The 57,671-nt window shown below is 70.9% G+C and carries 41 protein-coding genes and 2 tRNA genes (1 of these 43 running past the window's edge); 30 read left to right on the top strand and 13 right to left on the bottom strand.

The window, feature by feature from the left end; genetic code table 11:
- Positions 1–63 precede the first annotated feature (63 nt).
- From ACN9MM_RS13670 to ACN9MM_RS13660, 3 genes are all read right to left on the bottom strand, one after another.
- Positions 64–708 carry a superoxide dismutase gene (locus ACN9MM_RS13670; RefSeq protein ID WP_426363874.1) on the bottom strand — a complete coding sequence of 215 codons (645 nt, stop codon included), beginning with the start codon at positions 706–708 and terminating at the stop codon, positions 64–66.
- Positions 709–875: 167 nt separating this feature from the next.
- Positions 876–2,288, bottom strand: coding sequence for an amino acid permease (locus ACN9MM_RS13665; protein WP_426363873.1), 1,413 nt, complete (start codon positions 2,286–2,288; stop codon positions 876–878).
- Positions 2,289–2,404: 116 nt separating this feature from the next.
- On the bottom strand, positions 2,405–3,808 hold the full coding sequence (locus tag ACN9MM_RS13660) for an amino acid permease (RefSeq protein ID WP_426363872.1): 1,404 nt from the start codon (positions 3,806–3,808) through the stop codon (positions 2,405–2,407).
- A 266-nt stretch (positions 3,809–4,074) separates the two neighbouring features.
- Here ACN9MM_RS13660 and ACN9MM_RS13655 point away from each other — a divergent pair, with 266 nt between their 5' ends.
- Positions 4,075–4,668, top strand: coding sequence for a biotin transporter BioY (locus ACN9MM_RS13655; protein ID WP_426363871.1), 594 nt, complete (start codon positions 4,075–4,077; stop codon positions 4,666–4,668).
- Positions 4,669–4,742: 74 nt separating this feature from the next.
- Here ACN9MM_RS13655 and ACN9MM_RS13650 read toward each other — a convergent pair whose 3' ends face one another.
- Positions 4,743–6,179: an amino acid permease gene (locus ACN9MM_RS13650; RefSeq protein WP_426363870.1), complete on the bottom strand. Its 1,437-nt coding sequence runs from the start codon at positions 6,177–6,179 to the stop codon at positions 4,743–4,745.
- A 196-nt stretch (positions 6,180–6,375) separates the two neighbouring features.
- On the opposite strand from ACN9MM_RS13650, the gene ACN9MM_RS13645 reads away from it, so the two are divergent.
- Together ACN9MM_RS13645 and ACN9MM_RS13640 are read left to right on the top strand one after the other, a co-directional pair.
- Positions 6,376–6,870 (top strand): ribose-5-phosphate isomerase, encoded by a 495-nt coding sequence (locus tag ACN9MM_RS13645; protein WP_426363869.1) that lies wholly within the window; start codon positions 6,376–6,378, stop codon positions 6,868–6,870.
- The gene (locus ACN9MM_RS13640) at positions 6,870–7,679 is read left to right on the top strand and encodes an Fpg/Nei family DNA glycosylase (protein WP_426363868.1); all 810 of its coding nucleotides are present in this window, start codon (positions 6,870–6,872) and stop codon (positions 7,677–7,679) included. The genes ACN9MM_RS13645 and ACN9MM_RS13640 overlap by 1 nt, the downstream gene beginning before the upstream one ends.
- An 8-nt stretch (positions 7,680–7,687) precedes the next feature.
- On the opposite strand, the gene ACN9MM_RS13635 is transcribed toward ACN9MM_RS13640, so the two are convergent.
- Positions 7,688–8,917 (bottom strand): GNAT family N-acetyltransferase, encoded by a 1,230-nt coding sequence (locus tag ACN9MM_RS13635; protein WP_426363867.1) that lies wholly within the window; start codon positions 8,915–8,917, stop codon positions 7,688–7,690.
- A gap of 106 nt (positions 8,918–9,023) precedes the next feature.
- On the opposite strand from ACN9MM_RS13635, the gene ACN9MM_RS13630 reads away from it, so the two are divergent.
- Entirely contained in the window at positions 9,024–10,169 is a 1,146-nt protein-coding gene (locus tag ACN9MM_RS13630; protein ID WP_382855934.1) for a PP2C family protein-serine/threonine phosphatase, read from the top strand.
- A 137-nt stretch (positions 10,170–10,306) separates the two neighbouring features.
- Positions 10,307–10,501, top strand: a complete 195-nt coding sequence (locus ACN9MM_RS13625; RefSeq protein ID WP_015033610.1) for a hypothetical protein — start codon at positions 10,307–10,309, stop codon at positions 10,499–10,501.
- Between the two features lie 73 nt (positions 10,502–10,574).
- Here the strand turns inward: ACN9MM_RS13625 and ACN9MM_RS13620 are convergent, their stop codons facing one another.
- Together ACN9MM_RS13620 and ACN9MM_RS13615 are read right to left on the bottom strand one after the other, a co-directional pair.
- Positions 10,575–12,137, bottom strand: a complete 1,563-nt coding sequence (locus tag ACN9MM_RS13620) for a hypothetical protein (protein WP_426363866.1) — start codon at positions 12,135–12,137, stop codon at positions 10,575–10,577.
- 159 nt (positions 12,138–12,296) lie between these two features.
- Positions 12,297–12,370: transfer RNA gene (locus tag ACN9MM_RS13615), tRNA-Gly, on the bottom strand.
- A gap of 132 nt (positions 12,371–12,502) precedes the next feature.
- Between ACN9MM_RS13615 and ACN9MM_RS13610 the strand changes: the two genes are divergently transcribed.
- From ACN9MM_RS13610 to clpX, 5 genes are all read left to right on the top strand, one after another.
- Positions 12,503–12,579: transfer RNA gene (locus ACN9MM_RS13610), tRNA-Pro, on the top strand.
- A 171-nt stretch (positions 12,580–12,750) separates the two neighbouring features.
- Positions 12,751–14,136, top strand: a complete 1,386-nt coding sequence (gene tig, locus ACN9MM_RS13605; protein ID WP_426363865.1) for a trigger factor — start codon at positions 12,751–12,753, stop codon at positions 14,134–14,136.
- Positions 14,137–14,376: 240 nt separating this feature from the next.
- Positions 14,377–14,994: an ATP-dependent Clp protease proteolytic subunit gene (locus tag ACN9MM_RS13600; protein WP_382855942.1), complete on the top strand. Its 618-nt coding sequence runs from the start codon at positions 14,377–14,379 to the stop codon at positions 14,992–14,994.
- Between the two features lie 63 nt (positions 14,995–15,057).
- Positions 15,058–15,720 (top strand): ATP-dependent Clp protease proteolytic subunit, encoded by a 663-nt coding sequence (locus ACN9MM_RS13595; protein WP_030684990.1) that lies wholly within the window; start codon positions 15,058–15,060, stop codon positions 15,718–15,720.
- 174 nt (positions 15,721–15,894) lie between these two features.
- Positions 15,895–17,178: an ATP-dependent Clp protease ATP-binding subunit ClpX gene (clpX, locus tag ACN9MM_RS13590; RefSeq protein ID WP_015033605.1), complete on the top strand. Its 1,284-nt coding sequence runs from the start codon at positions 15,895–15,897 to the stop codon at positions 17,176–17,178.
- 559 nt (positions 17,179–17,737) lie between these two features.
- Here clpX and ACN9MM_RS13585 read toward each other — a convergent pair.
- Positions 17,738–18,691 (bottom strand): hypothetical protein, encoded by a 954-nt coding sequence (locus ACN9MM_RS13585; protein WP_426363864.1) that lies wholly within the window; start codon positions 18,689–18,691, stop codon positions 17,738–17,740.
- A gap of 138 nt (positions 18,692–18,829) precedes the next feature.
- On the opposite strand from ACN9MM_RS13585, the gene ACN9MM_RS13580 reads away from it, so the two are divergent.
- The 12 genes from ACN9MM_RS13580 (at position 18,830) to ACN9MM_RS13525 (ending at position 35,358) form a co-directional block, all read left to right on the top strand.
- Complete coding sequence (locus ACN9MM_RS13580) at positions 18,830–21,457, top strand: valine--tRNA ligase (RefSeq protein ID WP_426363863.1); 2,628 nt, start codon at positions 18,830–18,832, stop codon at positions 21,455–21,457.
- A gap of 189 nt (positions 21,458–21,646) precedes the next feature.
- Positions 21,647–22,786, top strand: a complete 1,140-nt coding sequence (locus ACN9MM_RS13575; protein ID WP_426363862.1) for a sensor histidine kinase — start codon at positions 21,647–21,649, stop codon at positions 22,784–22,786.
- A 275-nt stretch (positions 22,787–23,061) separates the two neighbouring features.
- Positions 23,062–24,564 (top strand): bifunctional tetrahydrofolate synthase/dihydrofolate synthase, encoded by a 1,503-nt coding sequence (folC, locus tag ACN9MM_RS13570; RefSeq protein ID WP_426363861.1) that lies wholly within the window; start codon positions 23,062–23,064, stop codon positions 24,562–24,564.
- 5 nt (positions 24,565–24,569) lie between these two features.
- Positions 24,570–24,923 (top strand): DUF4233 domain-containing protein, encoded by a 354-nt coding sequence (locus ACN9MM_RS13565; protein WP_426363860.1) that lies wholly within the window; start codon positions 24,570–24,572, stop codon positions 24,921–24,923.
- A gap of 66 nt (positions 24,924–24,989) precedes the next feature.
- Positions 24,990–25,403, top strand: a complete 414-nt coding sequence (ndk, locus tag ACN9MM_RS13560) for a nucleoside-diphosphate kinase (protein ID WP_352017594.1) — start codon at positions 24,990–24,992, stop codon at positions 25,401–25,403.
- 211 nt (positions 25,404–25,614) lie between these two features.
- Positions 25,615–26,634 (top strand): rod shape-determining protein, encoded by a 1,020-nt coding sequence (locus ACN9MM_RS13555; protein WP_359510020.1) that lies wholly within the window; start codon positions 25,615–25,617, stop codon positions 26,632–26,634.
- A gap of 65 nt (positions 26,635–26,699) precedes the next feature.
- Positions 26,700–27,707, top strand: coding sequence for a rod shape-determining protein MreC (mreC, locus tag ACN9MM_RS13550; protein ID WP_426363859.1), 1,008 nt, complete (start codon positions 26,700–26,702; stop codon positions 27,705–27,707).
- A complete protein-coding gene (mreD, locus tag ACN9MM_RS13545; RefSeq protein WP_426363858.1) occupies positions 27,704–28,372 on the top strand; it encodes a rod shape-determining protein MreD in 669 nt (222 codons plus the stop codon). The genes mreC and mreD overlap by 4 nt, the downstream gene beginning before the upstream one ends.
- A gap of 19 nt (positions 28,373–28,391) precedes the next feature.
- The gene (mrdA, locus tag ACN9MM_RS13540) at positions 28,392–30,635 is read left to right on the top strand and encodes a penicillin-binding protein 2 (protein WP_426363857.1); all 2,244 of its coding nucleotides are present in this window, start codon (positions 28,392–28,394) and stop codon (positions 30,633–30,635) included.
- A gap of 8 nt (positions 30,636–30,643) precedes the next feature.
- Entirely contained in the window at positions 30,644–31,843 is a 1,200-nt protein-coding gene (gene rodA / locus ACN9MM_RS13535) for a rod shape-determining protein RodA (RefSeq protein ID WP_426363856.1), read from the top strand.
- 19 nt (positions 31,844–31,862) lie between these two features.
- Positions 31,863–33,377, top strand: coding sequence for a CHAD domain-containing protein (locus ACN9MM_RS13530; protein ID WP_426363855.1), 1,515 nt, complete (start codon positions 31,863–31,865; stop codon positions 33,375–33,377).
- Positions 33,378–33,429: 52 nt separating this feature from the next.
- Positions 33,430–35,358, top strand: coding sequence for a TIGR03960 family B12-binding radical SAM protein (locus ACN9MM_RS13525; protein ID WP_426363854.1), 1,929 nt, complete (start codon positions 33,430–33,432; stop codon positions 35,356–35,358).
- Between the two features lie 64 nt (positions 35,359–35,422).
- Here ACN9MM_RS13525 and ACN9MM_RS13520 read toward each other — a convergent pair whose 3' ends face one another.
- Complete coding sequence (locus ACN9MM_RS13520) at positions 35,423–37,723, bottom strand: bifunctional glycosyltransferase/CDP-glycerol:glycerophosphate glycerophosphotransferase (RefSeq protein ID WP_426363853.1); 2,301 nt, start codon at positions 37,721–37,723, stop codon at positions 35,423–35,425.
- 365 nt (positions 37,724–38,088) lie between these two features.
- Between ACN9MM_RS13520 and ACN9MM_RS13515 the strand changes: the two genes are divergently transcribed.
- A complete protein-coding gene (locus tag ACN9MM_RS13515; protein WP_426363852.1) occupies positions 38,089–41,685 on the top strand; it encodes a bifunctional glycosyltransferase/CDP-glycerol:glycerophosphate glycerophosphotransferase in 3,597 nt (1,198 codons plus the stop codon).
- 74 nt (positions 41,686–41,759) lie between these two features.
- Here the strand turns inward: ACN9MM_RS13515 and ACN9MM_RS13510 are convergent, their stop codons facing one another.
- Positions 41,760–43,736, bottom strand: coding sequence for a glycosyltransferase (locus ACN9MM_RS13510; RefSeq protein WP_426363851.1), 1,977 nt, complete (start codon positions 43,734–43,736; stop codon positions 41,760–41,762).
- A 497-nt stretch (positions 43,737–44,233) separates the two neighbouring features.
- Between ACN9MM_RS13510 and ACN9MM_RS13505 the strand changes: the two genes are divergently transcribed.
- From ACN9MM_RS13505 to galE, 7 genes are all read left to right on the top strand, one after another.
- Entirely contained in the window at positions 44,234–45,025 is a 792-nt protein-coding gene (locus tag ACN9MM_RS13505; RefSeq protein WP_426363850.1) for a TIGR03936 family radical SAM-associated protein, read from the top strand.
- 233 nt (positions 45,026–45,258) lie between these two features.
- A complete protein-coding gene (locus ACN9MM_RS13500; RefSeq protein WP_426363849.1) occupies positions 45,259–49,056 on the top strand; it encodes an Rne/Rng family ribonuclease in 3,798 nt (1,265 codons plus the stop codon).
- A gap of 243 nt (positions 49,057–49,299) precedes the next feature.
- Positions 49,300–49,620 carry a 50S ribosomal protein L21 gene (gene rplU, locus ACN9MM_RS13495; protein ID WP_015033583.1) on the top strand — a complete coding sequence of 107 codons (321 nt, stop codon included), beginning with the start codon at positions 49,300–49,302 and terminating at the stop codon, positions 49,618–49,620.
- A gap of 13 nt (positions 49,621–49,633) precedes the next feature.
- Entirely contained in the window at positions 49,634–49,888 is a 255-nt protein-coding gene (gene rpmA, locus ACN9MM_RS13490; RefSeq protein WP_015033582.1) for a 50S ribosomal protein L27, read from the top strand.
- 106 nt (positions 49,889–49,994) lie between these two features.
- A complete protein-coding gene (gene obgE, locus ACN9MM_RS13485; RefSeq protein WP_426363848.1) occupies positions 49,995–51,434 on the top strand; it encodes a GTPase ObgE in 1,440 nt (479 codons plus the stop codon).
- Positions 51,435–51,555: 121 nt separating this feature from the next.
- Positions 51,556–53,202, top strand: a complete 1,647-nt coding sequence (locus ACN9MM_RS13480; RefSeq protein ID WP_426363847.1) for a glycosyltransferase family 2 protein — start codon at positions 51,556–51,558, stop codon at positions 53,200–53,202.
- Positions 53,199–54,185, top strand: coding sequence for a UDP-glucose 4-epimerase GalE (gene galE, locus ACN9MM_RS13475; RefSeq protein ID WP_382856004.1), 987 nt, complete (start codon positions 53,199–53,201; stop codon positions 54,183–54,185). Before ACN9MM_RS13480 ends, galE begins: the two co-directional genes overlap by 4 nt.
- Before the next feature lie 66 nt (positions 54,186–54,251).
- Here the strand turns inward: galE and ACN9MM_RS13470 are convergent, their stop codons facing one another.
- From ACN9MM_RS13470 to ACN9MM_RS13460, 3 genes are all read right to left on the bottom strand, one after another.
- A complete protein-coding gene (locus tag ACN9MM_RS13470) occupies positions 54,252–55,475 on the bottom strand; it encodes an IS30 family transposase (protein WP_426363000.1) in 1,224 nt (407 codons plus the stop codon).
- Positions 55,476–55,580: 105 nt separating this feature from the next.
- Entirely contained in the window at positions 55,581–56,687 is a 1,107-nt protein-coding gene (locus ACN9MM_RS13465) for a glycosyltransferase (RefSeq protein WP_426368733.1), read from the bottom strand.
- 122 nt (positions 56,688–56,809) lie between these two features.
- A protein-coding gene (locus tag ACN9MM_RS13460) for a bifunctional glycosyltransferase/CDP-glycerol:glycerophosphate glycerophosphotransferase (RefSeq protein WP_426363846.1) crosses the window boundary here: on the bottom strand, positions 56,810–57,671 show its end. 2,009 nt of this gene lie beyond the right edge of the window; 862 of the gene's 2,871 nt are visible here — the last part of the coding sequence; the start codon falls outside the window, past its right edge; its stop codon occupies positions 56,810–56,812.

The raw sequence follows: 57,671 nt of genomic DNA, 5'->3' as shown, positions 1-57,671 counted from the left end.
GTTCTTCTTTCATCCGCCTGCCCGGTGAAGGTTGAGAAGACGATCACGAGCAGGAGCGCGGGGTCAGAACGAGATCAGCGGCACCGAGGCCTTGGCCGCCTGGTAGCGCTTGCTCACGTCCTGCCAGTCGACGACCTGCCACATGGCCTCGATGAAGTCGACCTTCTGGTTCTTGTACTGCAGGTAGAAGGCGTGTTCCCAGGCGTCGAAGACGAGGACCGGGACCGAGCCCTGGCCGACGTTGCCCTGGTGGTCGTAGACCTGCTCGACGATGAGCCGGCCGCTGATCGGCTCGTACGCGAGGACGCCCCAGCCGGAGCCCTGGGTGGTCGCGGAGGCCTTGGTCAGCTGGGCCTTGAACTTCGCGAAGGAGCCGAAGGACTCGGTGATCGCGTCCGCGAGCTCACCGACGCCGTCGGCGGCGAGCGGCTCGCCGCCGCCCCCGTCCTTCGGGCTGTTCATGTTGTTCCAGTAGATGGAGTGGAGGATGTGGCCGGAGAGGTGGAACGCGAGGTTCTTCTCCAGGCCGTTGATCGCACCCCACTGGTCCTTGTCGCGCGCCTCTTCCAGCTGCTCGAGGGTGTCGTTCGCGCCCTTGACGTACGCGGCGTGGTGCTTGTCGTGGTGCAGCTCGATGATCTGCGGATTGATCACCGGCTCCAGCGCCGCGTAGTCGTACGGCAGCTCCGGAAGTGTGTAGATCGCCATGTGCCCGAGCCCTTCGACGGCTTATTGCAACCTATATGCAAGTGCAGGCTAACAGTAGGTGCGGGAGAAGTTGATCAGCCCTTCGTCCTAGGTCCCGCGCCGGGTCATGACGAAGCCCCCGGACCGAGCGTCGGTCCGGGGGCTGTCGTACGGGGAGGGGGAGGGGCTCAGGAGGCCCGGCCGGCCGCCGCCTTCTGGCGTACGAAGCCGACGGCGGCGAGCACCAGGGTCAGACCGCCCGTCCAGTACAGCTGCACGCGGGTGCCCTCCTCGCGCGCCATCAGGACGAAGATCGCCGCCATGCCGGCCAGCGCCACCCAGGTCAGCACCGGGAAGGCCCACATCCGCACGACCAGCTTCTCGGGCGCCTCGCGCTCGGTGCGGCGGCGCAGCACCAGCTGGGAGGCGGCGATGAAGAACCAGACGACCAGGATGATCGCGCCGATGGTGTTGAGGAGCCAGATGAAGGCCTTGTCCGGCGACCAGTAGCTCAGCAGCACACAGCCGAAGCCGACGACCGAGGAGACGAGCACGGCCGGGCGGGGCACCCCGCCGTACAGCCGGCCCAGTGCCTTCGGGCCCTGGTCGCGCGCGACCAGTGAGCCGGCCATCCGGGAGGCACCGTAGATGTTGGCGTTCATCGCCGAGAGCAGGGCGACCAGGACGACCACGTTCATGATCTGGCCGGCCGCCGGGATGCCCAGGTGGTCGAGGGCCGCGACGTACGGGCCCTTCTCGACGACCGCCTTGTCGTCCCACGGGACGAGGGTGACGATGACCGCCATGGAGCCGATGTAGAAGAGCGCGATCCGCCACATCGCCGTACGGACGGCCTTGGCGACGCCCTGCACCGGGTGCTCCGACTCGGCCGCCGCGATGGTGACCGTCTCCAGGCCGCCGTACGCGAAGACGGAGGCCAGCAGACCCACGATCAGGCCCTCGGAGCCGTGCGGGAAGAAGCCGCCGTCGCCGCTGAGGTTGGCGGTGCCGGGGGCGTCCGTGCCGGGCAGGACGCCGACGATCGCGAGGACGCCGATGCCGAGGAAGAGGACGATCGCGCCGACCTTGAGCGCGGCGAACCAGAACTCGAACTCGCCGAAGTTCTTCACCGCCGCCAGGTTGGTGACGCAGAAGACCACCATGAAGAGCGCGACCCAGGCCCACTCGGGGCTGCCGGGGAACCAGCCGGTCATGATCTTCGCGGCGCCGATGCCCTCCAGGCCGACGGCCACGCAGAGCAGGAACCAGAAGGCCCAGCCGGAGGTGAAGCCCGCCCAGGAGCCGAAGGCGCGCTCGGCGTGGACGGAGAACGAGCCGGAGGCCGGGTTCGCGGCCGACATCTCGCCGAGCATCCGCATCACGAGCATCACGAGGACGCCCGATATCGCGTAGGCGATGACGATCGAGGGCCCGGCGGCGGCGATGCCGGCGCCGGAGCCGACGAAGAGCCCGGCGCCGATGACGCCACCGAGGGCGATCATCGACAGATGGCGCTGCTTGAGGCCGTGCGAGAGGCCCTCGGCAGGTGCGGTCGCGCCGTCCTTGCGGTCGGCCGGCGCGGGCGCGGTGGTCCGAGACATGGGCGAACCCTGTTCACTAGCTGAGACGGGGAGGGAGCCCACAGTCTGGGTGGGCGCACCGCTCAGAGGGAACCGGAGTCCGCTATACGGGCACGACCTTCACACAAGGTGAAGATTCAGTTCCGCTTCGTTGAGGAAACGCGCGGCTCGGCCGAGGGCGTACGCAGCTCCCGCAACCACGCCACGAGCAGCACCGCCCCCGTCGCCCCCGCCGACCACAGCACCTGCGGCCGCGCCCCGTCGTCGACCAGCATCAGGACGAGCACCGCGCCCATCGCGGCGAGCGCCACCCAGGTCAGCCACGGGAAGCCCCACATCCGCAGCGTCAGCGTCTCGGGCGCCTCCCGCTCGATCCGGCGCCGCAGCCGCAGCTGCGAGACCGCGATCAGCGCCCACACGAAGAGGAGCACCGCCCCGACCGCGTTCAGCATGTAGAGGAAGACGGAATCCGGCCACTTCAGATTGAGCAGCACCGAGACGAAGCCGAACGCCACCGAGGCGAGCACCGCCCGGCGCGGCACCCCGCCGCCCGTGATCCTGAGCAGCCCCTTCGGCGCCTCCCCGCGCTCCGCGAGCGAGAACACCATCCGGGACGAGCCGTACAGGTTCGCGTTGAGCGCCGAGAGCAGCGCCACGAACACCACCACGTTCATGATCTGGCCCGCCCCCGGCACCCCGAGCGAGTCCAGGACCGCCACGTACGGCGACTCGCCCGGCTTCATCGAGGTCCACGGCAGCAGCGTCACGATGACCAGCATCGAGCCCACGTAGAAGAGCAGGATCCGCCAGACCGCGCTGCGCACCGCCCGCGCCACGTTCCGCGCCGGGTCGTCGGACTCGGCCGCCGCGATCGTGACGACCTCCAGACCGCCGAAGGCGAAGACGACGGCGAGGACCCCGGAGACCACGCCCGACCAGCCGGCGGGCAGGAAACCGCCCTGCCCGGTCAGGTTGGCCATGCCCACCGGGTCCGTGTCGGGCAGCCACCCCACGATCGCGAGGACGCCCAGGACGAGGAAGAGGACGATCGCGCCGACCTTGAGCGCCGCGAACCAGAACTCGAACTCGCCGAAGTTCTTCACCGCCGCCAGGTTGGCGAGGGTGAACACGACCATGAACACCAGCACCCAGCCCCACTGCGGCACCCCCGGCACCCAGCCGTGCGCGATCCGCGCCGCGCCCGTCGCCTCCACGGCGAGGACCACGACGAGCAGGAACCAGTACAGCCAGCCCACCGAGAAACCCGCCCAGCGGCCGAGCGCCCGCTCCGCGTGGACCGAGAACGCGCCCGAGGCGGGCATCGCCGCCGACATCTCGCCGAGCATCCGCATGACCAGCATCGCGAGCGCGCCGGCGATCAGGTACGAGACCACGATGCCGGGCCCGGCGACGGCGATGCCGGCGCCCGAGCCGACGAAGAGCCCGGCGCCGATCACCCCGCCGAGCCCCAGCATCGTCAGGTGACGCTGCTTCAGACCGTGGGAGAGGGGCTCCGGTTCAGGGGTGAGGGGGTCGTGCATGTGGGGGCTCGTGCTCTCTGACGTTCATGGAGACGGTTTATCGGGACTCCACAGTCTCTCCAGCGAACGCCCCTTGGCGCAAAAGGGACCTCCCCGCACGAGTTCCCAGTGACAAGCGTCACGTGGCGCGAGGTGTGATCGGCGGGGTTTGTTCGATCTCGATAAGCCGCTCGGCCGTCGCTTTGTCGGCGGCTGACGGTGATCGGGCGTTCACTCCTGGCATACCGTCAACCTGTCCCTCCCACCCTCACCCCCGCGGAGTACCGATGAGCACCGCCGCCGCCCCCGCCCGCACCCTCCGGGCGGGCACCGTCCTCGCCGACCTGATCCCGGCGAGCCGCGCCCGCGACATCGCCCTGGTCGTGGGCGGCGCCGCCCTCACCGGCCTCGCCGCGCAGATCTCGGTCCCGGTCCCCGGCTCCCCGGTCCCGGTCTCCGGCCAGACGTTCGCCGCCCTCCTCGTCGGCACGGCGCTCGGCGCCCGCCGCGGCTTCCTCGCCCTCGCCCTGTACGCGGTCGCGGGCATGGCGGGCGTCCCGTGGTTCGCGCAGGCCTCCTCGGGCTACGGCATGCCGTCCTTCGGCTACATCCTCGGCATGCTCCTCGCCTCGACCGTCGTCGGCGCCCTCGCCCGCCGCGGCGCCGACCGCTCCGTGCTCCGCACCGCGGGCGCCATGGTCCTCGGCTCCGCGATCATCTACGCCGTCGGCGTGCCCTACCTGGCCCTCGCCACCGGCATGACCTTCGGCCAGGCCGTCGCCGCCGGCCTCACCCCGTTCCTCATCGGCGACGCCCTCAAGGCCGCGCTCGCCATGGGCGCCCTGCCGGCCGCCTGGAAGCTCGCCGGCCGCAAGGGCTGAGCCCCGGACCGTGCGCGAAGGGCCCCGTCGCTCCTCCGGGAGGAGCGACGGGGCCCTTTCGCGTACGACCGCGGTCAGACGCGTTCGGCGGACTTCCCGACCCGCTGCCTGACCAGGGAGATCGCGATCACCAGCGCGGCCACGAGCAGCGAGAGCACGACCTGGTCGCGGTTGCTGCCGCCGTCGTAGACCATGTAGCCGAGGACGCCGACGATCATGACGATCGTCGCCCACGTCAGGTACGGGAAGAGCCACATCCGGACGACCAGCTTCTCCGGCGACTCGCGCAGGATGATGCCGCGCATCCGCAGCTGGGTCACGCAGATGACCAGCCAGACGAAGAGCGCGACCGCGCCGGAGGAGTTCAGCAGGAACGCGAAGACGGTGTCCGGCCACTTGTAGTTGAAGAACACCGCGACGAAGCCGAAGACGACCGAGCCGAGGATCGCGGCCGTCGGCACGCCCCGCTTGTTGACCTTGGCGAAGGCCTTCGGCGCGTCACCGCGCTGACCGAGCGAGAAGGCCATGCGGGAGGCGGTGTAGAGGCCCGAGTTCAGGCAGGACAGGACGGCCGTCAGGACGATCACGTTCATGATCTGGCCGGCGTGGGCGATCCCGATGGAGTCGAGGGCGGCGACGTACGAGCCCTTGTCGACGATCGACTTGTCGTTCCACGGCAGCAGCGTCAGGACGACGAAGATCGAGCCCAGGTAGAAGACGCCGATCCGCCAGATCACGCTGTTGGTGGCCTTGGTGACCGCCTTCTGCGGGTCCTCGGACTCACCGGCGGCCAGCGTGACGATCTCGCTGCCCATGAACGAGAAGACGACCATCAGCACACCGGTGAGGACCGCTCCCGCGCCCATCGGGAAGAAGCCCCCGCTGTCGGTGAGGTGCGCGAATCCGGCGCCGGGGTTGTCCGAGCCGGGGAGCACGCCGAAGACCGCGAGCAGGCCGATGACGACGAAGGCGCCGATGGCGACGACCTTGATGCCGGCGAACCAGAACTCGAACTCGCCGTACGAGGCGACGGAGCCCAGGTTGGTCGCGGTCAGCACGACCATGACGATGAGCGCCCAGCCCCACTGAGGCACGGCCGGGACCCAGCTCTCCAGGATCTTGGCGCCCGCGGTCGCCTCGACGGCGAGGACGACGACCCAGAAGAACCAGTACAGCCAGCCGATGCTGAAGCCGGCCCAGCGGCCCAGGGCCTGGTCCGCGTAGGCGGAGAAGGAGCCGGAGGACGGCCGGGCGGCGGCCATCTCGCCGAGCATCCGCATCACGAAGACGACCATGGCGCCGACGAGTGCGTACGAGAGGAGGATCGCGGGGCCGGCCGCGGCGATGCCGGAGCCGGAGCCGACGAAGAGGCCGGCGCCGATGACGCCGCCGATCGCGATCATCGACAGGTGGCGGTTCTTGAGCCCGGCCTTGAGGCCGTCGGAGGACTGCGCGGGACCGGTGGTACCGGTCTCCTGGCCGTCCTTCGTCAGGGTCGGTTGCGTGTTCATCGACGCTTCCTTGTGTGTGGGGGCTGCTCGGGTCGCGAGCCCGAGCATTGAACACTGTGGACGGGGATGATCGGAAGACCTCATTCCGGATCGTTGTACGGGCGACCTCGCGAGAGTCGAAGGTCCGTACCAGGCCGGGTGAAGGTCCCGACCCCGCTGCCTGCTACCCGGGCCGTGACGTGCCACACTCGGCATCATGCGCGTCTATATCGGTTCCGACCACGCCGGCTTTGAACTAAAGAACCACCTCGTCGAGTGGCTCACGGCACACGGCCACGAGCCCGTCGACTGCGGTCCCCACATCTACGACGCCCTGGACGACTACCCGCCGTTCTGCCTGCGTGCCGCCGAGAAGACGGCCGCGGACGCGGACAGCCTGGGCATCGTCATCGGCGGCTCCGGCAACGGCGAGCAGATCGCCGCGAACAAGGTGAAGGGGGTCCGCGCCGCCCTCGCCTGGAGCGAGCAGACCGCCGCCCTCGGCCGCGAGCACAACGACGCCAACGTGATCTCCGTCGGCGGCCGGATGCACACCCGGGAAGAGGCGACCAAGTTCGTCGAGATCTTCCTGAACACGCCGTACTCCGGTGACGAGCGTCACACCCGGCGCATCGACATGCTCACCGCGTACGAGACCACCGGCGAGCTCCCCCCGATCCCGGCGCACCACCCGCAGGAGCCGACCGCCTGATGCCCGAGGGGCACACCATCCACCGGCTGGCCGCCGACCACCGCGAACGGTTCGGCGGCCGGCCCGTGCGCGTCTCCAGCCCCCAGGGCAAGTTCGCCGACTCGGCGGCCCTGCTCGACGGCACCGTCCTGGAGAGCGCCGAAGCCCACGGAAAGCACCTCTTCCTCGCCTTCGAGGACAGGGAGTGGATCCACATCCACCTCGGCCTCTTCGGCAAGGTGAACTTCGGCGACGCCCCCGCCCCGCCGCCCACGGACACCGTCCGGCTGCGCCTCACGAACCCCGAGGGGTACGTCGACCTGCGCGGCCCCACCACCTGCGCCCTGATCACGGACGCCGAGAAGGCCGCGATACACGACCGGCTCGGCCCGGACCCGCTCCGCGAGGACGACGACCCCGCACGGGCCTGGCGCCGGATCTCGAAGTCCCGCACGACCGTCGCCGCCCTCCTGATGGACCAGAAGGTCATCGCGGGCGTCGGCAACGTCTACCGCGCCGAGGTCCTCTTCCGGCACGGCATCGACCCGTACCGCGCGGGCAAGGACCTCACGGCGGGGGAGTGGACCCTGATCTGGGAGGACCTGGCGGTCCTCATGCGCGAGGGCGTCCGCCTCAACCGCATCGACACGGTCCGCCCCGAGCACACCCCCGAGGCCATGGGCCGCCCGCCCCGCGTGGACGACCACGGCGGCGAGGTCTACGTCTACCGGCGCGCGAACCAGCCGTGCCACATCTGCGGCGACGAGATCCGCACCGCCGACCTCGCCGCCCGCAACCTCTTCTGGTGCCCGGGCTGCCAGACCCGCTGACCGCGCCGTCAGAAACTGTGCGGCAGCCACGGGGCGACCGGTGACCCGAAGGCCACGGACGCCTCGACGAGCGCCCCGTCCCGGAGCTCCCGCACCCGCCCGGCCGAGGCCAGCGACACCAACGAGTTCCCGCCCAGGTACGCGGCACCCAGCTCCCGCACGGAGAGCGCGAGGTCCGCGGGATCCGACGTCCGGACGCAGACCGCGCCCTTCGCGTCCCCCGTCAGCCGCCACCGTCCCTCGTTCCAGGGACAGAACGCGTCCTCGACCTCGAACACCACGTCCACCGGCGCCTGGTACGTCCGCGCCTCCAGCGCCGCGCCCACCTCCACGAGCCGCACGTGCAGCACGTCCCGCAGCGACGGCTCGCACCGCCGCACATCGCTCACCAGGTGCTGCCAGCCGTCGTCGACCGGCCGGCTGTGGATCCGCACCGTCGGGGCCAGGTCCACCGAGCAGAGGTACCGCCACAGCGCCGCCTCGGCCAGCGGGTCGAGACCCATCAGCTGATGCACGCTCACCGATCCGTCGGCCCCCGCGTACGACCAGGCCGGCTTGATCGCGTAGTGCGCGAAGCCCACGACCTCCCCGTCCCGCTCCGCCAGCACGCACTGCCGCGGCGAGGCGCCCTCCCGGTCGCCCGCCGGATCGATCAGCGGCAGCCGCTCCCACTCCGGCCGCCGCGCGAGCATCCCGGGGCGCGCCGGCACCAGCCGCGCGTACACCGCCTCGCACACCGCCGAGGACTCCGTCGGGTCCGCGAGACGCAACGAGACCCCGTCCGCGCCCGCCGGCACCGCCAGCCGCACCCGGTTCGTGTCGATCGTCGCGCGCACCGCGTACGAGCCGAGGCCGTAGCCGAACCGCCCGTAGATCTCCGGCTCCGACGCCGTCAGCACGGCCAGCGACTCGCCCGCCGCCCGCAGGTCGTCCAGCTGCCGCCGCATCATCGAGGTCAGGACCCCGCGCCGCCGGTGCGTCCCCGCCACGCTCACCATCGTCACCCCGCCCGCCGGGACCGAGGCCCCGCCCGGCACCGTCAGCCGGAAGGTGAACGCCCCCGCCGTACCCACGCACAGGTCGCCGTCCCAGGCACCCAGGAAGCGGTCGAACTCCGTCAGATCACGCCACAGCCGCCGCTCCTCGGGAGCCTCCGCCACACCGCCGAAAGCGAGCTCCAGCACCCCGTACCAGCGGTCCCACTCCGACGGGTCGAGAACCCGCAGTTCAGTCGTCATATGCCATCGATATCAGCGGCGCCCGCCCGAGGCGACCCGTTTTCACGCACATTGTCACGGGGGTACCCCTGCACGATGTCCGGCGGGATGGATAGGGTCCAGGCCAATGGGACAGCGCGCCGGAGTGAACACGTACGCGGCCCGGACACGCAGGCGCGTGCGCCGGGCCCGCGTCGTGCTGCGCAGATCCGCCGTCGACTACTTCCGCGGCGACGGCGCCGACTGGCTCGCCTTCGCCGGACTCCTCCTGATGATCCCCGCCATCGCGTGCGGGACCCTCCTCGACCCCGTCTGGTGCTCGCCCGCCGCGCTCGTCCTGCCGATCGTCGCCGGTGGCCTGCTGCTGCGCCCCGCCAGCCTGCTCGCCCTGTACGCGGCGGCCGCGGGCGCCCTCATCGTCGAGTCCGTCGTCCTCGGCCCCTACACCCAGGGCCCGGCCAGGGTCACCCCCGGCACCGTCCTGGTCGTCGCCGCCTGCGGCCTCTTCGGACTGCTCATCGCCCAGTTCCGGGCCCGGGTCGGCGTGCCCTGGCGGCGCGGCGGCACCATGCTCTTCGACCTGCGCGAACGCATCCGCGTCCAGAGCGCCCTGCCCCGGCTCCCCCAGGGCTGGCACCGCGAGATGGCGCTCCGCCCGGCCGGCGGCCAGTCCTTCTCCGGCGACTTCGTCGTCGCCGCCCGCACCCACGGCGGACGGACCCTGGAGGTCGTCCTCACCGACGTCTCCGGCAAGGGCATGGACGCGGCCTCCCGCTCCCTGCTGCTCTCCGGCGCGTTCGGCGGACTCCTCGGCTCGCTCCCGCCGCACGGATTCCTGCCCGCGGCCAACGGCTACCTCCTCCGGCAGAACTGGGACGAGGGCTTCGCCACCTCGATCCACCTCGTCCTCGACCTGGAGTCCGGCGACTACGAACTCTTCTCGGCCGGCCACCTGCCCGCCCTCCAGCTCCACGCGGGCAGCGGACGCTGGGAGGAGAAGGCCGCCGAAGGACCCCTCCTCGGCGTGTACGACGGGGCCGAGTTCCACCCCGTCAAGGGCTCCCTGCGCCCCGGCGACGTCCTCATGCTCTTCACCGACGGCCTCGTCGAGGCCGCCGACCGGGACATCGCCGAGGGCATCGACCGTCTCACCGGCGAGGCCGACCGCTGCGTCGCCGACGGCTTCGAGGGCACGGCCTGGCACCTGATCGAGGCCGTGGCCAAGGACGTCAACGACGACCGGGCCCTGCTGCTCCTCTCGCGCCCCGCCTGACGTGATCTTCTCCACGACGATTCGTCACCCGGCAGCGAGGGCAGGGGGGTTGGTGGCACGATGGAGAGAGCGGGGGGTGTTCCGAGACAGGGGCTCCCTGGTGGGCAAGGCGGGACCGACCGAGGGTGTGATCAGTTGTGGCCATTTCACTGTCTGTGGTGTTGCTGTTGGCAATCATCCTGGTGGTGCTGATCCGAGGGGGGAACCTCAAGGGCGGCCCGGCCGTGGTCGCGGTCCTCTTCGGCTTCTTCCTCGCCTCCACCGGCATGGCCGACGACATCCAGCGCTTCCTGGACTCGATAACGCAGACGGTGGCGTCCATCAAGTTCTGAACGGACGTGCCCCGCGTGCGGCGAAGGGCCCCCGCCGAGGACGGCGGGGGCCCTTCGCGCCGGACCGGCCGGCTCAGAACAGCCGCGTCCCGGCCGGCACCGCGCCCTGGACGGCCTGGGCGGCGCCCGGAGCCCCGTCCTCGCCCACCGGCCGCAGCGCGAGCGCGCCCCGCCGGTCACCGGTGACCAGGTCGATCCGCTCGTCCGCGGTCAGGTCCCCGACGGCGACCAGCGAGGGCACCTGCTGGGCACTGAAGCCCGAGGCGGCGACCGTCACCGGTGCGACCAGCTGCTGCGGAGCGTCCGTGCCGTAGTCGACGCCGAAGTACGCCAGCGCGCCGCTGCGGGTGTCACGCGCCCAGAACGCACCCAGGAGGGCGTTCGGGGTGGTGTCCGAGGCGAGGAGCTCCTTCGTTCCCCAGCCGCTCGCGGCGAGGACCGTCGGCTCGGTGACGTGGATGCCCTGCCAGCTGGAGTACAGGGTGAAGTAGAGCAACCGGTCGTTCTTCACGGCGACCAGGCCCGGAGAACCGTAGTCCTGGCGGCTGACCGCGAACCGGGTGACACCGGACCAGTCGAACCCGGTGATCTCCACGGGCTCCCCGAAACCGCCCTCGCCGTCGCCCGGGTACGCGAACAGCTTCCCGTCCCGCAGCGCCACGAGGTCGTTGCGGACGTCGTTCGCCTGCTGCGGCCCGTACCGGTTGAGCAGCCACCCGGCCCGCGCCACCCGGGTGTTCGTCCAGTCCCGTGCGTCGGCCACGGCCGGCGCCGTGAAACCGCCGCCCTCCCGGCCCGCGAGCAGCGTCAGGCGGCCCGCCGCGTCGACGCCGAGCAGATCGGGGCGACCGTCGCTGTCGTAGTCGCCGAACGGCTCGATGAACGGGCGGACGACCCAGTAGTCGGCGCTCGCGGTGTCGGAGAGGTTGCCCGCCCGGTCGAAGGCCCGCACCCAGACGCTCGCCGGGCCGGAGCGCTCCGGGGTGACGAAGGTCGTGGTGGCGGTGCCGTCCGCGCCGACCGGGATGCGGAGATCGGTCGCGCAGTCGTACGTGCCCGTGTCGGCGAGCGGGTCGAGGCAGAAGTACGAGGCCTCCGTCCCGGCCGGCAGGCTGATGCGCACGGTCCGCACGGTGCCGGAAGGCGCCCCGTTCGGGTAGGACCCGGCGTCCAGGAACTCGACCGTGGGCGTGGCGGGCCGGGTCTGGTCCGTGCCGAACCCGCAGGGCGCGGTCCACGCCGAGGCGCCGGCGGCGCTCTCGATGCGCGCCTGCCACCAGTAGGGGCCCTCCGCCGGGATCCTGTCCCTGGGAATCACCACCGTGGCCACGGAGCCCGGCGACGAGGGAACGAGGCCGTCGAGGATCGGCGTCTCCTCGGCGCCCGCCTTCCACACCCGGAAGCGGGCGTCCACGAGGCCCCCGGTGGGGCTCTCGCCCGCTGCCCGCACGGACAGGCTGACGTCCGTGTTCCCCACCCACGGCAGCTCGCCGCCGGTCGCACAGCCGCCCGGCCACGCCGTGGGCTCGGTCGGCGTGTACGGATAGTCGGCGGCCTGGGCGGTGCCGCCGAGCAGCCCGGCCGCACAGGCCAGCGCCAATGCGGCCACCACGGCGGGTCTTCTCTTCTTCTCCATGTGTTCCCTCCCCTGATCTGTCGATCAACGGCGGGAACGTATCCGCAGGCAGGGCGCGTGCGCCCGGAAATAACGGCGGAACAGGAAGCTTCGCGCCAGACATGGCCGGGAAACGACCACGGCCCGGTCCGCTGGAAGCGGACCGGGCCGTGGGCCTGTTGGAGCGGGTGACGGGAATCGAACCCGCGTAGCTAGTTTGGAAGACTAGTGCTCTACCATTGAGCTACACCCGCACAGCGTCGCGCCGCAGGTCACGAGGACCGCGGCACGAGGAGCATGGTAGCCGGTCGGGGGCCCTTCGCGCACACCCCGGAAACAGGGGGCGCCGCACAGTCTCCGTCCATGTACCCTACGTGTCGCACCGACGGGGTGTGGCGCAGCTTGGTAGCGCGTCCGCTTTGGGAGCGGAAGGCCGTGGGTTCAAATCCCGCCACCCCGACCATGACGATCACGCGCTCACCTCGCGCGTTCTTGATCACGTTGTGGGCGTCATCCCGCTTGCGGTTACTATGCAAGCTGCGTGCCCGTGTGTCTTTCTGACCGGGCCGACCCGCCGGAACCGCCACACGCGGCCCCGGTGGATTCCAGGAATCAGCCACAAGGAGACCGAACCGTGAAGAGCGCCGTGGAGACCCTGAACCCGACCCGGGTTCGGCTCACTGTCGAGGTGCCCTTCGAGGAGCTCAAGGACAGCCTCGACGCGGCGTACAAGAAGATCAACCAGCAGGTCACGGTCAAGGGCTTCCGTAAGGGCAAGATCCCGGCTCGCGTGATCGACCAGCGGTTCGGCCGCGGCGCCGTGCTGGAAGAGGCCGTCAACGACGCGCTCCCGAAGTTCTACACCGAGGCCGTCAACGAGGCCGACGTCAACCCGCTCGGCCAGCCCGAGGTCGACATCACCGAGCTGAAGGACGGCGAGCTGCTGGCCTTCACCGCCGAGGTCGACATCCGCCCGGCGATCGAGATCCCGGACTACTCCGGCATCGAGGTCACCGTCGACGCGGTCGAGGTCACCGACGAGGACGTCGAGAAGTCCGTGGAGCAGCTCCGTGAGCGCTTCGCCTCGACCTCCCCCGTCGAGCGCGCCGCCCAGGACGGCGACGTCGTCACCATCGACCTCGAGGCCAAGGTCGACGGCGAGGTCCTGCCCGACGGTGTCGCGAGCGACGTCTCGTACACCATCGGCTCCGGCGAGCTGCTCGACGGCATCGACGAGGCCGTCAAGGGCCTGGAGGCCGGTGGCGAGGCCACCTTCACCTCGCAGCTGAAGGGCGGCTCCGCCGAGGGCAAGGACGCGGAGGTCACCGTCAAGGTCACCACCGTCGCCGCCCGTGAGCTCCCCGAGCTCGACGACGAGTTCGCGCAGCTGGCCTCGGAGTTCGACACCCTCGACGAGCTCAAGGCCGACAGCCGCAAGCGCCTCGAGAACATGAAGCAGTTCGACCAGGCCACCCAGGCCCAGGAGCGCGTCCTCGACGAGCTCCTCAAGCTGGTCGAGGTCCCGATGCCCGAGAAGCTTCTCGAGGACGAGATCAACACCCGCAAGCACAACCTGGAGCACCACCAGCTCGGCCAGATGGGCCTCGACCTCGTGAAGTACCTGGAGATCCAGGGCAAGACCGAGGAAGAGTTCCTGGCCGAGACCAAGGAGCAGGCCGAGAAGGGCATCAAGACGCAGTTCATCCTCGATGAGCTCGTCAACAAGGAGAAGCTCGACGTCTCCCGCGAGGAGCTCACCGAGCACCTGTTCCGCCGTGCCGCCTCCTCCGGCATGAGCCCCGACCAGTTCGCCCAGGCCGTGGCCCAGCAGGGCCAGGTGCCGATGCTCGTCGGCGAGGTCGCCCGCGGCAAGGCCCTCGCGGTCGTCGTCGAGGCCGCCAAGGTCGTCGACACCAACGGCGAGGTCGTCGACCTCTCCGACGACGAGGACGAGGTCGAGACCGCCGCCGAGGCCGTCGAGGCCGTCACCGGCGAGGCCGAGGTCTCCGAGGACAAGTAAGGGCACCCCGCCCCGGCGGACCCTGCTCCACGGGCCCGTACGCACTGCTGTGCGTACGGGCCCGTGGACGTACCGGGAGCGGCTTACACGCCCCCAACTACCTTGCGCTCCCAGCGAACAGTTCGGGAACCGGGATGGCGTTGTCCGACCTGCGCGTTAGGGTCCATGAATACGAGGGCACTGCCCTCAGAACAAGACGCTGAGACGGCTTGGGGCCGTCGGAGACGAGCAGGTGGATACGTGACGAATCTGAAGCCTTACGCCGCGGGTGAGCCGTCCATCGGTGGCGGCCTCGGCGACCATGTCTACAACCGGCTGCTCGGCGAGCGCATCATCTTCCTCGGCCAGCAGGTCGACGACGAGATCGCCAACAAGATCACCGCGCAGATGCTCCTCCTGGCCGCCGAGCCGGAGAAGGACATCTTCCTGTACATCAACAGCCCCGGCGGCTCCGTGACGGCCGGCATGGCGGTCTACGACACCATGCAGTTCATCCCGAACGACGTCGTCACCATCGGTATGGGCATGGCGGCCTCCATGGGCCAGTTCCTGCTCACCGCCGGCGCCCCCGGCAAGCGCTTCGCGCTGCCGAACACCGACATCCTGATGCACCAGGGCTCCGCCGGCATCGGCGGCACCGCCTCCGACATCAAGATCCAGGCCGAGTACCTGCTGCGCACGAAGAAGCGCATGGCCGAGATCACCGCACAGCACTCCGGCCAGACCGTCGAGGCGATCATCCGCGACGGTGACCGCGACCGCTGGTTCACCGCGGACGAGGCCAAGCAGTACGGCCTCATCGACGACATCATCACGCACGCCGCGGGCGTTCCGGGCGGCGGCGGCACGGGCGCCTGAGCGCCGGCAGCCCGCCCAGAGCCCCAGCCCCCGCCGAACGCCACCAGGACGGTGAACACCCAGATGCAGAACAACCTCTCCCCGAGCGGCCTCTACACCGGCGCGCCGATGGACAACCGCTACGTCGTGCCGCGGTTCGTCGAGCGCACCTCGCAGGGCGTGCGCGAGTACGACCCGTACGCGAAGCTCTTCGAGGAGCGCGTGATCTTCCTCGGCGTGCAGATCGACGACGCCTCCGCCAACGACGTCATGGCGCAGCTCCTGTGCCTGGAGTCGATGGACCCGGACCGCGACATCTCGATCTACATCAACAGCCCGGGCGGCTCCTTCACCGCCCTCACGGCCATCTACGACACGATGCAGTTCGTGAAGCCGGACATCCAGACGGTCTGCATGGGCCAGGCGGCCTCCGCCGCGGCCGTGCTGCTCGCCGCCGGCACCCCCGGCAAGCGGATGGCCCTGCCGAACGCCCGAGTGCTGATCCACCAGCCCTCCGGCGGCACCGGCCGTGAGCAGCTCTCCGACCTGGAGATCGCGGCCAACGAGATCCTGCGCATGCGCAGCCAGCTGGAGGAGATGCTGGCCAAGCACTCCTCGACGCCGATCGAGAAGATCCGCGACGACATCGAGCGCGACAAGATCCTGACGGCCGAGGACGCCCTGGCGTACGGCCTGATCGACCAGATCGTCTCCACCCGCAAGAGCACGGCCTCCGCGGAGCGCTGACGCCCGACCTTCCCTCGGCACGGTTCGCGCGGCCATGACGGCCCGTGTGGCCGAATCGCGACCATGTGAACCGTGCCAAGGGGGGCCCGAACGGGGGGCCCGGCAAGGTACCGTCGAATATGAGGCACCAGGAGTCGCTGAACCAAGCACTCCCAGGCGAAGGGGAAGCACCTCGTGGCACGCATCGGTGATGGCGGCGATCTGCTCAAGTGCTCGTTCTGCGGAAAGAGCCAGAAGCAGGTGAAGAAGCTCATCGCGGGACCCGGTGTGTACATCTGCGACGAGTGCATCGACCTCTGCAACGAGATCATCGAGGAAGAACTCGCGGAGACGAGCGAGGTGCGGTGGGAGGAACTCCCCAAGCCCCGCGAGATCTACGAGTTCCTCGAGGGATACGTCGTCGGGCAGGAGCCCGCGAAGAAGGCCCTCTCGGTCGCGGTGTACAACCACTACAAGCGCGTCCAGGCCGGCGAGAACGGCGGCGCGCAGGGCCGTGACGACGCCATCGAACTGGCGAAGTCCAACATTCTGCTCCTCGGCCCCACGGGCTCCGGGAAGACGCTGCTCGCGCAGACCCTGGCCCGCATGCTCAACGTCCCGTTCGCCATCGCCGACGCGACGGCGCTGACGGAGGCCGGCTATGTCGGCGAGGACGTCGAGAACATCCTGCTCAAGCTGATCCAGGCGGCCGACTACGACGTCAAGAAGGCCGAGACCGGGATCATCTACATCGACGAGATCGACAAGGTCGCCCGTAAGAGCGAAAACCCGTCGATCACGCGTGACGTGAGCGGTGAGGGCGTGCAGCAGGCCCTCCTGAAGATCCTGGAAGGCACCACGGCCTCCGTCCCGCCCCAGGGCGGCCGGAAGCACCCGCACCAGGAGTTCATCCAGATCGACACGACGAACGTGCTCTTCATCGTGGGCGGCGCCTTCGCCGGCCTGGAGAAGATCATCGAGTCGCGGGCGGGCGCCAAGGGCATCGGCTTCGGGGCGACCATCCGCTCCAAGCGCGAGATCGAGGCGAGCGACCAGTTCCAGGAGGTCATGCCGGAGGACCTGGTGAAGTTCGGGATGATCCCCGAGTTCATCGGCCGTCTCCCCGTCCTCACCTCCGTCCACAACCTGGACCGCGAGGCGCTCCTCCAGATCCTGGTCGAGCCGCGCAACGCGCTGGTGAAGCAGTACCAGCGCCTCTTCGAACTCGACGGCGTGGAGCTGGACTTCGACCGCCCGGCCCTGGAGGCCATCGCCGACCAGGCGATCCTCCGCGGCACCGGCGCGCGCGGCCTGCGCGCCATCATGGAGGAGGTCCTCCAGTCGGTCATGTACGAGGTCCCGTCCCGCAAGGACGTGGCCCGCGTGGTCATCACGGCCGACGTCGTCCGCAACAACGTCAACCCGACGCTGGTCCCGCGGATCGTGAAGAACGACGGCAGGCACGAGAAGTCGGCGTAGCGCACACGAGCCAACAAGCAAGGGGCGGTTGACCGGTTCGTCGAACCGGTCAACCGCCCCTTGCTTGTCGTGGAGCTGCAGAGCAGTGATCAGGCCATCCTGAGGCGGTCCGTTGACTCGCCTCTTGAGCCATCGAATAATTGGAGCTCGATAGTTCAATTGTTCGATTAGGGTGGGGGGTCTCATGATCCGGTCGAAGGTCCAGCGATTGTTCACGGCCGTGTGCGTGACAGGTGCTGCGGGTGTTCTGCCGCTGTTCGGGGCAGCTCCTGCGCAGGCGTCAATGATCACCTGTCAGACGTACCTGCACGATGTGGGCTACAAGGTCGGCCCGAAGGCGAGCCAAGCCTGCAAGTGGGGTGAGAGTGTCACTCACGCTGGGTTCTGCTACCCCACTCTCATATCGCTAGGGGTCAAGGATCGTCATGCGTCCCAGGCCTGTCGCCTGGCCTGACGCGGCACCGCACGCCTCCCTCTGCGCGGTCGGCGGTCTGCGGGGGCGAGGTCCGGCCGGTTCGATCCGCCGGTCGGACCTCGCTACATCTTGATGGCGTCCGAGCTACTTGACCTCGACGCGGACTTCCTTGCGGAGCTTGGCGGTGATGGCGGCGGCGTCCTCGGCGGAGCCGGACTGGCCCGCCATCATGGAGGCCATGTCCGCCGGGACCACGAAGCCCACGGTGCTGTGGTCGGCCCACACGCACATGTTGATGGTGAACGCGGGGGCGCCGGTGGACGCGTTGGCCTTCGTCTTGGCCTGCTGGCACTTCAGGACCGCGCCGTCGAGGTCGGCCGGCGTGTACGCCTGCGGGCTGCCCTGCAGCTGCGGTGTCTCGTCCTTGTCGGCGTCCTTGTCGGCTTCGGCCTTGGCGCTCGCGAAGATGGAGTCGACGACCTTCTCGGGGTCGTCGATCTCGCCGTAGAGGCCGTTGAACGAGAGCATCTTGCTCGCGAGCGGGTTGGCCTTGTTCTCGACCTTGTAGCCGGCCTTGACCTGCTTGGCGTTCTTGACGCCGTTCTCCTCGGCCTCCTTGAGGGAGTCGTCGCCGCTCGACTTCCCCTGGTCGGGAGACTTCTTGTACTCGCCCAGCACCGTCTCCGGCGTGATCAGCTTGTGCGGGCCGTCGTCCGCGACCGAGGCACCGCCGCCACCGAGCACGAAGTACGCGCCCACGCCGATCGCCGCGACCACCGCGACCGCGGCGATGATCCAGCCGGCCTTGGACTTCTTCGGGGCCGGGGGGTGGGGCATGTAGCCGCCGGGGCCCTGCGGGGCGCCGTACTGGGGCTGCTGGCCGTACGGGCCGGGCTGCTGGGGCTGCTGGGGGTATCCGTAGGGGGGCTGCTGCGGCGGAACGCCCTGCGGGGCCTGCTGGGGGTATCCGTAGCCGGGCTGCGGAGCCTGCGGCTGGCCGTACGGGCCAGGCTGCTGCGGCTGCTGGCCGTACGGGCCGGGCTGGCCGTAGGGACCGGGCTGCTGGCCGCCGTACGGGCCCGGCTGGTTGTAGCTCATCGACAGGTTCCCCTCACAGGATGTTTATGCCTACCGAACATCCTGGCGGAACCGCGCACGGCGAAGTGCGGCGGGGGCCACACCGTTACCGAACCAAAGCGTTTCGGGACAGTGGCGGGACACCCCTAAACTGGCCCCGTGACCGAGAACACTCAGCAGCAGACAGCGCCCACCACCGAACTGCCGACGACGTACGCGCCGGCCGAGGTAGAGGGGCCGCTGTACGAGCGCTGGGTAGACCGGGGGTACTTCACCGCCGACGCCACGTCCGACAAGCCGCCGTACACCATCGTCATCCCGCCGCCGAACGTCACGGGCGCCCTCCACCTGGGCCACGCCTTCCAGGTGACGCTCATGGACGCGCTGACCCGCCGCAAGCGCATGCAGGGCTTCGAGACGCTCTGGCTGCCGGGCATGGACCACGCCGGCATCGCGACCCAGAACAAGGTGGAGCAGCAGCTCGCCGAGGAGGGCAAGTCCCGCCACGACCTGGGCCGTGACGATTTCGTCGAGCGCGTCTGGCAGTGGAAGGACGAGTACGGCGGCCGGATCCTCGGCCAGCTGCGCCGCCTCGGTGCCGGTCTCGACTGGTCGCGCGAGCGCTTCACCATGGACGAGGGCCTCTCCAAGGCCGTCCAGAAGATCTTCAAGGACCTCTACGAGGACGGTCTGATCTACCGTGCCGAGCGCATCATCAACTGGTGCCCGCGCTGTCTGACCGCCATCTCCGACATCGAGGTCGAGTACCAGGACGACGCGGGTGAGCTCGTCTCCATCCGCTATGGCGAGGGCGACGACTCCCTGGTCGTCGCGACGACCCGCGCCGAGACGATGCTCGGCGACACGGCCGTCGCCGTCCACCCGGACGACGAGCGGTACAAGCACCTGGTCGGCAAGCAGATCAAGCTGCCGCTGACCGACCGTACGATCCCGGTCGTCGCCGACACCCACGTCGACCCGGAGTTCGGCACGGGCGCCGTCAAGGTGACCCCGGCGCACGACCCGAACGACTTCGAGATCGGCCGTCGCCACGAGCTGCCCTCGCTCACCGTCATGGACGAGCACGGCATCATCACCGTCCACGGCCCCTTCCTCGGCCTGGACCGCTTCGAGGCCCGCTCGGCGATCGTCGGCGCGCTCAAGGAGCAGGGCCGGATCGTCGCCGAGAAGCGCCCGTACATGCACTCGGTGGGTCACTGCTCGCGCTGCAAGACGACCGTCGAGCCGCGTCTGTCGATGCAGTGGTGGGTCAAGGTCGGCCCGCTGGCGCAGGCCGCCGGTGACGCCGTCCGCGACGGCTCCGTCGAGATCCACCCGAAGGAGCTCTCCCGGCGCTACTTCGACTGGGTCGACAACATGCACGACTGGTGCATCTCGCGCCAGCTGTGGTGGGGTCACCGCATCCCGATCTGGTACGGCCCCAAGGGCCAGGTCGTCTGCGTCGGTCCCGACGAGCGGCCGCCCGGCACGGAGGCCGAGGGCTGGACCCAGGACCCCGACGTCCTGGACACCTGGTTCTCCTCCGGCCTGTGGCCGTTCTCCACGCTCGGCTGGCCGGAGAAGACCCCGGACCTGGCGAAGTTCTACTCGACCGACGTCCTGCTCACCGGCCACGACATCATCTTCTTCTGGGTCGCCCGGATGATGATGTTCGGCCTGTACGCGATGGACGGCGAGGTCCCCTTCAAGACCGTCGCCCTGACCGGTCTCGTCCGCGACGAGTTCGGCAAGAAGATGTCGAAGTCCAACCCGAACGCGGTCGACCCGCTGGACTGGATGGACGCGTACGGCTCCGACGCCGTCCGCTTCACCCTGGCCAACGGCGCCAACCCGGGCGCCGACGTCCCGATCGGCGAGGACTGGGTCAAGGCCTCCCGGAACTTCGCCAACAAGATCTGGAACGCGACCCGCTTCGCGCTGATGAACGGCGCCACGATCGAGGGCCCGCTGCCGGACGCCTCCGAGATGTCGGCGACCGACCGCTGGATCCTGTCCCGGCTCAACGAGACGGTCGCTCAGGTCGACGCGTACTACGAGGACTTCCAGTTCGCCAAGCTGAGCGAGTCGCTCTACCACTTCGCGTGGGACGAGGTCTTCGCCTGGTACGTCGAGCTGTCGAAGACCACGTTCTTCGCGGGCGGCGAGGGCGCCAAGGTCTCCGGCCGCGTCCTCGGCGAGGTCCTGGACGTCATGCTGCGCCTGCTGCACCCGATCGTCCCGTTCGTCACCGACACCCTGTGGACCACGCTCACCGGTGGCGAGTCCCTCGTCGTCGCCGACTGGCCGAAGGACTCGGGCTTCCGCGACAAGGCCGCGGAGGAGGAGATCGAGCTCGTCCAGCGGGTCGTCACCGAGGTCCGCCGCTTCCGCAAGGAGCAGGGTCTCCAGGACGCCCAGAAGGTGCCGGCCCGTCTCACCGTCGAGGGCACCCCGCTCGTCGCGCACGAGGCCGCGATCCGTCAGATCCTGCGCCTCCAGCCGGAGGGCGAGGGCTTCTCCGCCACCGCCTCCCTGCCGGTCGCCGGTGCCACCGTCGCGCTCGACCTCTCGGGCACGATCGACGTCGCCGCCGAGCGCAAGCGCCTCGCGAAGGACCTCGCGGCGGCCGAGAAGGAGAAGGCCCAGGCCGAGGGCAAGCTCGGCAACGAGGCCTTCCTGGCCAAGGCCCCCGACAACGTCGTGGACAAGATCAAGGGCCGGCTCGCCAAGGCGGACGAGGACATCGCCCGCATCCAGAGCCAGCTGGCGGCCCTGCCGCAGGCCTAGCACGGCACGAGGAAGGGGCCCGGAACCGGTTCACGGTTCCGGGCCCCTTCCCGTACTCCCACCCCCTCCCGGGGGTGTTCCGTGCGCGTCTCCGCATGACACGGCAATCCGGACGAAGTGCCCGATGTCACACCAGACGGGACTTCAGGTCCACGGCGCCGGGACGAAAGACCCTGGATGATGGAGAGCATGCTCCGCCTCCCCACCGTCCCCGCGCTCCGCCGATGCGTGGACCGGTGGGCCGTCTCGCCCCGCGCCCTCGACGTCGTCGCCGCGCTCTTCGCCTTCTGCCTGATGGTCCTGGACGTGCCGGGACTCGCCCGCGCCGACAACTCCCTCACCGGCATCACCGCGACCCTGGTCCTCGCGGGCGGGGCGGCCACGCTGGTGCTCCGGCGGCGGCTGCCGTGGCTCCCGTACGTCATCGCGCTCGGCCTGATGGGCTGGCTGCACGAGCTGACCATGATCCAGTTCGCGCTGTACTCGATCGGCCGGTTCCGCGGGCGCCGCGCCGCGATCACCGCGACCCTGCTGTACGTCGCCGTGGCGTACGGCCTCTTCCTCACCCCCGGCTGGCCGGCCAAGCACGGCGAGACCCTCAGCGAGTTCCTCAGCCTGGTCGTCCCGATCGGCGTCCTCGCGGCGGGCGTCGGCATCGCCGCGTACCGGCAGGACCTCGTCCGCGCCCTGGAGGTCCAGCGCCGCGAGGCCGCCGCCCGGCAGGCCGTGCAGGAGGAGCGCATCTCCGTCGGCCGGGACGTCCACGACCTGGTCGGCCGCGAGCTCACCGTCCTCGCGGTGCGCGCCGAGGTCCTCGCCGTACGGGCCAGGGGCGAGGCCCACCAGAAGGACTTCGAGGAGCTCGCGGACACCGCGCGGCGCGCCCACCTCATGCTCAACGAGACGATCGTGCGCCGCGCCGACCGGGACACCGCCACCCCCGGCCTCGAAGGGCTCTCCGAACTCGCGGGGGAGAGCGAGCGGATGGGCGGCCCCGTCGACCTGACCGTCGCCGAGGAGGCCAAGGCGCTGTCCCCGCTCCGGCAGGCCGCCGTCCACCGGGTGGTCCGGGAGTGCCTGACGAACGCCGCCAAGCACGCGCCCGGCCTCCCGGTGACGGTCGCGATCACGGTGGAGGGGCCCGACCTGCGGATCGAGGTGCGCAACCCGCTGCCCAAGAGCCCGCCGGACCCGGCGCCCGTCTCGACCGGCACCGGCCTGTTCTCCATGGAGGAGCGGGTCACCAGCATGGGCGGCACGCTGAAGGCCCGCCGGGAGGGGAGTGCCTACGTGGTGACGGCGCTGCTGCCGACGGGTCTTGAGCGATAGCTCAGCGGATCGTCTCCGCCTTCCCCAGGACCCCCTGGAGCCGTCGAAGCCCTCCACGCACCGGCCCGAGCCCAGCGCCACGCAGTCCAGCGGCTCGTCCGCGACGAAGACCGGGATGCCGGCCGCGGGCGTAGAGGAGCGTGTCGGCCGTGCCGAGGGTGATCCCTGTGTCCATGATCGCCGAGCTTGCCGGGCCGGTCCGGCGGGCGGTGGACCGAAAGTCCCGAAAGGGGTGGGTCCGATGTCCTGTCGGCACCGCTCCGTAGACTGGGCCCGTGAGCGAGCCGAGCGACCAGAGCGACGACCAGTTCGACGACATCGTCGACACCGAGACCCAGCGTGACCCCGACCTCGCGGTGATCGAGGCCGGGAGCCGTACCCTGCGCACGCAGGGTGGGGCGCCCCAGGGCGACCCCGTGCCCAGCCGTCCCGAGGACCCCGAGCTGGACAAGGCGCTGCGCGAGGTCGAGACCGAGCTGTCCACCCGCTGGGGCGAGACCAAGCTGGAGCCGTCCGTCACCCGGATCGCGGCCCTGATGGACGTGCTCGGCGAGCCGCAGCGCGCGTACCCCTCGATCCACATCACCGGCACCAACGGCAAGACGTCGACGGCCCGCATGATCGAGGCCCTGCTCGGCGCCTTCGAGCTGCGCACCGGGCGCTACACCTCGCCGCACGTGCAGGCCATCACCGAGCGGATCAGCCTGGACGGCGCCCCGATCTCGGCCGAGCGGTTCATCGAGACGTACCAGGACATCAAGCCGTACGTGGAGATGGTCGACGCCCGAGAGGAGTACCGGCTCTCGTTCTTCGAGGTCCTCACCGGAATGGCGTACGCGGCCTTCGCGGACGCCCCGGTCGACGCGGCCGTCGTCGAGGTCGGCATGGGCGGCACCTGGGACGCGACGAACGTCATCGACGGCTCCGTGGCCGTCGTCACCCCCATCGACCTCGACCACACCGACCGGCTCGGCGGGACGACCGCCGAGATCGCGGCCGAGAAGTCCGGGATCATCAAGCAGGGCGCGACCGTCGTCCTGGCCCAGCAGCCGGTCGACGCGGCCCAGGTCCTGCTGAAGAAGGCCGTCGAGGCGGACGCGACCGTGGCCCGCGAGGGCATGGAGTTCGGCGTCGTCTCCCGTGAGATCGCCGTCGGCGGCCAGCTCCTCACCCTGCGCGGCCTCGGCGGCGAGTACGACAACGTCTTCCTGCCGCTGCACGGCGCCTACCAGGCGCACAACGCCGTGGTGGCGCTCGCCGCGGTCGAGGCCTTCTTCGGGATCGGCGCCGAGCACGCCAGGACCCTGGACATCGACACCGTCCGCCGGGCCTTCGCCCAGGTGGCCTCGCCGGGCCGGCTGGAGATCGTCCGTTCCTCGCCGACCGTCATCCTCGACGCCGCGCACAACCCGCACGGCGCGCGGGCGACGGCGGAGGGCGTCAGCGAGGCCTTCGGCTTCTCCCGGCTCATCGGCGTGGTCTCCACGAGCGGGGACAAGGACGCCAAGGGTCTCCTGGAGGCCTTCGAGCCGATCTTCGCGGAGGTCGTGATCACCGCGAACTCCAACCCGCGGGCCACCGACGTGGACGCGCTCGCCGCGGTCGCGGTCGAGGTCTTCGGCGAGGACCGGGTGGTCGTCGAGCCGCGGCTGCCCGACGCCATCGAGGCGGCCATCACCCTCGCGGAGGAAGAGGCCGAGTACGGCGGCGCGGGGGTCCTCGTGACCGGTTCGATCTTCACGGTCGGCGACGCCCGGCTGCTGCTGCGGAGGGCCTGAATCCGATGCGTGTGCTCTGTTCCTCGACCCTCATCGGCGAGTTCTTCGTGATCGGCTTCGCCGGGCTCGTCGCCATGAAGGACGACAGCCTCACGACGTCCACCGTGTGGTGGGTCTGCGGCGTGGCCATGGTCGTCTCGGTGCTGCTGTGCGGGATGATCACCCGGCCCGGCGGGGTGCAGCTCGGCTGGGCCCTGCAGGTCGGGCTGATCCTCAGCGGCTTCTTCGTCCCCACCATGTTCTTCCTCGGCGCGGTCTTCGCCGGCCTGTGGTGGGCCTCCGTGCACTACGGGCGGCGGATCGACGAGGTGAAGGCACGCTGGGCCGCGCAGGCCTCGGCAGGGCCTGACGCTGCGTAATCGAGGCCCGTGGGGGCCCTGTAGCCTCAAAGGTCCCGCACACCGTTTTTCCGAAGGAGTTCCCCCGTGAGCCAGCGATCGCTCGTCCTGCTCAAGCCCGACGCCGTCCGCCGTGGTCTGATCGGCGAGATCATCGGCCGCATCGAGCGCAAGGCCGGCTGGACCATCGCCGCCCTGGAGCTGCGCGAGCTGGACCAGGACACGCTGGAGCAGCACTACGGCGAGCACAAGGGCAAGCCCTTCTACGAGCCGCTCATGGGCTTCATGCAGTCCGGCCCGGTCGTCGCGCTCGTCGTCGACGGCGAGCGGGTCATCGAGGGCCTGCGTACGCTCGCCGGCCCGACCGACCCGATCGCCGCCGCGCCGGGCTCCATCCGGGGCGACTTCGGCACCATCGTCCGGGAGAACCTGATCCACGCCTCGGACTCGGAGGAGTCCGCGGCCCGTGAGCTGAAGATCTTCTTCCCGGGTCTCGTCTGACGCGACGTCAGCCAAACGAAGCACCCTGTGGGGCGACCGAAGGAATTTCGGTCGCCCCCAGGCATATGAACGCCAATCCCGGGAACGGATCGCCGCGTCCTGCCGTCACCAGTACTGAGGTGGACCAACGCGCGCCATTCGCGCGGGCGGCACTACGATGGAAAACTCCACGCCGCACCACTCTCAGCCATGGGAAATCAAGGGGAACTCAATGTCGTTCATCGGCCGTGACATGGCTGTCGACCTCGGGACCGCCAACACGCTGGTGTACGTCAGGGGTCGAGGCATCGTTCTGAACGAGCCGTCCGTCGTCGCCATCAACACCAACACCGGGGGCATCCTCGCGGTCGGCTCGGAGGCGAAGAAGATGATCGGCCGGACCCCCGGCAACATCGTCGCCGTGCGCCCGCTGAAGGACGGCGTGATCGCCGACTTCGAGATCACCGAGCGGATGCTCCGCTACTTCATCCTCAAGATCCACAAGCGCCGCTGGATGGCACGCCCCCGCGTCGTCGTCTGCGTGCCCTCCGGCATCACCGGAGTGGAGCGCCGCGCAGTGATCGAGGCGTCGACCCAGGCCGGCGCCCGCCAGGTGCACATCATCGAGGAGCCCATGGCGGCGGCCATCGGCTCGGGTCTCCCCGTCCACGAGGCCACCGGCAACATGGTCGTCGACATCGGCGGCGGCACCACCGAGGTCGCCGTCATCTCCCTCGGCGGAATCGTCACGGCACAGTCCATCCGGGTCGCCGGCGACGAGCTCGACAGCGCGATCATCCAGCACATCAAGAAGGAGTACTCGCTCCTCCTCGGTGAGCGCACCGCCGAGCAGATCAAGATCACCATCGGCTCCGCGTACGACCTCGACAAGGACGAGCACACCGAGATCCGCGGCCGCGACCTCGTCTCCGGTCTGCCCAAGACCGTCGTCATCTCCGCCGCCGAGGTCCGCAAGGCCATCGAGGAGCCGGTCAACGCCATCGTCGACGCCGTGAAGACCACCCTCGACAAGTGCCCGCCGGAGCTCTCGGGTGACGTCATGGACCGCGGCATCGTTCTCACGGGTGGCGGCGCCCTGCTCCGCGGCCTCGACGAGCGCCTCCGGCGCGAGACCGGCATGCCGATCCACATCGCCGAGGACCCGCTGGACTCGGTGGCGCTCGGATCCGGCAAGTGCGTGGAGGAGTTCGAGGCGCTCCAGCAGGTCCTGGACGCCCAGCCGCGCCGCTAGTACCGCACCACCCGCAGTAGTACAGCCGAACAACCGAACCACGAGGAAAGGCACGGCCGCCGCACGTGAGGGACACACGAGAGAGCCGGCTGCTCCTGGTGCTGCTGATCGCCATCGCGTTCGCACTGATCACGGTGGACATCCGCGGCGGTCAGGAGTCACCCGTCGACGGTGCCCGGCAGGCCGCAGCGGCGGTCTTCGGGCCGGTCGAGAACGGTGTGGCGGCCGCCGTCGATCCCGTCGGCAACGCCATAGGCGCGGTACGGGACTCCGGCGAACGGCACACCCGGATCGCCGCCCTGGAGAAGGAGAACGCCGAACTCAAGGCGAAGCTCGGCAGCGACGACCGCAACCGCAACCGGCTGCGCGAACTCGACGCCATGCTCAAGACCGCCGGCGCCGGGCAGTACGGCATCAAGGGCGCCCAGGTCGTCGCCATAGGAGCGGCCCAGGGCTTCTCCTGGACCGTCACCATCGACGCCGGCGCCCGCGACGGCATCAAGCGGGACATGACCGTGCTCAACGGCTCCGGTCTCGTCGGCCGCGTCACCACCGTCGGCCCCTCCACCTCCACGGTCCTCCTCGCCAACGACCCCGACTTCACCGTCGGCACCCGCATGGAGAAGAGCGACGAACTCGGCTTCGCCACCGGGCAGGGCGACAGCCCGCTCCTCGTCCAGCTCCTCAACGGCAAGGCCAAGGTCAAGCCCGGCGACCGGCTCGTCACCTTCGGCTCGCGCGCCGACAAGCCCTTCGTGCCCGGCGTCCCCGTCGGCGAGGTCGTCCGCGTCGACCCGTCGGGCGGCGGCCTGACCCGCAACATCTACGTCCGCCCGTACGTCGGCTTCACCAAGCTCGACATCGTCGGCGTCGTCGTCCAGGCCCCCCGCTCCGACCCCCGCGACATGGTCCTCCCGCAGAAGCCCAGGCCCGCGCCGACCGTCACGGTCACCGTCACACCGCCGCCACCGGACGGACAGCAGGCGAACGAGCGGAACCAGGGCCAGAATCAGGACCAGACGGCACAGGGCCAGGACCAGCAGCAGGACCAGCAGGGGGGCGTGACTCCGTGAAGTTCAACCGCATCCTCCTCTCCGCCACCCTGATCGTGGTGGCCCTGGTCGTCCAGGTCTCCGTCCTCGCCCGCCTCCAGCTCCCCGGCGCCGTCCCCGACCTCGTCCTCCTCACCGTCGTCGGCCTCGCCCTCGTCCACGGCCCCGTCAGCGGCTCCCTCGTCGGCTTCACCGCCGGCCTCCTCTCCGACCTCGCCCCGCCCGCCGACCACGCCGCCGGCCGCTACGCCCTCGTGCTCTGCGTCATCGGCTACCTCGTCGGCCTCGCGCGGCCCGAGAATGGCCGGCTCACCTCCGCGACCGGCCCCATGGCCGTCGTCGTCGCCGCGGCCGTCGGCTCCACGCTCCTCTACGCGGGCGTGGGCGCCCTCGTCGGCGACACCGCCGCCCGCCATGTCGGCCTCGGCTTCCTGCTGTTCACCGCGGCCCTGTACGACCTGCTCCTCGCGCCCTTCACCGTGCCGCTCATCATGGCCCTGGCCCGCCGCGCCGAGAACGACCCGCTGGCCGACGCCGGCGGCGGCAACGGCGCCGACGTCGCCTCCGGCTGGCTGTCCTCCGGCACCGGCCTCAGGATCGGCGCCCAGCGCAGCGGCCTGCGCGTGAAGGCCGCACGGAGCCGCGCCTCACGCGCCGGACGCATCAAGGGAGTCAAGCGACTGTGACCGAGGGGGCACCGGCAGCATGAGCAACATCCCCGAGACAGGGCGGACCCCCCGGGTCCAGATCCGGCTCGTCGTCATCCAGATCCTCGTCTTCTCCCTGCTCCTCACCCTGGGAGGACGGCTCTGGTACCTCCAGATCCGCAACGGCAAGGAGTACACGGACGAGGCGAAGAACAACCACGTCCAGCAGGTCGTCCAGCCCGCCGTCCGCGGCTCGCTCCTCGACGCCCGCGGCGTCCCGCTCGCCGACAACGAGACCCGGCTCGTGGTCTCCGCGTCCCGCACCGAGCTGATGAAGATGAAGGACCGGGGCAGGGCCGTCCTGACCCGGCTCGCCGACGTCCTCGACATGAAGTCCGACGACGTCATCAACAAGATCCGGCTCTGCGACTCCAAGACGCCCAAGCCCTGCTGGAACGGTTCGCCCTACCAGCCGATCCCCGTCACCGACGAGGCCACCACCCAGCAGGCCCTCCAGATCCGCGAGCGCGCCGAGGACTTCCCCGGCATCACCGCCGAACCCACCGCCGTCCGCCGCTACCCGGCCCCCGGCAAGTCCCGCACCTCCCAGGTCCTCGGCTACCTCTCGCCCGTCACCGACACCGAGATCGAGAAGGCCAAGGACACCGACTCGCCGTTCCTCCGCTCCGACCAGGTCGGCCGCTCCGGCCTGGAGCGCACGTACGACAAGGAACTGCGCGGCAAGGCCGGCGTCACCCGCTACGAGGTCGACAACCTCGGCCGCGTCATCGGCCAGGCCAAGAGCGACCCCGCCGTGCCCGGCTCCAACGTCGTCACCTCCATCGACGCCCGCGTGCAGGCGGTCGCCGAATGGGAGCTGCACAACGCGATGGTGGAGGCCCGCAAGACGTACGACAAGAACACCAGCGAGAACTACAAGGCCGACGCGGGCGCCGTCCTCGTCATGGAGACGAAGACCGGCCGCATCGTCGCCATGGCCTCGCAGCCCGACTACGACCCCAACGCCTGGGTCGGCGGCATCTCCGCCAAGGACTACGCCGCCCTCACCGGCAAGGACTCCAACTTCCCGCTCCTCAACCGGGCCATCCAGGGCCAGGCCGCCCCCGGCTCCATCTTCAAGGTCATGTCGACCACCGCCGCCGTCAACGCCGGATACGAGTTCAACGGCCGCTACCCGTGCCCGTCCTCGTACGCCATCGGCGGCCAGGTCTTCAAGAACTTCGAGTCCCAGGGCCACGGCTCCATCACCCTCGGCCAGGCCCTCGAAGTCTCCTGCGACACCGTCTTCTACGCCCTCGCCCACCAGCAGTGGCTCAAGGACGGGGGCATGAAGCCGAAGAAGGACGCCAAGGACTGGTTCTACCGGACGGCCCACCAGTTCGGCCTCGGCGCCGAGACCGGCATCGACCTCCCCAACGAGGTCACCGGCCGCGTCCCCGACCGCAAGTGGAAGCAGGACTTCTGGGCGGCCAACAAGGACTACTGGTGCAAGATCGGCAAGCGCGGCGGCACCTACGTCCAGCAGCTCTCCTACGAGAACTGCCTCGAAGGCAACCTCATGCGCGCCGGTGACTCCGTCAACTACTCCATCGGCCAGGGCGACACCCTCGTCACCCCCATCCAGATGGCCACCATCTACGCCGCCATCGCCAACGGCGGCACCCTGTGGAACCCCACCGTCGGCAAGGCGATCATCAGCCCCGACGGCAAGAAGGTCACCGAGATCAAGCCCGAGTCCCACGGCAAGCTCCCGATGACCCCGGAGACCCGCGACCTGATAGAGGAAGCCCTCGCGGGAGTCGCCACCCGCGGTACCGCCGCCTGGCGATTCGGCGGCTGGCCGCAGGACAAGATCCCGATGCACGCCAAGACGGGTACCGCCGAGGTCTACGGCAAGCAGACGACCTCCTGGTTCGCCACGTACACCAAGGACTACGCGATCGTCATGACGATCTCCCAGGGTGGTACCGGCTCCGGCGCCTCCGGCCCCGCCGTGCGCAACATCTACGACGCGCTCTACGGACTCGACGACGCCGGCAACCAGGACCTGAAGCGGGCCCTGCTGCCGCAGCCCCAGAAGGCCCTCCCGAAGATCGAGGCCGACGGCTCCATCGACGCGCCGAAGATCAAGCCGTACGACCCCGAGGTCGGCAAGATCGACCCGAACGCGCCCGTGACCACCCAGCCCGACCCCCACGCCACCCAGCCGGACCCGGACCCCGCGAAGAAGCCGGACGACGACGACCAGACCCTCGCGGGCCCGCCCGCCCACCGGGACTAGGAGGAACCATGACCGCACCCCACGGCTTCTCCGTCTCCCGGTACGCACCCGAGCGCGGCACCCTCGCCAAGCTGGCCGCCCGCGACTCGGTGCTCCGCCGGCTCGACTGGCCCATACTGCTCTCGGCGCTCGCGCTCTCCGGCATCGGCTCCCTGCTCGTCTGGTCCGCCACCCGCGGCCGCACCGAGCTCAACAACGGCGACCCGTACTACTTCCTCTTCCGGCACGTCCTCAACACCGGCATCGGCCTCGCCCTGATGATCGGCACGATCTGGCTCGGCCACCGCACCCTGCGCGGCGCGGTGCCGGTCCTCTACGGCCTCTCGATCGTGCTGATCCTCGCCGTCCTCACCCCGCTCGGCGCCACCATCAACGGCGCCCACGCATGGATCGTCGTCGGCGGCGGCTTCTCCCTCCAGCCCAGCGAGTTCGTCAAGATCACCATCATCCTGATCATGGCGATGCTCCTCGCCGCCAAGGTCGACGCCGGCGACCAGCTCCACCCCGACCACCGCACCGTCGCCAAGGCCCTCACCCTGGCCGCCCTCCCCATGGGCATCGTCATGCTGATGCCCGACCTCGGCTCGGTCATGGTCATGGCCGTCATCGTGCTCGGCGTGCTCCTCGCCTCCGGCGCCTCCAACCGCTGGGTCCTCGGCCTCATCGGCGCGGGCGTCCTCGGCGCGGTCCTCGTCACCGCGCTCGGCATGCTCGACGAGTACCAGATCAACCGCTTCGCCGCCTTCGCCAACCCCGACCTCGACCCCGCCGGCGTCGGCTACAACACCAACCAGGCCCGCATCGCGATCGGCTCCGGCGGCCTCCTCGGCGCCGGCCTCTTCAAGGGCTCCCAGACGACCGGCCAGTTCGTCCCCGAACAGCAGACCGACTTCGTCTTCACGGTCGCCGGAGAGGAACTCGGATTCGTCGGCGCCGGCCTGATCCTCGTCCTCCTCGGCGTCATCCTCTGGCGCTCCTGCCGCATCGCCCGCGAGACCACCGAGCTCTACGGCACGATCGTCGCCGCCGGGATCATCGCCTGGTTCGCCTTCCAGGCCTTCGAGAACATCGGCATGACCCTCGGCATCATGCCCGTCGCCGGACTGCCGCTCCCGTTCGTCTCCTACGGCGGCTCGTCGATGTTCGCCGTCTGGGTGGCGATCGGACTGCTCCAGTCGATCCGCGTACAACGCCCGATGACCGCCTGACGACGGCTAGATTCGACGTATGGCCGAGACGAAGCGCGAGATCGAGCGGAAGTACGAAGCCACCGAGGACACTCCGCTCCCGGACCTCACCCGTGTCCCCGGAGTCTCGGAGGTCGTGGACCGCGGCGTCATGGAACTCGACGCCCTCTACTACGACACCCCCGGCCTCCGGCTCGCCGCCGACGGCGTCACCCTCCGCCGCCGCACCGGCGGGAGCGACGCCGGCTGGCACGTGAAGTTCCCCGTCGCCGCCGGAGTCCGCGACGAACTCAGGGCCCCGCCCGCCGACACCCTGCCGGGTGAGCTCGCGGGGCTCCTGCGCTCCCGCGTCCGGCACGACGAGGTCGTCCCCGTCGTCCGCCTCCGCTCCGCGCGCGACGTCCGCCACCTGCTCTCCGCGGACGGCACCCTCCTCGCCGAACTCTCCGTCGACACCGTCCGCGCCGAACGCCTGCCCTCGGGCGCGGAGGCCACCTGGACCGAGATCGAGGTGGAACTCGACGACGACGCCGACCCCGCCCTCCTCGACGCCGTCGAGAAACGCCTCGGGAAGGCGGGCATCCGCCCCTCCGCGGCCCCGTCCAAACTCGCCCGCGCCCTCGCCGAGACGGGAGCCGAGCCCCCCGCCGCCCCCACCCCCGGGAAACCCGGCACCGCCGGAGCCGCCGTCCTCGCCTACGTACACGAACAGGCCGAGGCGATCGTCGCGCTCGACCCCGCCGTACGGCGCGACCTCCCCGACGCCGTCCACCAGCTGCGCGTCGCCTGCCGCCGGATGCGCAGCGCCTTCAAGACCTACCGCCGGGTCCTCGACCGGAACGTCACCGACCCCCTCGGCGACGAGCTCAAGTGGCTCGCCGCGGAGCTCGGCGTCGCCCGCGACCAGGAGGTCCTCGACGCCCGGCTGAGCGCCCGCGTCGAGGACCTGCCCCCCGAACTCACGCTCGGCCCCGTCAAGGCGCGGCTGCGCCGCCGGGACGCCGCCCTCGCCCTCAACGCCCGGCACCAGGCCCTCGCCGCCCTCGACTCCGACCGGCACCTCGCCCTCCTCGACGCCCTCGCGGCGCTCCTCGCCGACCCGCCGCTGCGCAAGGCCGCCGGCCGCGACGCCCGCGGAGTCCTCGCCCGCGCCGTGCGCAAGGACCACGACCGCCTCGCCGGCCGGATCGACCACGCCCTCTCCCTCGCCCCCGGCCACGAGCGCGACCTCGCCCTCCACGCGGCCCGCAAGGCCGCCAAACGCGCCCGCTACGCCGCCGACGCGGCCCGCCCCACCCTCGGCAAGCCCGCCAAGAAGCTCGCGAAACGGGTGAAGGCCGTCCAGTCCCTCCTCGGCGAACACCAGGACTCCGTCGTCGCCCGCGCCGCCCTCCGCGACTTCGGGATCATGGCCCACGGGGTCGGCGAATCGGCCTTCACCTGGGGACTTCTGTACGGCCGCGAGGAGGCGGCGGCCGAAGCGGCCGAGCGCGAGCTGCCCCGGGTCTGGGCCCGGGCCTCGGCCCCCGGACTCCGCGCGGCTCTGACCCGCTGAGCACCGGGGTACGCTTGAGAGTCGCCCCCCTGCCAGCTCACGAAGGTTCGAGATGTCTGCTGCCGAGTCTGTCTTCCCGCAGCTCGAAGCTCTGCTCCCGCACGTGCAGAAGCCGATTCAGTACGTCGGTGGAGAGCTGAACTCCACGGTCAAGCCGTGGGAGTCCGCCGACGTCCGCTGGGCGCTGATGTACCCGGACGCGTACGAGGTCGGTCTGCCCAACCAGGGCGTCATGATCCTGTACGAGGTGCTGAACGAGCGCGAGGGCGTCCTCGCCGAGCGCACCTACAGCGTGTGGCCGGACCTCGAAGAGCTGATGCGCGAGCACAAGGTGCCCCAGTTCACGGTCGACAGCCACCGCCCCGTCGGCGCGTTCGACGTCTTCGGCCTGAGCTTCTCCACGGAGCTCGGCTACACCAACATGCTCACGGCCCTCGACCTGGCGGGCATCCCGCTGGAGGCGAAGGACCGGACGGTCGACCACCCGATCGTGCTCGCCGGCGGCCACGCGGCCTTCAACCCCGAGCCGATCGCGGACTTCATCGACGCGGCGATCATCGGCGACGGCGAGCAGGCCGTCCTCGACATGACCGAGATCATCCGCGCCTGGAAGGCCGAGGGCCGCCCCGGCGGGCGCGAGGAGGTCCTCTTCCGCCTCGCGAAGACCGGCGCCGTGTACATCCCGGCGTTCTACGACGTGGAGTACCTGCCGGACGGCCGCATCGGCCGTGTCGTCCCGAACAAGTCGGGCGTCCCGTGGCGCGTGTCCAAGCACACCGTCATGGACCTCGACGAGTGGCCGTACCCCAAGCAGCCCCTCGTCCCGCTCGCGGAGACCGTCCACGAGCGCATGTCCGTCGAGATCTTCCGCGGCTGCACCCGCGGCTGCCGCTTCTGCCAGGCCGGCATGATCACGCGCCCCGTGCGGGAGCGAAGCATCACCGGCATCGGCGAGATGGTCGAGAAGGGCCTCAAGGCGACGGGCTTCGAGGAGGTCGGCCTCCTCTCCCTCTCCTCCGCGGACCACACCGAGATCGGTGAGATCGCGAAGGGCCTCGCGGACCGCTACACGGACGACAAGGTCGGCCTGTCCCTCCCCTCGACCCGCGTCGACGCGTTCAACGTCGACCTGGCGAACGAGCTCACGAGGAACGGCCGCCGCTCCGGCCTCACCTTCGCCCCCGAGGGCGGCTCCGAGCGCATGCGCAAGGTCATCAACAAGATGGTCTCGGAAGAGGACCTCATCCGTACGGTCTCGACGGCCTACGGCAACGGCTGGCGCCAGGTGAAGCTGTACTTCATGTGCGGCCTGCCGACGGAGACCGACGAGGACGTCCTCCAGATCGCCGACATGGCGATGAACGTGATCGCCGAGGGCCGCAAGGTCTCCGGCCAGAACGACATCCGCTGCACCGTCTCCATCGGCGGTTTCGTCCCCAAGCCGCACACCCCGTTCCAGTGGGCCCCGCAGCTGTCGGCCGAGGAGACGGACGAGCGCCTGCGCAAGCTCCGGGACAAGATCCGCGGCGACAAGAAGTACGGCCGCTCGATCGGCTTCCGCTACCACGACGGCAAGCCCGGCATCGTCGAGGGCCTCCTCTCCCGCGGCGACCGCCGCCTCGGCGCGGTCATCCGCGCGGTGTACGAGGACGGCGGCCGCTTCGACGGCTGGCGCGAGCACTTCTCGTACGACCGCTGGATGGCCTGCGCCGAGAAGACCCTCCCCGGGACCGGCGTGGACGTCGCCTGGTACACCACCCGCGAGCGCACCTACGAGGAGGTCCTGCCCTGGGACCACCTGGACTCGGGCCTCGACAAGGACTGGCTCTGGGAGGACTGGCAGGACGCCCTCGACGAGACCGAGGTCGAGGACTGCCGCTGGACCCCGTGCTTCGACTGCGGCGTGTGCCCCGCGATGCAGACCGAGATCCAGGTCGGCCCGACCGGCAAGAAGCTGCTGCCGCTGACGGTCGTGAAGTAGCGCGAGCGCGCACGAAGAGGCGCCCGGACCTGTACAGGTCCGGGCGCCTCTTCGTGCGTCGGGCTCAGTGGTCCGAGTGGGCCTCGGCCAGGTCGTCCCGGGGGAGGGCGGGGGCGCCCTCGGCGGTCGTGGGGGACGGGGCCGGGGTGCGTTCCGTCACGGGGACGACCGGGGGGCGCAGGCGGTCCTCGCCGAGGAAGACGCTGCGGACGACCCGCTCGGCCGCGAAGCCGTCGTCCCACGCGCAGAACCGCTCGCGGAAGGCCTGGCGCAGCGCGGCGGCCGGCTCGCCCTTCCAGGCGCCGCTGCGGAAGGCCTCGATCAGCTCGTCCTCGGTGGTCGCGATCACGCCGGGGGTGTCGCCGGGCTCGCCGGAGAGCAGGTCGAAGGTCACACCGCGGCAGGTGCGGTACATCTCCCAGTCGTCGGCGTACGTCACGATCGGGCGGTCGAGGTTGGCGTAGTCGAACATGATCGAGGAGTAGTCCGTGATCAGCGCGTCCGCCGCCAGGCAGAGCTCCTCGACCGAGGGGTGGCGGGAGACGTCGACGAGGGCGCCGCTCTCGGCGAGGGCCGCGAGCTCCGGGTCGCCGCCGTAGAAGTAGTGGGCGCGGACCAGGAGGACGTGGTCGGGGCCGAGCTCGCGGGCGAAGCGGCCGAGGTCCAGGCGGGAGACGAAGGCGTCCTTCTGGTGGTCGCGCACGGTGGGGGCGTACAGGAGCGCCTTCTTGCCGTGCCCGATGCCGAGCTCGCCGCGGATCCGGCGCACGTCCGCGGCGGTGGCGCGGTAGTAGACGTCGTTCCGGGGGTAGCCGGTGTTCAGGGACTGGAAGGCGGCCGGGTAGACCCGCTCCCACTGCTCGGTGGAGTGCTGGTTCGACGAGACGCTGTAGTCCCAGCGGTCGACGCGCTCCAGGAGCTTGTCGAAGTCCATGCTGCGGGCGACGGCCGGGTAGTGCTGCTGGTCGAGGCCCATCCGCTTGAGCGGGGTGCCGTGGTGGGTCTGCAGGTGGACCTGGCCGGGGCGCTTGATCACGGCGTCGGGGAAGTTGACGTTGTTGACCAGGTACTTCGCGCGGGCCATCGCCTTCCAGTAGCCGAAGGTCGCCGGGGCGATCCGGCTGAGGCCGGAGGGGACGGTGCGGGCGTACGCCTGGTTGACGACCCACACGCCGCGGATGCCGGGCGCGAGCTTCTTCGCGGCCTCGTGCACGGCGAGCGGGTTGCAGCTCGGGGTGCGGCCCCAGTACGCCGAGTACACGGCGAGGTTCTCGTCGATCGGGAGCCGGCGCTGCACGGCGTAGTAGGCGCGCAGGGCCTTGCGGCCGCCCCAGCGCTTGGACCGGCCCAGGGCGCCGAAGGCCGTCTCGCGGGTGCCGTTGACCGTCTTGAGGGCTTCCCAGGCGGTGTACGAGCCGGACCGCATGACCTTGAACTTGAGGCCGACCATGCCGGGCGGCGGCGTGAAGCCCGCGGGCTCGTTGCGGCGGTAGGTCTTGGAGGCCTGCTTCAGGTAGGCGCGGCGGTGGCTGCGCGGTATTCGGAAGCCCCGGGCGAAGGTGTAGAGGAAGTGGGCGACCATGCGCTCGAAGACGAGCTCGCGGTACGCGTCGAGGCCGGGGCGGCCTTCGAGGTAGTCGAAGACGCGCTGGTACTGGTCGAAGATCACGAAGTGCTTGCGCGGGGAGCTGCTGCGCATGGAGCTGCCCTGGCGGCGCTGGCGGTACTCGACGACGACGTACTCCAGGCCGGCGACGCGCTGGGCGGCGGCCATGGTCGTGTAGACCATGAGCGCGTCCTCGTAGAGGCCGTCGGTGAAGGTGTAGCCCTCGCCGGTGAAGAAGTCCCGGCGGTAGACGCGGTTCCACACGACGGCGAAGATCCGCAGCAGTCCCAGTTCGTCGACGGGGCGGACGACCCGGTCGCGGATGTCGGCCAGGTGGGGGCCGGTCCTGCTGGGCTCGACGCTGCCGTCCACATGGGTGCGGACGTGGTCGAAGATCAGGATCTCGGGGTCCTGGGCCGCGTCGAGCCGGTCCGCCATGGCCTGGAGGGAGCCGGGGCGGATCGAGTCGTCGCCGTCGAGGAAGAGCAGGTAGTCGCCGCGGGCGTGCTCGACGCCGGTGTTGCGGGCGGCGCCGATGCCGCCGTTCTCGGCACGGTGGACGGCGCGGACCCGGGGGTCGCGGGCGGCGAACTCGTCGATGATCGCGCCGCTGCTGTCGAGGGAGCAGTCGTCGACCGCGATGACCTCGAAGTCCCGGTAACTCTGCGTGGTCACCGATTCGAGGCACTCGCGGATGTAGCCCTCGACCCCGTACACGGGGATGATCACGCTGAATCGGGGGTTAGCTGCAGCCGGCATGCCGTGTTTCTCCTCAGTCGAACCGCTCGAACGCAGTATGACAGGAGGCCCAACGGCGATCGAACGCACGCGGGCGGGATCGTCTATCCTGGAGAGCTGCGGTGGCCTTGTGGTCACCGCAGAGTCATGTAGCCGAGGTCCCCGTGCTCCGCAGCCGGGGCGGATCTGCCGACAGCTAAGCTGCGGACCGGGTACCGGGAGAAGTACTGCAGTTCGACGGCGGGCGTGCGGCCGTCAGGCGGGTCTTCCTCGGAGGGCGGAGACGCTCTCTGTCGGTCCGCCGGAAAACCGAAAGCACGCCCCGTCACCCTCTCAGGCGCTCGCGAATGTCGAGCGGGTCTGAACGGAAAGGAACGCAGAACTTCATGGCACCCCGGCTCAGCGTCATAGTCCCGATCTACAACGTAGAGCAGTATCTTCCCGCCTGCCTCAACTCGCTCGCCGTGCAGACCTTCCAGGACCTGGAAGTGCTGATGATCGATGACGGCTCCACGGACGGCTCGAACGCGATCGCGGCGGAGTTCGCGGCCAAGGACGACCGCTTCCGGCTGATCCGCAAGGAGAACGCCGGCCTGGGTGCCGCCCGTAACACCGGTCTCGAGAGCCTGGCGCCGCAGAGCGAGTTCCTCGCCTTCGTCGACAGTGACGACATGATCCCGCCGGACGCCTACCGGCTGATGATCGAGACCCTGGAGGAGACCGGGTCCTCCTTCGCCACGGGCAACGTCGAGCACATCAACTCGACCAAGGTGTGGCAGTCCCCGATGCACCGCTTCCTCTCCCGGGGCGCGGTCAAGAAGACGCACGTCTCCCGCAAGCGGATGCTCCTCACGGACCGGATCGCCTGCAACAAGGTGTTCCGCCGTGACTTCTGGGAGGCGAACGCGCTGCGCTTCCCCGAGGGCGTGCTGTACGAGGACACGCCGGTCATCGTGCCGGCCCAGTACCTCGCCGAGTCCGTCGACATCATCAGCCAGACCACGTACTACTGGCGTCTGCGCGAGGGCGAGGCGAGCCCCTCGATCACGCAGCGCCGCAACGAGCCCAAGGCCGCCCGGGACCGGGCCTCGGCCGTCGAGTCCGTCAGCCGGTTCCTCGCCTCCCGCAAGGAGCCCCTCGCCGAGGAGCTCAAGCGCGAGTACGACCGGACCGTGCTCACCGGCGACCTGCGGATCTTCCTCAACGTGCTGCCCGACGGCGACGACGAGTACCGCACCGAGTTCCTGCGGGTGGCCAACAAGTACCTCGACCAGGTCGACCTCAAGACGGTCAAGCTGCTGCCGACGGCGCTGCGCGTCAAGTGGCTGCTCGTCCGCAAGCACGCCCTGAACGAGCTGCTCGACTTCATCGAGGCGGAGCGGCTCGGCGAGCCGGTCGAGCTCGACGGCGCGATCCGCAAGTACGCGAAGTTCCCGTCGCTCGACGGCGACCTGCTGCCCAAGAAGGTCCTGCGCATGGACCAGGACCTGCAGCTCCGCTCCCCGCTGACCGAGCTGGAGTGGCAGGACGGCAAGCTGCGCCTGGCCGGCAACGCCTGGGTCGACCGGGTGAGCCAGGGCAGCAAGCGCAGCGTCGTCAAGCTGCTGCAGCTGAAGAAGGACGGCACCCAGCGCCGCATGCTCATCCCGCTGGGCAACATCTTCACCCCCGAGGCCACCACGGCCTCCGGTTACGCGGGACGCGGCCACAGCTTCGACTGGGCCGGCTGGGAGACGGTCATCGACCCGGCCCGCTTCCGCAAGGGCGGTCAGTGGCAGGAGGGCCTCTGGCACGTGGGCATGCGCGTCATGTCCGGCGGCCTGGTGCGCTCGCGCTCCGTGCACTCGTACGGCTCGGACCGCAAGGCCTACCCCCCGTACCACTGGCTCGACGAGAACTACCGGATGGTCCCGGAGCTGCGTCGGGCGGCGCTCAAGCTGCGCGTCGAGAAGGTGCCGTTCCTGGTCACCGGCTTCGCGTCCGAGGGTGACGGGATCGTCATCGACGGCGTGTTCCGCGAGGCGGCCGAGGCGGGCACCGCCTTCACCCTGCGCGTCGTCAACCAGAGCAGCGGTGAGGCCCTGGAGTACCCGGCGGAGACCACCGGGACCGCCGGCGGGCTGACCTCGCTGCGGATCCGCGTGCCGCTGCGGGACATCGCCCTGCTGCCGGAGCACCTGGACACCACGGAGACCGGCGGCGCCGACCCGGCGAAGGCCATGCGCCGCAACTGGAGCACGCAGCTCCAGGTCGAGGAGCCGGGCCAGGAGAACCCGCGGAAGGTCCGCGTCGTCGTCGAGGACGGCGTGGCCGACCACCAGGTCGGGCTGCCCGCCTCCTTCGGCGAGGGCGCCGAGCTGAACGAGGTGGCGGTCCTCTCCGGCACCAACGGCTACCTGAAGTTCTCCGGGCGTCCGCTGCGCGCCAAGATCGTCGGGATCTCCGTCGAGGACGGGGCCTACACGATCCGGGGCACCGCCCCGGTCGCGCTCTCCGGCCACCACCTGGTCGTCAGCGCGAAGAACCGCTTCGACGAGCGGACCGTCCCGGTGACCACCGGTCCGGACGGGACCTTCGAGGCGACCTTCCGCCCCTCCACGATGGCGGGCGCGACCGGCGGGCTGCCGCTCAAGGCCGGCCGCTGGGTCTTCCGCCTGGAGTCCTCCGGCGACGCCCCGGACATGCCGCTGGTCGTGGACCGGCTCGCCGTGTCCCAGTTCCCGCTGGAGGGCGCGCACAACGGCCGCGAGTACCAGCTGGAGGTCCACTGGCAGGACCACCCCCAGCTGAACTGCCTGACCGACCTGACGCCGCTGGAGCGGGGCGACAACCGCCAGTACCAGCTGCGCCAGGAGGTGTACGAGCAGGGCCGCGAGCTGCCGCTGCGCGACCAGGTGCTGTACATCAGCTACAACGGCAAGCAGTACTCGGACAGCCCGCGCGCGGTCCACGAGGAGCTGCTGCGCCGCGGTGCGGACGTCGAGCATCTGTGGCTGGTCCGCGACGGTCAGGTCGAGCTGCCCGACACGGTCGCTCCGGTCCGTTTCCAGGGCACCGAGTGGTACGAGGCGCTGGCGCGCTCGCGCTACATCGTCACCAACGCCCACCTGCCGCACTGGATCAAGCGGCGTCCGGGCCAGGTGATCGTGCAGGCGTGGCACGGCACGATGCTCAAGAAGATCGGCCTGGACATCGACGCGCCGAAGTTCGACCCGAACTACCACGAGCGTCTGGTCAAGGAAGCGGCGAACTGGAACATCCTGGTCTCGTCGAACCGCTTCAGCACGCCCATCCTGAAGCGCGCCATGGGCTACGACGGTCTGATCGCCGAGATCGGCTACCCGCGCAACGACTACCTGTACGCCGAGGACCGCGACGAGCGGGCCAAGGAGGTCCGGGAGCGGCTCGGGCTGCCCGAGGGCAAGAAGGTCGTGCTGTACGCGCCGACCTGGCGTGACGATCTCTCGCACGCCCGCGGCCAGTTCAAGTTCGACCTCCGGGTCGACCTGGAGGACGCGCGCCGCCGACTGGGCGACGACCACGTCTTCCTGATCCGCCGCCACTCCAACATCGTCGACAGCATCCCGGGCGCGGGCAACGGCTTCGTCTTCGACGTGTCCGAGTACCCGGACATCGCCGACCTGTACGTGGCCGCCGACATCATGATCACGGACTACTCCTCGGTCATGTTCGACTACGCCCACCTGCGTCGCCCGATGCTGTTCTTCACGTACGACCTGGAGCACTACCGGGACAAGCTGCGCGGCTTCTACTTCGACTTCGAGAACGACGCCCCGGGTCCGCTCATCGGCACGTCCGACGAGCTGATCAAGGCGATCCGCGAGGTCGACGAGGTCGCGGGCGAGTACCAGGAGAAGTACGACAGGTTCCACCACCTGTTCTGCGACCTGGACGACGGCCACGCGTCCGCGCGTCTGGCCGACCTGATGTTCAAGACGGCCGAGGACGGCGCGCCGCTGTAGCGGGCGCCCGGTACACGAAGGAGCCCCGGTCCGCAGCTGCGGACCGGGGCTCCTTCGTGCAAGCGGCGTACGGGTTACTTCTTGTCGATGATCTTCAGCGAGAGCTGGCCGTTGCTGGAGAAGTACGGGCGCAGCTCGTGCTTGGCCGGGGCGACGGCGGCGGGCACGGCGGACAGCCGGCCCCGCCAGCCGCTCTTGGCCTTCGGCTTCTCCGCGGCGGCCACCGGGGCGCCGGACGGCTTCACCACCGGGTAGGGGTAGGTGAAGACGTCCATCGGGGTGAGCACGTCCGTGGCCAGCTTGCAGACGCGGACCCGGGCGGAGTTCTGGTCGGGCAGCAGCCACAGGTCCCAGACGTCCTCGGTGCCGGGCTGGTGGAGCCGGGCCGCGGAGGCGTTGTCCAGGGTGGCCGTGAAGCGTCCGTCGGCGCCGGGCTTCACCGGGAAGGTGAAGTTCTTGTCGGCCTCCTTGCGGTGGACGGCCTCGACCATGCTGCCGGTGCCGGCCTCGACGCCCCAGGCGGTGGCGTCGATGACGATCGAGGTGGCGCCGGCGTTCAGGCCCGCGACCTCCACGTGCTGGGCACGCACCCGGCTCTGCACCCGCAGCGTGCCGTCCGTGTGGGCGTGCGGCAGCAGCAGCGAGAGGGCGGGGCCCTCGGTGCGGGGCAGCTCCAGGGACAGGATCTGGAGGGTGTCGCAGCCGGCGGAGCGCAGCGGCAGGTCGTAGCCGGCGGCGCGGATCTGCAGCTCCCAGTCGCCCTCGACGAGCGTGCCGAGCGCGGGGACCAGCGCCTCGCCGTCGGTGAAGGGGAGGACGACCTCGTCGGCCTTCTTGCGGATGTCCTTGCAGACCAGCTCGGCGTCGCCGCCGGCGGGCAGTCCTTCGATCCGCACCCGGACGTCGCCCTGCGGGGCGACCACGGCGGCGGCCGTGGTCGGGACGGCCCGGCGGGCCCGCATGGTCTCCACGAGCCGCTCGAAGCGGGCGGCGGTCTCGGTCTCCTGGAAGCGGACCACGTTGGCGACCGCGGCGGCCGCCATCTTCCGGCGCAGGTCCTCGTCGGCCATGAGCTTCTCGATGTGCTCGGCGAGGGCCTTCTTGTCGCCGAGCGGCACGACGTAGCCGTCCTCGCCCTGCGTGATGATGTTGCGCGGGCCGTGCGGCGCGTCGTAGGCGACCGCCGGGAGACCGGCCGCCATCGCCTCGACGGTGACGTTGCCGAAGGCCTCCAGGCGGGAGGGCAGGACGAAGATGGACGCCTTGGCGAACTCCGGGGTGACCGGGGTGGCCGGGCCCATCAGGAAGACCTGGTTGTTGCTGTCCGTCTCGTTGATCTTCTTGCGCAGGTTGGCGCGCTCGGGGCCGGAGCCGTAGATCCGCAGGCTCCAGTCGGGGTGGCGCGGTGCCACGGTGGAGAACGCCTCGATGAGGTCGGCGAAGCCCTTGTGCGGCTTGAGCAGGCCGGCGGTGACGACGATCTTGTTGTCGCCGGTGGACATCTGGCCCTCGTGGGCCGGGATGCAGTTCGGCATCGGCGAGAGCAGGTGGGTCACGGAGGGGACGACCCCGGCGATGGTGCGGCACTCGTCCGGCGTGGGCGCGGTGATCGCGTCCATCTTCGGGTAGGCGTCCCTGAAGAGGGCGTCCCGGATGTGCGCGCCGTACTGCGCGGGCCGCGAGTGCTCCATGGCGACCTTCAGGAAGTCGCCCTCCGCGTAGGCCAGCATGATGGTGATCTTGGGGTTGTTGCTGACCACGACGTCGGCGTCGGTCGTGGCCAGGTACTCCATCAGGCGCTTCTCGCCCAGGCGGCTGATCCACGGCTTCTTGTCCGTGGGCTCGTTCGGGTAGATGTGCGGGAAGACCTCGATCTGCGGGTCGTCGCCGTCGTACGTGTGGGAGTGCTTCCGGTAGTCGGTGAGGGCGATGGTCTTCACGCGGGGGTCGAGCGGGAAGAACGCCTGGTCACGGTTGCGGCGGAGGGAGACCAGCTCGACCTCGTGATGGTCCGCGAGCGCCTTGGCCAGGTTGTGGATGGCGCTTACCACGCCGCCGATGTGGCAGCGATCGACCAGAAGAAAAGATATTTTCATACCGAGCCTCAGCGTGAGCGGGAGTGAGAAGCGGACTGCGAAGAAGGCGTGGGGGACAGGCGTCGGCACCTAGGCTACGGGGCCACCCCCCGAGGCGGAGCCCGAGCGTCCGGCCCTTTCGAAACCGCCGGCGCGCCCTTTCGCGTCCACAAGCACATGCACCCGGAGAAAACGGCCCCGGTGAAGAAGGCCGCCGCGTGCCCCGACTGCCCCGGCCAGTGACCGGCAAGCCGCCCCAGGCGCGTAACCTGGGAGGTGCTGCACCACAACAGACCAAGTTCCCGGCACGGCGGCCGGGGCCGAGATCTCCCCGCGCGAGCGGGGGTGAGCCGGCCGGGCCCCGCGGGAACCCCCGTACGTCCGAGGGCGGCGCGTCCCCCGCGTCCGCTCCGCATCGAGGAGAAGAACCACTGGGCAAGCGACAGCCCGAAGGCCCGCCGCCCGCACCGGCGGTGCAGCGCATCCGACTGCGCTACACCAAGCGCGGCCGCCTCCGGTTCACCAGCCACCGTGACTTCCAGCGCGCCTTCGAGCGTGCGCTGCGCCGTGCCGAGGTGCCCATGGCGTACTCGGCGGGCTTCACCCCGCACCCCAAGGTGTCGTACGCCAACGCCGCCCCGACGGGCACGGGCTCCGAGGCCGAGTACCTGGAGATCGCGCTCACCGAGGCCCGCGACCCCGAGACCCTGCGAGCCCTGCTCGACGAGTCCCTCCCGGCCGGCCTCGACATCACCGACGCCGTCGAGGCCCGGACCTCGGGTCTCGCCGACCGGCTCACCGCCTCCGTGTGGGAGCTGCGCCTGGAGGGCGTCGACGTCGAGGACGCCTCGAAGGCGGTCGACGCGTTTCTCGCGGCCGAGACGGTGGAAGTACAGCGCAAGACCAAGAACGGAGTCCGCACCTTCGACGCCCGTTCCGCCGTGACCGAGCTGACGGCCACCCGTCCCCAGGGCGATCCCCAGGGTGATAGGCCGCTGGACAGCGCCTGTGCGATACTGCGGCTGGTTGTTCGGCACGTGACACCTGCCGTGCGACCCGACGACGTCCTGTCCGGTCTCCGAGCTGTGGCCGACCTGGCGCCGCCGGTCCCCGCAGCGGTGACCAGGCTGGCGCAGGGGCTCTTCGACGAGGAGTCCGGCACGGTGACCGACCCGCTCGCGCCCGACCGCGAGGCAGTCACGGCCGCTTCAACCACGGCCGCCGCGACCGCCCCGGCGACGGCGCCGGGTACCGGTACCGCGTAGGGAGCGGTCGTCGTAGCGCCGCCCTGGTACTCGGGAGCCACCTGGGTCGGGCAGCGCACTGACCAGGAGACTTTCGCCAGGCCGTCCGCACAGGGCGTACGGAACCGGCGAGCCAGACATAGAGCTCCCGTGCGGCGCCCGCGCCCCGGACGGCGGCACCGCGCCACAGGCGCGACCGTGCCGCCGGACCGGAACCAGGCGCGGCGCCCGGGAGCGTGACGGGAGAACCCCGCATGCTCGAGTCCAACGAAGACACCAACGCACCCGGTGACAAGCTGCCGCCGCGCCGCAGGCGCCGCGCCGCTTCCCGCCCCGCCGGTCCGCCGGTGGCGGGCACCCCCGCCGAGACCCCCGCCGCGGAGGCCCCGGCCGCCGAGGCCCCCGCCGTGGAGGCCGCCCCGGCCGAGACCGAGGCCGCCCCCGCGCCGCGCACCCGCCGCCGCGCCACCCGCAAGGCCACCGCGCCCGCCGCGGAGACCGTCGCGGAGCCGGTGGCCGAGCCGGTCGTCGAGGCCGCCGCTGCCGAGGCCGTCGAGGAGGCCCCCGAGGCCGCCCCCGCCCGCCCGCGCCGCCGCGCCACCCGCAAGGCCACCTCCCCGGTGACCTCCACGGCCCCCGCCGAGGAGACCGCCGCGCCCGAGCCGGCCGCCGCGGAGCCGGTCGCCGAGCCCGTCGCCGAGGCCGTGGAGGAGGCCGCCCCGCCGGCCCGTACCCGCCGCCGCGCGACCCGCAAGGCCACCGCTCCGGCCGGCGCGCCCGCCGCCGCCGAGGAGACCGTGGTCGCGGCCCCCGCCGCCGAGCCGGTCGCCGCCGAGCCGGCCGCCGAGGCCGTGGAGGAGGCCGCCCCGCCGGCCCGTACCCGCCGCCGCGCCACCCGCAAGGCCACCTCGCCCGAGGCGGCCACCGAGGCCGCCCCCACCGGCGAGACGCTGCCCCGTGACACCGTCGAGCAGATCGCCGCCGACGAGGCCGAGGTCGCCGCCGCCGAGACCGCCGCCACCCGTGGCCGCGGCCGCCGCCGCGTCACCTCGCCGCAGTTCACCTCCGAGCCGGCCCCGGCCCGCGAGCCGCGCCGCGCCGCCCGCCCCGCCGTCGCCGTCTTCCAGGCCCCGGTCTTCGCCGAGCCGATGTTCCAGACGCCGGAGACCGCCGCCGCGGCCGCCGCCGCCGTGGTCGAGGAGCCGGAGGAGGACGAGCTCGTCGAGACCGTCGAGACGGTCGAGGCCGAGGTCGTGGAGGCCGCCGAGCCCGAGGCCGCCGAGCGCGCCGAGACCGGCTCCCGCCGTCGCCGCCGCCGCCGCGGCGAGCCCGTCGCCGTCGAGCCCGTCCCGGCCACCGTCGCCGACGAGCCCGAGGTCGAGGCCGCCGCGGACGAGGTCGAGGAGACCGAGGAGGCCGACGAGACGGACGAGTACGAGGACCGCCCGTCCCGCCGTCGCCGTCGTGGCGGCCGCCGCCGCCGTCGCGGCGAGCTCACCGAGGTCGAGGAGACCGAGGAGGGCGAGGAGCCGCACGCCGAGGACGAGACCGAGGAGTCCGAGGAGGGCGAGGAGGAGCAGGACGACGCCGAGGCCTACGCCGGCGGCTCCAGCAGCTCCCGTCGCCGCCGCCGTCGCCGCCGTCGCAGCGGGGACGCCTCCGCCGACGCCGAGGCGGGCGACGAGGACGGCGTCCGCACGGTCGTCAAGGTCCGCGAGCCCCGCCCGGCCCGCGAGAAGGCCGAGCCGTCCGACGAGGTCCAGTCCATCAAGGGCTCGACCCGCCTGGAGGCCAAGAAGCAGCGCCGCCGCGAGGGCCGCGAGCAGGGCCGCCGCCGCGTCCCGATCATCACCGAGGCCGAGTTCCTCGCCCGCCGCGAGGCCGTCGAGCGCGTGATGGTCGTCCGCCAGAACGGCGAGCGCACCCAGATCGGCGTCCTCGAGGACAACGTGCTCGTCGAGCACTACGTCAACAAGGAGCAGGCCACCTCGTACGTCGGCAACGTCTACCTGGGCAAGGTCCAGAACGTCCTGCCGTCCATGGAGGCCGCCTTCGTCGACATCGGCAAGGGCCGCAACGCCGTCCTGTACGCCGGTGAGGTCAACTTCGAGGCGCTCGGCATGGGCCACGGCCCCCGCCGCATCGAGTCCGCCCTCAAGTCCGGCCAGTCGGTCCTCGTGCAGGTCACGAAGGACCCGATCGGCCACAAGGGCGCCCGTCTGACCAGCCAGGTCTCCCTGCCGGGCCGCTACCTCGTGTACGTCCCCGAGGGCTCGATGACCGGCATCAGCCGCAAGCTCCCGGACACCGAGCGCGCCCGCCTGAAGACCATCCTCAAGAAGATCGTCCCCGAGGACGCGGGCGTCATCGTGCGCACCGCCGCCGAGGGCGCGAGCGAGGACGAGCTGCGCCGCGACGTCGAGCGACTGCAGGCGCAGTGGGAGGACATCCAGAAGAAGGCGAAGAGCGGCAACGCCCCGACCCTGCTGTACGGCGAGCCGGACATGACCGTCCGCGTCGTCCGCGACATCTTCAACGAGGACTTCTCCAAGGTCATCGTCAGCGGCGACGACGCGTGGGAGACCATCCACGGGTACGTCGGCCACGTCGCGCCCGACCTGGTCGACCGTCTGTCCAAGTGGACCAGCGAGGTCGACGTCTTCGCGACGTACCGGATCGACGAGCAGCTCATGAAGGCGCTGGACCGCAAGGTCTGGCTGCCCTCCGGCGGCTCGCTGGTGATCGACAAGACCGAGGCGATGATCGTCGTCGACGTCAACACCGGCAAGTTCACCGGCCAGGGCGGCAACCTCGAAGAGACCGTGACGAGGAACAACCTCGAAGCGGCCGAGGAGATCGTGCGCCAGCTGCGCCTGCGCGACCTGGGCGGCATCGTCGTCATCGACTTCATCGACATGGTCCTGGAGTCCAACCGCGACCTGGTGCTGCGCCGCCTCCTGGAGTGCCTGGGCCGGGACCGGACCAAGCACCAGGTGGCCGAGGTCACCTCGCTCGGCCTGGTCCAGATGACCCGCAAGCGGGTCGGCCAGGGCCTCCTGGAGTCCTTCTCCGAGACCTGCGTCCACTGCAACGGCCGCGGTGTCATCGTGCACATGGAGCAGCCGACCACCGCCGGTGGCGGTGGCGGCGGCAAGCGCTCGAAGAAGCGCGGCCGCGGCGGCGCCGAGCACGTCCACGAGCACGAGCACGCCGAGGCCGTGGAGACGGCGGAGGCCGACGCCGAGACCGAGACCGAGGCCGAGGTGGCGGCGGAGCTGGCCGCCCCGGTGGCCGTGCCGGTGCCGATCGCCCCGGACGAGGAGCTGTACGGCTCCGTCGCCGAGGCCGAGGCCGCCGCCTCGCGCGGTCGTGGCCGCCGTCGCGCCACCCGCCGGGTGTCCGCCCCGGTCGTCTCGACGCCGGTCGCCCCGGTCGTGGAGACCGAGGCCGTCGTCTTCGAGCCGGCGCCCGTCGCCGAGCCCGAGCCGGTGGTGGAGGCGCAGCCCGTCGTGGAGCCCGAGCCGGTGGTCGAGGAGACCGCCGCCCCGGCCCCGCGCGGCCGTCGCCGTGCCACCCGCCGGGTGACGTCCCCGGTCGTCTCCACCACGGAGGCGCCCGCCGAGGTCGTCGCCGAGCCGGTCGCCGTGGCCGCCCCGGAGCCCGAGCCGGTCGTCGAGGCGCAGCCCGTCGCGGAGCCCGAGCCCGTCGCCGAGGAGGCCCCCGCGGCCGCCCCGCCGCGTGCCCGTCGCCGGGTGGTCCGCAAGGCCACCGCTCCCGCCGGTTCGCCCTCGGGCGCCGAGGAGGCGGCCGTGGTCGTGGTGACCGCGGCCCCCGCCGCGAGCACCGAGGCGCCGGCCGAGGCCGCCGAGTCCGAGCCCGCCCCCGTCAAGAAGACGGCGGCGCGCAAGACCGCGGCGAAGAAGGCCACGGCCAAGAAGGCCGCCACCAAGAAGACGGCGGCGACCAAGAAGACGGCGGCGAAGAAGACCACCGCCAAGAAGGCCCCGGCCAAGAAGGCGGCGGAGAAGACCGCCGCTCCGGCCCAGGACTGATCGACCGGGTGCGGGCCGTCCCTCCGCGGGACGGCCCGCACCCGCTCGGGCGAATTTGACCCCCTGTGGCAGCCGCCCGTAACCTAGACCGTCGGCGTGTCTATCGATGCGCCGCGCCTCTGAGCACCTCCCTCCCGCTCGCCGGGAGAGGCCGCTCGTCCGATTCCGGAACGCCGCGGGCCCCCGGGCCCGTGTGAGCGGCTGGCTTCAGAGGTTTCGATCCCGAGTGAGAGAGAGATCCGCGTGTACGCCATCGTGCGCAGCGGTGGTCGCCAGCACAAGGTTGCTGTCGGCGACATCGTTGAGGTTGACAAGATTTCCACTGCCAAGGTTGGCGACACGGTCGAGCTCTCGACCCTGCTGGTTGTCGACGGCGACGCCGTGACCAGCGACCCGTGGGTCCTGGCCGGCATCAAGGTCACGGCCGAGGTCGTGGACCACCACAAGGGCGCCAAGATCGACATCCTGCGCTACAAGAACAAGACCGGCTACCGCCGTCGCCAGGGTCACCGCCAGCAGTACACGGCGATCAAGGTCACCGGTATCCCCGCGGCTGCGAAGTAAGAGGGACTGAGACATGGCACACAAGAAGGGCGCATCGTCCACCCGGAACGGGCGCGACTCCAATGCCCAGCGGCTCGGCGTGAAGCGCTTCGGCGGTCAGGCCGTCAACGCGGGTGAGATCCTGGTCCGCCAGCGTGGCACCCACTTCCACCCGGGCTCGGGTGTCGGTCGCGGTGGCGACGACACGCTGTTCGCCCTGCAGGCCGGCGCGGTGCAGTTCGGCACCCACCGTGGCCGCAAGGTCGTGAACATCGTTCCGGTCGCCTGATCGGAACTCTTTGCGGAGGCGGACCTCACTTCCCGTACGGGAAGCGGGTCCGCCTTTCGCGTGTTACTAGATAGACATTCCGCACGTAATCTCTGGAGGCACACCCATGACCACCTTCGTGGACCGCGTCGAGCTGCACGTCGCCGCGGGTAACGGAGGCCACGGCTGCGCCTCCGTCCATCGCGAGAAGTTCAAGCCGCTCGGCGGCCCCGACGGCGGCAACGGCGGCCGTGGCGGCGATGTGACGCTGGTCGTCGACCAGTCGGTCACCACGCTCCTCGAGTACCACCACTCGCCGCACCGCAAGGCGACCAACGGTCAGCCCGGTGCCGGCGACAACCGCTCCGGCAAGGACGGCCAGGACCTGGTCCTGACCGTGCCCGACGGCACCGTCGTCCTGGACAAGAAGGGCAACGTGCTCGCCGACCTCGTCGGCCAGGGCACCACCTTCGTCGCCGGTCAGGGCGGCCGCGGCGGCCTCGGCAACGCCGCGCTGGCCTCGGCCCGCCGCAAGGCCCCCGGCTTCGCGCTCCTCGGCGAGCCCGGCGAGGCGCGGGACATCGTCCTGGAGCTCAAGACCGTCGCCGACGTGGCGCTCGTGGGCTACCCGAGCGCCGGCAAGTCCTCGCTCATCTCCGTCCTGTCGGCCGCCAAGCCGAAGATCGCGGACTACCCGTTCACCACGCTCGTCCCGAACCTCGGTGTGGTCACGGCCGGTTCGACCGTCTACACGATCGCGGACGTCCCGGGGCTGATCCCGGGCGCCAGCCAGGGCCGCGGCCTCGGCCTGGAGTTCCTGCGCCACGTCGAGCGCTGCTCGGTGCTCGTGCACGTCCTCGACACGGCGACGCTGGAGTCCGAGCGCGACCCGGTCACCGACCTGGACGTCATCGAGGAGGAGCTCAAGCAGTACGGCGGCCTGGAGGACCGGCCCCGGATCGTCGTCCTCAACAAGATCGACATCCCGGACGGCCAGGACCTCGCGGACATGATCCGCCCGGACCTGGAGGAGCGCGGCTACCAGGTGTTCGAGGTCTCCGCCGTGGCCCGTACGGGTCTCAAGGAGCTCTCCTTCGCCCTCGCCGGCATCGTCGGCGAGGCGCGCGCGGCCAAGCCGAAGGAGGAGGCGACCCGCATCGTCATCCGCCCGAAGGCCGTCGACGACGCGGGCTTCACCGTCACGTACGACGAGCAGGACGAGGTCTACCGGGTGCGCGGCGAGAAGCCGGAGCGCTGGGTCCGCCAGACCGACTTCAACAACGACGAGGCCGTGGGCTACCTGGCCGACCGCCTCAACCGCCTCGGTGTCGAGGACCAGCTGATGAAGGCCGGTGCCCGCGCGGGCGACGGCGTCGCGATCGGCGCCGAGGACAACGCGGTCGTCTTCGACTGGGAGCCCACCATGATGGCGGGCGCCGAGATGCTCGGCCGCCGTGGTGAGGACCACCGTCTGGAGGCCCCGCGTCCGGCGGCGCAGCGCCGCCGTGACCGCGACGCGGAGCGCGACGACGCGCAGCGCGAGTACGACGAGTTCGACCCGTTCTAGGAGTTCTCCTCCCGGAGACGACCGAAGGTGGGGTGGCCCCTGGGCCGCCCCACCTTCCGCGTTCCCGGCCGCCGGGCCGGAAGGGCCGTTCGGGTGGACGGGGTCCCGTACCATCCTCGATGTGACTGGTATCACTGGCCCGCAGGTGGCGGGAAAGCTCGGTGTTGTGGTAATCGCACACAATGACGAGGGCTTGGTCGGTGAGGCGATCAGGTCCGTGCTCGACCAGGGCCCTGTGGTCGCCGAGGTCGTCGCCGTCGACGACGGGTCGAGCGACGGCACCGCCCGCGTCCTGGACGAACTGGCCGCCCTCCACCCCCGGCTGCGCGTCGTGCACCGCACGGAGAACAGCGGCGGCTGCGGCACCCCGCGCAACGACGGCGTACGGGCCGTCACCGCCCCCATCGTGATATTCCTCGACAGCGACGACGTCCTGCCCCGGGGCGCGGCCGAGACCCTGGTGGCGGCGGCCGAGCGGCACGGCGCCCCGGTCGCCGTCGGCGCCTGCGTCCGGCGCGAACTGCCCGCGGGCCGCGACGTGCGCTGGCAGCCCGCGCTCTACCACGAGCCCGCCCTCCTGGAGACGACGGCGGACCTCGTGCCGCTCGTCCACGACACGCTCTGCGTCAACAAGGTCTACGACCGGGCCTTCCTCGCCGACAACGGCATCCGGTTCCCCGACGGCCGCTGCCGCTACGAGGACTTCCTCTTCACCGCGCGCGTCCTCGCCGCCGCACCGCGCGTCGCGGTCGTCCCCGACACCGTCTACGTCTGGCACGTGCGCCGGGCCGCCGCACGGCTCTCGATCTCCCTCGACCGGGACGGCATCGCCAACTGGCGGGCGCGGATCGCCGCCCACCGCATGGCCGTGGAGACCTTCGAGGAGGCCGGCCGCAAGGAGCTGGCCGCCGCCTGCCGCACCAAGTTCCTCGCCCACGACCTGCGCCTGTACGCCCGCGAGCTGAGGCTGCGCGACGCCGCGTACCGGAGCGAGTGGTGGGCGCTGGCGCGGGAGCACCTCGGGACCTTCGGGGAGGCCGCGATCGCCGCCGCGCCCGCGCCCGCCCGCTGGGCCGCCCGGTTCGTCCTGGCCGCCGGGGAGCCCCGGGACCTGGAGCGGCTCGCCCGGCTCGCCGCCGACCCCGCCCGGCTGCTTCCGCCCTTCGCCCGGAGCGAGGGAGCGGCCGTCTGGTCCGAGGACCTCCCCGTGGAGCTGGACGGCATGGACGGCCTGCCGCTCGCGGAGCTTCCGGTGCTCGTCGACGGCGAGCTGCGCGCCGGGGCGGTCCGCGGCGAGCTGCGGTTCACGGTCCGGGACCTGTACGGGCGGGTGCGCGAGGCCCTGCCCCGTACCGCCACGGTCGAGTTCCTGCCCCGGGGGTCCGACACGCCCGCCCGCACCGAGACGGCCGAGCTGTCGGAGCGGGACGGCGGCTGGTCCGGCCGGGTCCCGGCCGGACTCACGGCCCTGGCCCGCGCGGGCCGCCGCAGCGGCGACCGGGGCGTGCAGCTCTGGGACGTGCGGGTCACGGTGACCTGCGCGGACGGCAGCGCGTTCACGACGGCGCTGCGGCTGCCGGAGGACGGGCAGCGACGCTCGGTCGTGCCGAGCAGCCGGTACGGTGTACTGCTGGTGCGGCAGTACACGACGGCGAACGGCTCGCTCGCGGTACGGCTCGCACCCGGGGCCCGCGACGGGCTCCAGGCGGTCGGAGCCAGGCTCCACAGGCTCGCCCGTAGATCACAGCGAAAGGGGTTTGGGGCATGACTTACCTGATCACCGGCGGTGCCGGCTACATCGGCTCCCATGTGGTCCGTGCCATGACGCAGGCGGGCGAGCGCGTCGTCGTCCTCGACGACCTGTCCACGGGATACGAGTCGCGGGTGCCCGAGGGCGTGCCCCTGGTGGTCGGCTCCACCCTCGACCGCGAGGTCCTGGACAGGACGATCGCCGAGCACGGTGTGACGGGCGTGGTGCACCTCGCCGCGAAGAAGCAGGTCGGCGAGTCGGTCGAGCTTCCGCTGCACTACTACCGCGAGAACGTCATCGGCCTCACGGTCCTCCTGGAGGCCGTGGCCGCCGCCGGGGTGCGCAACTTCCTCTTCTCCTCCTCCGCCGCCGTCTACGGCATGCCGGACGTCGACCTCGTCACCGAGGAGACCCCCTGCCTGCCGCTCAGCCCGTACGGCGAGACCAAGCTGGCCGGCGAGTGGCTGGTGCGTGCGGCGGGCGCCGCCCACGGCATCTCCACGGCCTGCCTGCGCTACTTCAACGTGGCCGGCGCGGCGACCCCCGAGCTGGCTGACACCGGGGTCTTCAACCTGGTCCCGATGGTCTTCGAGCGCCTCGACGCGGGGGAGTCCCCGCGGATCTTCGGCGACGACTACGACACGCCCGACGGCACCTGCATCCGTGACTACATCCACGTCGAGGACCTGGCCGACGCGCACCTCGTGGCCGCGCGGAAGCTCGCCGAGTGGGCCGCCGCCGGCGAGCCGCGCGACCTGACCGTCAACATCGGCCGGGGCGAGGGCGTCTCCGTCACCGAGATGGTCCGGCTGATCAACGAGATCACCGACCACACCACCGAGCCCCTGGTCACCCCGCGCCGGCCCGGCGACCCCGCCCGGGTCGTCGCCGCCGCCGACCGCATCGAGTCGGAGCTGGGCTGGAAGGCCCGTCACGACGTGCGCGACATGATCGAGTCGGCCTGGGCCGGCTGGGTCGCGCGCCGCGGCGTGACCGTCTAGGACACACGAGGAGGGCCGGGGAGCATGGGCGGTTTCTAGCGGTCGTTGCAACACGTGGTTGGTTGTCTAGGCCGCGAGCAGTTTATGCAGGCGCTCGGCTGGGGTTTCCCAGCCGAGCGTTTTGCGTGGGCGCCGGTTGAGCTGGTCTGCGACGGCGACGAGGTGTTCGGGGGTGTGGACGGACAGGTCGGTGCCCTTGGGGAAGTACTGCCGCAGCAGGCCGTTGGTGTTCTCGTTCGAGCCTCGCTGCCAGGGGCTGGCGGGGTCGCAGAAGTAGACCGGGATGTCGGTGACGAGCGTGAACTCGTGGTGGCGGGCCATCTCGCTGCCCTGGTCCCAGGTCAGGGACCGCGCGAGATGGGAGGGCAGGGTCTGGGCGGTGGCCGCCAGGGCGCCCAGGACGGCGTCGGCTCCGTGGTCGTTCGGCAGGTGCAGGAGCATCACGTAGCGGGTCGCGCGCTCCACGAGGGTGCCGATCGCGGACTTGCCGTCCTTGCCGATGATCAGGTCGCCCTCCCAGTGGCCGGGCACGGCCCGGTCATCCGCCTCGGCCGGACGATCGCTGATCATGACCATCGGGGTGGTGAAGCGGGGCTGGCGGCTGTTGGCCTGCCGCTGGGGCCTGCGGCGGGCCCGCCCGGAGCGCAGGGCGCCGGCGAGCTCACGCCGCAACTGTCCCCGGCCCTGGACGTAGAGCGCCTGGTAGACGGTCTCGTGGACCACGTGCATCTCCGGCCGGTCGGGGAACTTCTGCCGCAGAGCCTGGCATATCTGTTCCGGGCTCCACTTCTCGTCCAGCATCGCCTGGACGGCGTCCCGCAGCTCGCGGTTGCGGAGGATCTTGCGGGGTTTGGGGCGGGGCCGGCGGGAATCGGCGCGGGCCTGGGCCGCGTGCGGCCGGTAGTGCCAGCGGCCGCGGGTCCCCTCGGTCCGGTTGCGGCGGATCTCCCGGCTGACCGTGGACGGACTGCGGCCCAGCTCGGCGGCGATCGCCCGCACCGTGGCCTTCTCCCGCAGCCGGTCCGCGATATGGATCCGCTCGTCCTCACGCAGATACCGGGAAGCACGGGAAGGCGGCGCCACCATGCGCATCGGTGGTGCCGCCTTCTGCCGCCGGTCGGCGCTGCGGCCGTTGAGCCACTTCCGGCCGGTCCGTGCATCGATGCCGACGATCCGGCATGCCTCGGCGTTGCTGTGTCCCTGCTGCATGAGCCGGGAGTATGCCTCTCGCTCCCGGCTCAGCTTCACAGGTCCCTGGGCCGTCCGGATCTTGCGGATCTCGAAGTTCATCGCATCCCCTGAACTGGGGTGTTGCAACGACTCCTAGAACCCAAGATGACTCCCCGGCCCTTTCCGTGCGGGCCCTCTGGGTGCGGGGCCATTCCGTGCGGTCCGTCAGCGCTCCAGGAAGGCGAAGAGCGCCTCCCAGCGGTCGGTGATCTCGTCGGCGGCGTACCGCCTCACGTTCTCGAACGCGGCGTCACCCATCCGGTCCCGCAGCTCCTGGTCCATGATCAGGGTGCTGATGTGCCCGCCGAGCTCCACGGTGTTGCCGAGCCGCGCGAGCAGCCCGTCCTCACCGTCCCGGATGATCTCCCGGACCCCCGGCGCGCAGTCGAACGCGGCGCAGGGAAGCCCCGTGGCCATCGCTTCGAGCAGGGTGATCGGGAAGCCCTCGGCGCGTGAGGCCTGCGCGAAGACCGAGGCCTCGGAGAGCGCCCCGAGGACGTCGTTGGTGCGGCCCCTCCACTCCACGGAGCCGTCCAGGCCCAGCTCGGTGGTCCGGGCGCGCAGCTGCGGCTCCTCGTCCCCGGTGCCGTAGATCCGCAGCTTCCAGGCGGGGTGGCGGGCGGCGATCTCGGCCCAGCTGTCGAGCAGCATGTCCACGCCCTTCTCGTGCGAGAGACGGCCGATGGAGACGACGACCTTCTCGGCACGGGGCGCCGGCACCCCGGGCATGAAGGGCAGGGCGTTGGGCATGTGGCCGACGTTGTCCATCCCGGCCCGGATCCAGCGGTCGGCGTCGCCCGGGGTGAGGATGAGGAGCCGGTCGACGTCCTTGTAGTGCCGCTTCACCCGGGAGAGCCGGGAGGTGGCGGCACTGGCGGCGTACGACTCGTGGCTCATGCCGATGACCAGGAGCCCCGCGGTGTCGGCGAGGGACACCCACTCCATCGCCCACACCTGGGTCACGATCAGGACGGCGCCGGGACGCGCGGCGGCGAACAGCGCCGTCATCCGGTCGGCCTGCCTGCGCATGCCGGCGGCGCGGGCCGCGTGCCGGCGGCGTTCGGCGGCGTTGAGCTTTCCCCTGAGGCCGCGCAGCGGCCGCACCTGCGGCGGATGGGCGTCGTACAGGGTGGTGGTGGCGTACGGCAGGGGTTCGGGGAACTCGTGCTCGCGCCCCTCGGGCGCGGGGGTGATCCCGATGACGTGGACGCGGTGGCCCCGGTCGGTGAACTCCCGGGCCATCTGGTGCGTCCAGGTGGTCACACCGCCCATCTCGTCCACGCTGTTGGAGACGATGAAGATGTCGCGGCCGCCGGGGACGGTCGTCTGCTCGGTCACTTCCCGCTCCTCCTGAAGCGTCTCGGTCTGCAGCGGCTCGGTCTGCAGCAGCTCGGTCACTTCCCGCCCCCGGCGAAGAACAGGGCGACGATCCGGCGGGCCGCGTCGCCCCGGTCGTACTCGCTGAACTCCGCGTTGAACCTCTGGCGGGCCGCCGCGTACTTGATGTCGGCCTCGTCCCGGAGGTTGGCGATCACGCCGAACAGCTCCTCCTCCGTGGCCACGACGGGCCCGGGGGCGTGCTCCTTCAGGTCGAAGTAGGTGCCGCGGTTCTCCCGGGCGTACTCCTCGTAGTCGTACGTGAAGAAGACCATCGGGCGGTCGAGGAGCCCGTAGTCGAACATCACGGAGGAGTAGTCGGTGATCAGCCCGTCCGCGAGGGCGAGGAACGGCGTCACGTCGTGGTGGCGCGAGACGTCCACGACCCGGCCCCGGACCGAGGGCGGGAGCGACACGCTGTTCAGGTAGTGCGTCCTGATCAGCAGCGTGTGGGTGTCGCCGAAGCGCTCGGCGAACTCCTCCAGGTCGAACGGGGGCAGGAAGGCGCGCACCTTGCCGCCGGGGGCGGCGCGGAACGTCGGCGCGTACAGCAGCACCGTCTTCCCGGGGTCGAGGCCCAGTTCGGCCGCGAGCGGACCGCGCTCCCGCCTGCCGGTCCCGGCCTCCCGCAGGTGCGCTGCGACGAGCTCGTCGTTGCGCGGGTAGCCCACGGGCAGCAGCACCTCCTCGCGGAGCCGGAAGGCCCTGGCGAGGGTGCGCCGGTCGTGCTCGCCGCGGATCAGGAAGTGGTCGAAGCGGTCCAGCGCCTTCTGGAAGGTCTGCTGGGTGCCGAGACCGCGGGACTTGGTGTGCGGTTCGTCGAAGCCCATGCGTTTGAGCGCCGTGCCGTGCCAGGTCTGGATGTAGGTGGTGCCGGGG

It is taken from the genome of Streptomyces sp. E-08, assembly GCF_049913095.1.
Classification (GTDB): domain Bacteria; phylum Actinomycetota; class Actinomycetes; order Streptomycetales; family Streptomycetaceae; genus Streptomyces.
Note: the sequence above shows the minus strand (reverse complement) of the source record. Positions and strands in the feature narration are given on the sequence as shown.

Bases quoted from the DNA above. Each gene is read 5' to 3' on its own strand.
- ACN9MM_RS13630 (WP_382855934.1), top strand. From the start codon at position 9,024: ATGGGACAGCGCGCCGGAGTGAACACGTACGCGGCCCGGACACGCAGG.
- ACN9MM_RS13595 (WP_030684990.1), top strand. From the start codon at position 15,058: ATGCAGAACAACCTCTCCCCGAGCGGCCTCTACACCGGCGCGCCGATG.
- ACN9MM_RS13655 (WP_426363871.1), top strand. From the start codon at position 4,075: ATGAGCACCGCCGCCGCCCCCGCCCGCACCCTCCGGGCGGGCACCGTC.
- ACN9MM_RS13650 (WP_426363870.1), bottom strand. From the start codon at position 6,179: ATGAACACGCAACCGACCCTGACGAAGGACGGCCAGGAGACCGGTACC.
- ACN9MM_RS13645 (WP_426363869.1), top strand. From the start codon at position 6,376: ATGCGCGTCTATATCGGTTCCGACCACGCCGGCTTTGAACTAAAGAAC.
- ACN9MM_RS13520 (WP_426363853.1), bottom strand. From the start codon at position 37,723: ATGCCGGCTGCAGCTAACCCCCGATTCAGCGTGATCATCCCCGTGTAC.
- rodA (WP_426363856.1), top strand. From the start codon at position 30,644: ATGACCGCACCCCACGGCTTCTCCGTCTCCCGGTACGCACCCGAGCGC.
- ACN9MM_RS13635 (WP_426363867.1), bottom strand. From the start codon at position 8,917: ATGACGACTGAACTGCGGGTTCTCGACCCGTCGGAGTGGGACCGCTGG.
- ACN9MM_RS13565 (WP_426363860.1), top strand. From the start codon at position 24,570: ATGCGTGTGCTCTGTTCCTCGACCCTCATCGGCGAGTTCTTCGTGATC.
- ACN9MM_RS13525 (WP_426363854.1), top strand. From the start codon at position 33,430: ATGTCTGCTGCCGAGTCTGTCTTCCCGCAGCTCGAAGCTCTGCTCCCG.
- rpmA (WP_015033582.1), top strand. From the start codon at position 49,634: ATGGCACACAAGAAGGGCGCATCGTCCACCCGGAACGGGCGCGACTCC.
- mrdA (WP_426363857.1), top strand. From the start codon at position 28,392: ATGAGCAACATCCCCGAGACAGGGCGGACCCCCCGGGTCCAGATCCGG.
- obgE (WP_426363848.1), top strand. From the start codon at position 49,995: ATGACCACCTTCGTGGACCGCGTCGAGCTGCACGTCGCCGCGGGTAAC.
- ACN9MM_RS13620 (WP_426363866.1), bottom strand. From the start codon at position 12,137: ATGGAGAAGAAGAGAAGACCCGCCGTGGTGGCCGCATTGGCGCTGGCC.
- ACN9MM_RS13500 (WP_426363849.1), top strand. From the start codon at position 45,259: ATGCTCGAGTCCAACGAAGACACCAACGCACCCGGTGACAAGCTGCCG.
- ACN9MM_RS13470 (WP_426363000.1), bottom strand. From the start codon at position 55,475: ATGAACTTCGAGATCCGCAAGATCCGGACGGCCCAGGGACCTGTGAAG.
- ACN9MM_RS13530 (WP_426363855.1), top strand. From the start codon at position 31,863: ATGGCCGAGACGAAGCGCGAGATCGAGCGGAAGTACGAAGCCACCGAG.
- ACN9MM_RS13670 (WP_426363874.1), bottom strand. From the start codon at position 708: ATGGCGATCTACACACTTCCGGAGCTGCCGTACGACTACGCGGCGCTG.
- ACN9MM_RS13555 (WP_359510020.1), top strand. From the start codon at position 25,615: ATGTCGTTCATCGGCCGTGACATGGCTGTCGACCTCGGGACCGCCAAC.
- ACN9MM_RS13665 (WP_426363873.1), bottom strand. From the start codon at position 2,288: ATGTCTCGGACCACCGCGCCCGCGCCGGCCGACCGCAAGGACGGCGCG.
- ACN9MM_RS13465 (WP_426368733.1), bottom strand. From the start codon at position 56,687: ATGGGCGGTGTGACCACCTGGACGCACCAGATGGCCCGGGAGTTCACC.
- ACN9MM_RS13515 (WP_426363852.1), top strand. From the start codon at position 38,089: ATGGCACCCCGGCTCAGCGTCATAGTCCCGATCTACAACGTAGAGCAG.
- ACN9MM_RS13660 (WP_426363872.1), bottom strand. From the start codon at position 3,808: ATGCACGACCCCCTCACCCCTGAACCGGAGCCCCTCTCCCACGGTCTG.
- ACN9MM_RS13585 (WP_426363864.1), bottom strand. From the start codon at position 18,691: ATGAGCTACAACCAGCCGGGCCCGTACGGCGGCCAGCAGCCCGGTCCC.
- ACN9MM_RS13575 (WP_426363862.1), top strand. From the start codon at position 21,647: ATGCTCCGCCTCCCCACCGTCCCCGCGCTCCGCCGATGCGTGGACCGG.
- ACN9MM_RS13640 (WP_426363868.1), top strand. From the start codon at position 6,870: ATGCCCGAGGGGCACACCATCCACCGGCTGGCCGCCGACCACCGCGAA.
- galE (WP_382856004.1), top strand. From the start codon at position 53,199: ATGACTTACCTGATCACCGGCGGTGCCGGCTACATCGGCTCCCATGTG.